Genomic DNA, 57,671 nt, shown 5'->3' on the forward strand with positions numbered 1-57,671 from the left:
CGGAATAGGCCAGATGCAGAAAAAACTTGTGACCCTTGTCGCGGCCCTGTCACTCATGGCCGGATGTTCCGAGCAATTGTCGGGCACAGGCGGCGCAGCACCCAAAACCGGAAACCTTCCGGATTCCGTTGTGGAATTGGCTGCGCCGGGACAGGATCTGGCAACCGCACATCTTTTGCCACAAGATAACTGTTATTGGTATGAACACAGCGGACCGGTCGAGGTAACCTTGCTACCGTTGCGGGCGACGAATGGCGGGCCAATCTGTCTCGCCGCCCAATCCTGATTGCGACCCTGACTTTGGCAGGGCTGAAGACAGGCTGTGCAGAAGCGAGTTTTCCGTCATGTACGCGCTGTAACGCTGTCCGCCGCTGAATACAGATGCGCCGTAGCACCAATTTTGATGTTCGGATAAAGATCATTGATGTGCGCCATGATCATCCGGACGCAGCCGGAACTGGCCCGACCACCAATGCTTTGCGGGTGAGGCGTGCCGTGGATCCTCAGATATGTATCCCGATTACCTTCGAAGAGATAGAGCGCCCGTGATCCAAGCGCATTGTTGGGTCCCGGTGCCATGCCGTCCTTGTATTTTGCATATTCCGGGTTGCGTTCGATCATCGATGCAGTCGGTGTCCACGTCGGCCATTCAACCTTGCGCCGGATGACATAAGTTCCCGGCTCGTACAGGTTTCCCCGTGCAATGGCGACGCCATAGCGCATCGCGGTTCCACCTTCTTCGATGTGATACAGATACCGTGCGACTGCATCCACGTGAATGTCACCTGGCACCAAACCGTTTTTGGCAGTCACCCGTTGAGGCAGAAACCGGGTGTGCACGCCCCACGGGTTCGACGTTGCCGCGTCATAACCAGTGGGCGTGATTTGAGCGTCCCAAGCGGCTTTTTGTGAACCGGTGGGTGATGTCCTGGCCAAAACAGGACTGGCAACAGTTGCTGCAAACAAAGCAGCGCTGGACTGGATGAAATGGCGTCTTGTCAGCATAGTCCGGATCCCGATTTGCACTCATGAATGACTGGCGTCACGATTCTCTACCAAAGTCAAATCTTAAAGCCTCTGGCAACCGGTGCTTCAAGGGGTTTCAGGTAACAATTGGTTCATCTGAGCAGCCGCGAGGTTACCAGCCTCCAAAATACGCCAATCCCTCTGTCCGAGCCCCGGCTGCGGTCCTTTGACGGGAAACAAGATTTTGTTGAAGTGAACAGCGCCGATATTTCAGTGGGTCGAATTGTGACGGGTCGCATGGATCCGTCGCAAACGTTTGCGGTCACGCAGCTACCATAGGGTAACATTCTGCCCCTGTGGATTTACCTGCCGTTTTCTGGACCCGGCCAATGTCATTTGCAAAAGCCCCTTAAACACAACGCAGTTTTTGGCTACCAATACCGGATAGAGTTTACTGATCTGCTGAACACACGAATTGATGACCGACTGTTCCGAGACCGCAAGGATTTTGCGCGCGAAACCGTTTCCGGAGATATGCAAATATGAATGACCAATCCCCAAGCCCATTGTTGATCGTGGCATTGTCCGTCAGCGCCGCCATTGCCGTTTGGGGAATTCTGGATCCGATTGGCATGGGCGAATTGGCTGCATCCGCTGTCGCCAAGCAATTCGATAGCCGCGGCTGGTTCATCATGCTGGAAACCAGCGGTTTGCTTGTCCTGGCCTTGTTTCTCGCCCTCTCGCGGTTTGGTCAAATCCGCCTCGGTCCCGACGACGCACGGCCCGAGTTCTCAACCCCGGCGTGGATCGCAATGCTTTTTGCCGCTGGAATGGGCGTTGGCCTGCTGTTTTACGGGGCCGCGGAACCGCTCACCCATTTTGAACAAATACGACAGGGGTTTCGAGATCCCCAAGCAGCCGGTTATGCGTTGTTTGTTACCTATTTGAACTGGGGTTTTCACGCGTGGGCCATCTATGGGATGGTCGGGTTGATTGTTGCCTATTTTGCCTTCCGCCGGGGCCGTACACTTTTGTTGAGCGCGCCATTGATGGAGTCCTTTGGCGAAACGCGCTGGAGCTTGGTTGTGGCCTGGGTATTTGATCTGTTTTCGATCATAGCCATTGCCGTCGGGCTCGCCGGCTCGCTGGCGATGGGGGTGTTTCAGATTCAGACCGGTCTGGCAGGCCTTGTCGGCATCGAAGACAGCAGTCGCCTCACGATCCCGGTGTTCATCGCCATGTGCGTCGCCTTTGTCATTCCCTTGCGTCGGGATTTGGGGGACGGCATGGCCAGATTGTCAAATGCGGCGATGCTGATTGCGATTGGGTTGATGGGCTATCTTCTCATCCTTGGACCCACTTCTTTTCTGATGAACGGTATAGTGGCCGGGTTTGGGCGATACATATTTGGTGCCTTGCCCGCCGGATTTTCGACAGCCGCGTTTTTTGACGGATCTGTTGTCGACTGGTTTCACGGATGGACGCTGAACTATATGATCTGGTGGTTGGCCTGGTCCCCATTTGTCGGCATTTTCATCGCCCGGATTTCCAAGGGACGAACGATCCGCGAATTCCTGCTGGGGGTCATTGTTGCTCCAACCTTGTTCTCAATTCTGTGGTTTGGCGTATTTGGCGGTTTGGGGTTTTTTGATGCGCTACAGCAGGACGCGGCGCTGTCGACGGTGAACAGCGAAAATCTCGATGCGACGACCTTTGCTCTGTTGGAGCGCTTTCCTCTGGATGGGCTGACCCGGACAGCAACAGTGATTGCAGCCTTCTTGTTTGTCGTGACCAGCGTCGTCAGCGCAGGCTTCACGCTGGCCATGATCGGTACGGGCGGGAACGAAAACCCCTCGCCCAGAATTCGAACCATATGGGGCGGTATCCTTGGTGCTCTCGGCTTTGCCATGGTTCTTGTCGGGGACATGTCGTTGGTGCGCTCAATCATTGCCCTGTCCGCAATTGCATTCGTGTTCATCGTTCCCATTCTGGTGCTGTGTTTGCTGAGATCCCTACAAAAGGAGCCGCGAACATGAGTGGCACGTTGATCGACACCCTGCTGAACCTCGTGGTGTTTGCCTATATCGGCCTTCTTATCTGGCTAGCCAGTCGACCGAATACTTAGGTTCGGGTTTTTGGCCCTGGTTCACGTCCAGGTATTGGCGGTAATCATTTTGCGAAGACCGGGATAATTCGCACCTGAAGCTGGGCCAAAGTACGTGCCTTGGTGATCATAAAGTCACCAGTGACCTGGTTCGGGCGCTCAATTTTTGGCCAAAACCATCTAAGTCAGAAAAAATGCTGCAATTGCATTGCTGCACTGCGGCATGAGGGCTAGATCTATTGGTGACCTGGAACAATAGCGTTCCACCGGTCAACACAGAGTACTGCCGCCCATCCTGCCCCTTCCTCCTCCCGCGGGTGAGATGGGCGGCTTTTTTCAGCCCGGACCACGGGGCAGGAAACAGGACAACATGTGGGTCCCCCACGCGTCAGTACTGCTCCTGAGTTTTGGACGTGGCGGGGACTTGTCCCACTCAAAAATCCGCGTTTTCCAAATTCGTATCCCGTGGAATTGTCAGGTTCCTGATGCTCTCCTCTTCCCGCCTCGCCTGTTCTGGGGGGCCAGATCCGAATGAAGAAATCACGCCTGGCACCACTCGAAACTTTGACAGGCTGCCGGTATCAAGCAAAAACATCCCCGACCGGCCTTTGTCACATTTCAAGACCAGCCGCGAACAGGCTATAGAAGACCCAAGCACCAGAACACGCCGAGACGCGATGATCGTCCGCTATCAAACAGGATAACGCCTTTGACATACGCACCGCCCCTTCAAAATTCTGCTCTTGAAGCCGAAATCCTCATGCTGTCCCGACAGGAACAAACCGGACCCTTGTCTGACTGGTTCGCCCAGACATTCCAGAGTCAGATCGAAAGCGGCGTTTTTGCCCAACCTTTGGTTCTCCGGCAGGATCTGAATGTGTTGATCGACAAGGTCCGCGACTATGGCAAGGCGAGCGGGCTGTCGACGGTGATCATCGGCATGTCCGGCGGGGTCGACAGTGCGCTGACTGCGGCTCTGTTTCGCGAGGCAGGGTGGCGTGTGGTCGGCTATACAATGCCAATTCTGCAGAACCCGGCCGAAACCGAACGTGGCGTCGAAGCCTGTCGCAGTCTGGGTATCGAGCACGCCCAAATTGATCTGACTGACCAATACCGATCAATGGTTCAGGCGTTGCAGCCGGTGGATCAGTCCCTGTCCAATGCAGAGTCACGCGCGGCTCGCATTCGTCATGGCAACATTCGCGCCCGACTTCGGATGATCACACTGTACAATCAGGCACACAGCTTGAGAGGGCTGGTTGCCAGCACGGACAACTTCTCTGAACTGTCCGCTGGTTTCTGGACGATCAATGGTGACGTGGGTGATCTCGCGCCCGTGCAATCCCTGATGAAATCCTGGGAAGTGCCGTGGATGGCACGCGAGATCGGCGTACCGGAAACGATCTGGCGCGCCAAGCCGACAGATGGCTTGGGTATCGACGATGGTGACGAGGCACAGATTGGAGCCACCTATCTGCAATGGGATATTGCCGTGCGCGCGTTGATGAAGCTGTTTGCTGACACTGTTGCACCCGGCACTGACAAATGGTCCGAAGCCCTGGACGCGACACATGATCATGCAGCCTGTCGTATTCTTGAAACGGTCGAAACCCGTCTAAGGGCAACACGCTTCAAACGTGCGGGGTCGCAGATGTTGGCCCACCCACGCGAACCCCGGTTCGAATGGCTGACGCGGGTTGATGCAGCTTAGGGGCTGGAGTGACCAATCATTTACCAACAGGAGAGTGGGCCCGCCTTGACGGATCAAAGCGGGCCAATGGCCGTTCACCGCAAGGCGAAAGACCGGGAGGGAATGCCGAGTTTCGGGGCAAATCCTGATGGTCCGCCTTGAGCTGTGCGACCTCTGCAAGGCATCAAACGACACTGTGGCATTAATTCTCAATGGATTTACCGCTGCCGGCACCGCAGAGATTTGCAAACTACGCAGGTACTCGGCCCGGCCCTTTGGGTGTGTGATCACTTTCTCTGACAAAACTGCTGTGGAATTCTGATCTGCAACGTCACTCTTGGGGCCTTTGGGCTGTACTTCCGGGCGACCTGACCCCATTTACGGTCCTTGGCTAATCGCAAAAATGGCCATAATGTGCAGCATCAGAGACTGAGAGAGGCCTCTCACCCAACGATTTTTTTTCTTATTACAAAAGAGGGTCCATTTTGGATTGTCATTCTAATCACAGTGTTTTTCTGCGCGCGAATGGATCTTTGGCATGTTGGTGTGATGCAGGTAGCAAGCTGACCCTCAAAGCCTATGACCCGACCGTCAATTATTCCAAAGACGTCGTTTTTGGCCCGGTCTTTTCAGGTCTTAGAGGCAAACTCCAAAAGGGAGAGATGCCATTTCCCGACTATTGCCGCGATTGCATGGTGCTGGCCAGCGGGGCGTGTTTTAATCGGCAATGGGAGGAAAAAAAGGAGATTCACATTTTCCAGGTTGAAGCTTCGATCGCTTGCATTTTGGAATGTCCTGGCTGCATGACATTGGCCGCGCGAAAAAAGAACCATGGTCGGCCCTGGCATCTTGAAGTGGAAATCTTTGAAAAATACCTCTCGGACTTCAAGAACGATGGTGTTTCCATACGAACGATCGACTTTCAAGGACATGGAGAGCCGCTCCTGAACCGGAATGTCTGGAAGATGGCTGGGCTTGCCAAATCCTATTTTCCACAGGCCAACATAACCATGTGTACCGTTGCCCATGGAAAATACGACCGTAGTCAAATTCATTCAGGGATAGATGAGGTCATGTTTGCGATTGATGGCATTGATCAGAAGAGTTTTGAAGAAAACCGGATCCGCGGAAACTTTGACAAGGCCTACACCTTCATGAAGTCGTTCTGCCAAGGCGTCATAAACGAAGGCCGCGAGATCAAAACCATTTGGAAATACATCCTCTTTGACTGCAACAACAGCCCGGAACAGTTGATCAGAGCTCAGGAAATGGCTGCCGAGGCGGGGGTCCAGGAGATCCTATTCGTCAATACCCAACTAGGCCCCAAGTCATCCAAGGTTTTTTCTCTCGACGAGATTCCCAAGGTCGACAATGGAGTCAAAGTCAGCATATCGGGTTACCTCAATAATTTTGGCGACACGCTCCATGGAATTGACAAGGCGCGGTTTGCCCTTCTGCAAAACGACCCGGACGCCGCCGGGTCCCACCTTCTTTATGCAGCAAACATGATCCGACGGCGCTTTGAGGGAAGCGAGCAGGGTGACGTCCTGCCCAAAGATTACCAGGCACTGATATACGAGATCCTGAATCTCGGCGAACACGACCTGCTCACGCCAGAGATCCGCTCAAAAATCAGAGCAAACTTTCATCTGATCGCGGGCAAGCTCGATATAGGTGCCCTTTCTGCCAAGGACCTCATCATCCAGTGGAAGTCGGAAGAAATTCTCAGGCTGGTCGGCTTGGTCTATGGGACGGACAAGCGCAGAATTTTCACCATCGTCAGTGAAAAGATGGAATATGGGTTCAACACCTTGGGAAGCAAGCTCGCCCTGCAGACCCTTTTGGCAAAGAACCGTATTATCAAGCGCAAGTCACAGAGAGTTCTCCAGCTCGCTCAGCGGCTTAATCAGCAACCCGGGCCTGGCGTCTCTGTCATATAACGGGCCGTTGTTTGATCACGCATCTTGCACGTTCCGCCGGGTGGGTGCGCTTTCCCGTTTTGACATGTTTAATCGACGTATCAGCAGGTGATTGAGGTGAACAGGATGCCAGCGCATGGCACGGATTTGTTTTCGAACTTTTATATCGAGAAGAACCATTTTTTCGAAGTTGATGTTTTCCCCGACACGACATCGATCTGGGACATTGGTTCAGTTATCCCTGAGAAGAAAATGATTGCTGCGTATCCCGGATTGCCAAATCCAATGAGTTTTGATGCCCCGTTGGCGGGTTGGGCAATGCTTGATCCTTATGGGGTTCGCCTTCCGACCGGCAGTTGGCTTAGGGCAGAAGGTCTCTTCAATTCCGACCCGCAAATGGCCGACACACGGCTGACCACGCAGAATTGGGTCATCAGCGCAGCCAAATTCTCTCTGTTAGGCACCGCCGAAGACGATGTTCTGGATGACACGACTGCCACCACCGGCAGCCATTTAGAAGGGCTGGATGGCGACGATCTCCTAATCGGCAGCACCCATGACGACCGGCTCTCGGGGGATGCAGGGGCCGATACGCTGATCGGTGGGCTGGGTCTGGATACGCTGATCGGCGGCGAAGGGCATGATGTTATCTATGGCAGTTTGTCAGAGGGTTCTTCTGAGACGGATCTGGCTGACCGCATTCTGGCCGGATATGGCGATGATTTTGCTGATGGCGGCTATGGCAATGACCTGTTGCGTGGCGGTGTTGGCAATGACACGCTGCTGGGCGGGTTCGGGTCGGACACGCTGATCGGTGGCGAAGGGCATGATGTGCTGACCGGCTCGGCGCTCAGCGATGTGATCTTTGGCAACTCAGGCGCGGATTTCATCAATGGCGGGTTTGGGCATGATCGGTTGAATGGCGGTTGGGGCGCGGATCGGTTTTTCCATCTGGGAACTGCGGGGCACGGGTCGGACTGGATTCAGGATTATTCAGCCGCCGACCGGGACGTATTACACTTTGGCGGCGCTGCTACCGCAGACCAGTTCCAGCTCCAATTCGTCGAAACACCCGGAGCGGGTAAAGATGGGATTGCCGAAGCTTTTGTGACGTATCGCCCGACGGGTCAAATCCTGTGGGCCTTGGTTGATGGCCAGAGTCAAAAAGCGATCAACCTTTTGCTCAACGGTGAAACAATCACCCTGCCCGCGCCAAACAACGTTATGGTAGGCAGCCCCGGGGTGGATTCATTCATTGGCGGACCCGGCATTGATGTTGTCAATTACCAACAAGAAACGGGGCCGCATGGCGTATCAGTCAACCTGAGCGCTTCTGATAAAGACGTCGATGGAGTTCTGTTTGCCGCCCAAACTGCGACCGATACATACGGCACACAAGGCGAGCATCTCGAAGGCATCGAGACCCTGCATGGAACACACCAGAACGATATCTTGATCGGTTCTGAGACCGACAAGCTGGAAACGTTTTATACCTACGGCGGTGCAAATTATATCGATGCCGGTGATGGTCATAGCCGGATTCATTTGCGCGGCGATCTGGACGGAACCGTTGTTAATGTGGGAACCAGTCACACAAACACCCGCGACGTTCTTGTTTTTGGGTTTGCCAACAACGCCATTGAAACAACAGGTCACATCACGATCACTGGCCAGGGCAGCGCGGGATCTCGATTTCACCACCATCTCGTTTTTGAAGCGTTGCATGACGGAGTGACTGTCAATCTCGGCGGAACCACGGGATCTGATCTGAGTGTCGCCTATGGCGCGACCTGGGCAGGCGGGAGTTTGGATTTTACCAAAAGCCCACATTTCCTCGAAGTGGAGGGCAGCCAGTTTCCAGACGTCATAATCGGTGGAAATCCCAATCACAATTATCTGGAATGGCTTCACGGCAACAAGGGTGCCGACACAATTCATGGCGGAAGCGGTACCGATGACACGGTCGTTTATGAGTACGAAAAAGGAACAAAGGGGGTCTTGGTATATCTTGATGATGGCGGAGCAACATCGGGCCACAGCAAGGCGGCGCTGGAAGACGCCTATGGCTTTGCGGTGACGTCAAACGGCTATGCAACCGACCGATACGGCGATACCGATACACTGGTGAACATTGACGATGTCAGGGCCACATCGAGCGACGATTACCTGGTCGGCAGCGCCGGGGACAATTCATTCTGGGGGTTGGCTGGCGATGATACGATCAACGGCGGTGCGGGAATCGACGCCGTGCATTATCGCGGCGATATCTTTTTCACTGAGGTTGGCGACCCCGCTCTGACAACATCTGGTATCACTGCAAACCTGTTCTTGGGTACCGTCTCCAATGATGGGTACAGCGGTACAGATACGCTGATCAATATTGAAAACCTCTTTGCCACGGACCACGCAGATCGTGTCATCGGCAACAATGCAGACAATCGGTTGCGCGGCTATTCGGGGCACGATCATCTTTCAGGCCTGCGAGGCAATGATACGCTGATTGGCGACGGGGGCAACGACACTCTGGATGGCCTGGAAGGCAATGACGTTCTGATCGGCCTGACCGGAAATGACAGTCTCGCCGGTGGTTCAGGCAGAGATACCTTTGATTTCGACGTCCTGATGGGCGATGACGTGATTGCAGATTTTGAAATAGATCTGGACCGACTGAGGTTCACCACGGCGCTCGCAGGTGATCAATCTGTGAATGACATCGCACAAAATGCAGAACTGACGTCACGAGGTTTGGAAATTACCTTTGACGGGAATGGGAGTCTCCTTCTTGTCGGGCTGACTCTGACCGACCCGTTGGAGTTGGCCGATCGCATATTCTTGTTTTAGATTTGCAAAGCACCGCCAGTCTCTGGCACGGATCAACCATCCAAACAGTGTTTTGCAAACCTGACAAAGGCCTGAACCAATGGGTTCTCTCGGTTTGATGAATGATACAGACACCACAGTTCTGACACCTCGGGAACCTCTACGTCTGACAGGGTAACCAGCCCATCGGTGATACGGGCCAATCCAGGGAGCGCGGCCAGTCCCAAACCCGATTTTGCAGCCTGTACCAAAAGGTTCATGGAGTCGAATTGCGTCACGGTATCTGGGTTGGAAACCTGTTGCGAAAACCATTTGCGCACCGGGTGGTTTGTCAGCGTCCCTCCCGGAAGCAACCAATCTCCACCCTGGATCGCACGGCCCGACAATTTCAGCTTGGGCAGATAATTCGATCCATGGACAAGTTTGTAATCCAACGGGCGTAAAAAGTGGCCAATCAAATCACCTGGCGGGTTGGACGACGGACGCACAGCGACGTCAAACCCTCGTTCCCACATCTTGGCAAACTGATTGGATGTGTTGAATTCGATGTGTGTACCCGGATATTTTGCACGAAACTGGTCAATGTTTGGCAAAATGTAACAGGACAATATCACATCCGTCGTGGTTACTCTCAGCTTCTCAAATCGGGCCAAATCCAACTGAGACGCAATATTGTCCGCATGTCGCAGGGTTTCGCTGATCTCTCGGCCTTTTTCGGCCAGTTCACGGGTCAAACCCAAGGGTTCAAACCCCGATTTGGAGCGCGAAAACAACGGGGTTCCCAACCGGGTTTCAATGCGTTTGATAGCTCGAAACACCGAAGAACTATCCCGCCCCAACCAGGCGGCTGCCCTGTCCAGAGTCTGTTCCCGGCACAGGGCAAGAATAACCAATAAATCTTCGCTGCTCAGGGGCATAGGCGTTCGTGAAACGAGAGGATGCAGCGCTGCATATTTTCCAATTTCTCCCACTGGTTAGGTTTGCTGCCATCACCATCGAAATGGCAGCGGCGCTGATCGTTCGCTTCCTTTCCAACATCTGAAAAGGAATTCAGACTATGACACTCAAGAACCTGTTCGTCGCGGCATCCCTCGTCGTTGTCGGCGCAACGTCCGCATTGGCGGATACCGGTCTGATGACCAAATTCGACGATATCAAATGGGCCCCGATCGAAGGCACCCCGATGGAAGTTTCGATCCTGTGGGGCAGCCGCGATACCGGTCCCTATGCCATGTACCTGAAGATGCCCGGCGGCTTTGAAGTGCCCGAACACGCCCACACTTATGCCTATGAAGGCATCACCATTCAGGGCGAGTGGAAGCACAGCTTTGCCGGGGAATCCAAGGTCCTGCCGGTTGGTTCGCGCGTGGTTCAGCCTGGCAATGCCTTTCACGGAGATGCCTGTGTCAGCACCGAGGACTGTGTACTGTTCATCTATCAGGACGGCAAAGGTGACGCGTTGTTCCACAGCGAATAACACCTTTTCAATGCGTTTTACGAGTTTTGCCGCCCCATGTTATTTGGGGCGGCCTTTTCATGTCCGCTCACTTCTGGCTAAGCGATTGAGCGGCTTTGAGCGCGTCCTGCCAATGGGGCCCATGCACAGACATCACCTGGCCATCACGAGACACAAAGAAAATCGGCGGATAGGTCAGCTCCAGTTGTTGCGCAGCGATCCGCAGGATTGGATCACGTTCACCATAGACACCGACATCGGGAACGTCGCGGGTGCGGGCGATGACGTTGTCTTCGACAGCAAACCCCAACGCCCGCCCCTCAGCCTGCACATCAGCCAGGTGATCGCGCTTGAAAGCCATACAGGGCGGGCAATCCTGTGCCCCATAGAAATGAAATGTGACCGGTGAATTCGCAGCAAAGACCGCAGACGTGTTCATGGTCAACGCGGTCAATGTGATCGCGAGAAAGCTTCGTTTGTTCATGGTTTCTCCAGTTTGTCGGCAAAAGCGGTTGGGGGTTGAGGTTCAGATTATTTCCCTTGGGCCAGCAACGTCTCGACCCGATGAGCGATGGCAACGCCCAGGCGACGGTGGGTTCCTGCGGTCAGGTGCACACCGTCCCGCCCATCCGCCACCGACACCTGCCCGGCGTCAAAAACCGACAGGTTCGCCCGTTGGGCAGCCGCCCTGTAGGCCGGTGCCAATTGTCGGGACAGAACCGCCGAGCGTGTATTGAACAAATGACCCAGCGCCCCGTCTTCTGGGTGGTGCAGGGGAGGCGGGACCACCAACAGAACATTGATTTGCGCTGTCTGGATCAGTTGACCCAGAGATACAGCAGAAGCCGCCACCTGTTGAGGTGTCCGGTTCAGCCCCGATTGCAGATCATTGGTCCCCAACATGACCACCACCAGATCCAATGGTAGATGTCGGCGAACCAACTCCGGAAGCGGGTCGGTTTTGGGGTTCACAGGGTATTCGAAATTCAGATCGCTCCGGCGACCGATGCGGCCCTCCTCGATCACCACCACAGTGGGGAGAGCCGCATCCACCACCCTGCCCCATCGCACGACGTCGCCGTGTCGGGGTCCGGATGCATTTGATCCCCAGGTATTGCTATCACCCAGCACCAATACGCGCTGATCTGCCCATCCGATTACAGGCTGGAAAAGGATCGTCAGAATCAGAAACAGGCGTCGTACCATAAGGGAAATCCCCCGCAACATATCGCGTCCTAGATTAACCGAGCCCGCTGAACCTTCGAATAAGGCACCTTTTGGTAACCATGCCCGTGCTGATCAAATTCGAGTGAGCTCAAGAGGCACCGATCCTAGTCGGTCACAGTTTCCACCAACCAATCGACAAACTGGCGCACCGCACGCTTGCGCATAGCCGCAGGCGACCGGATGACGCGATAGAAATACCCAGGCAGCTGCGGCCCTTCGAGCTGGACCAGATCCGCGTCAAATTCGGATGATTTGACAATCGTCCGGCTCAACAACGCTGCCCCGTGGCCACGTTTCAAGGCATCAAACGCCAGATTGTAAGCGTCAAAACTCATCCGGCGGAAACTGTCGAAATTGGTCTGCCCTGCTTCACCAAACCAGATCTTCCAGGATGGCGCAATCAGGGCCGAGTTCTCCCATCGGACATCAATCAGCCGTTTGGCAGTTAACGCCTCGATCCGGGGGGCACGATCAGGAGGCAACAGGCTGCGGCACACAGCCGCCACATAATATTCCTGATACAGCCCCAGTTCATCGGATCCATCCGGCGGTTTCAATCCATATCTTACGGCCACGTCGATTTCGCTGCCGGACATGTCTGCCACCGTTTCGGATGCATAGATGTTCAATGTCAGCGCAGGAAAAGCTTCATAAAATGCCCCCAGCCGCGGTTGCAGCCAATAGCGCGCGAATTCCCGGGTGGTCGAGATATTCACCGTGTTGGTGTCGATATTGCCATAGGTTTCCTCGAACGCTGCAGCAAGACTGTCCATCCCTCGGGTGATGTCGGGCAACATGCGCCCACCTTGATCGGTCAGCACGATATTGCGCCCCGATCTTTCGAACAGCTTGATGTCCAGCAGGTTTTCCAGATGACGGATCTGATGGCTGATGGCAGTGGGTGTCACCGACAACTCTTCGGCCGCCTCGGAAATGCTTTCCAATCGGGCAGCGGCTTCAAAGGCGCGGATCGCATTCAGAGGTGGCAAGCGTCGTTTCATCTTGTCCTTTCATGACACGAACATTCGGGTCCAACAAAGTTGAAATATATACATGAAAGAGATGGATACGTCGAAAACCGCCGGGCCGTCCTGTGAACGGACGGCCCGGACTGTCAGATCAATGGATATCGGAATAGGCAATGGTGACGGAGTCGACATTCACCAGATTCAGGAAATCCTTGTTCACCGGGTCAGCGACGAACTTGTCCAACGCCGCGCGGCCTGCCTCTTCGCTTTCCCAATATACAACCTCAATCCAGACGCCATCGGCCTGCAGAGCCACATGACGGTCTACAAATCCATCGTAATTGGCGCGCAGGTTGGCATTCACGGTGCCCCCAGCGGCCGCTTCGGACATCGCATCGACCGATACACCGTCCTTGGCCTTGAAGGTCACATATTCGATGGATCCGGCTTTGCTCAGATCTGCGGCAATTGCAGCGTTCATAGTTCCAATGGCCAGAGCAGTCGCAAGGGCTGCAGACTTCAGGCCGGTTACAAGTTTCATCATGAGGTTCTCCTCCGTTTACATGATGGATGGGTTAAGTGGTGGTGAATTCGGTTCACAGATCGCGCACGATCCGGGCAATCGCCCGGCCAAGATCTGCGTGTTGGGTCTTGCTCAGGTGCAACCCGTCGATTCCGCGCACGTTGCCGACAACGGCACCTGCATCGAAACTTGCAATTCCGGCCTTGTCCGCAGCCGATTTCAGCGCCGCGCCCACGGCCTCGGATTTGACTTTTCCGCCTTCGAACATGGCTGCGAAATCAGGGTGTGGCATGTCATTGAGCGGCGCTGGAGAAACGACAAGCACCTTGGGCGCGTCATAGGTATACGCAACCCCACCCGCACATCCCTGCGCGACCTTCGCCACATCAATGATGGCGTCGGCGACCTCTGCCGCTGACCGGTTGGTGTCAGCCTTGAGATCATTGGTGCCCAACGCAATGATTACCAGGTCAACAGGCATTTCCCGGGCAATCGCGGCAGGCAGCATTTTGGCACCGTTGAACATGTCCGCCGTGATGGCATTCCAATCCATCGCATCGTCCAGATTGGTGGCGCGCACAGTTAGCCCATCCACAGCGACGTCATATTCATCGCCCAATTCGGTGGCCATAATGCCCGCCCAGCGTTCATCGTCGCCATAACGCGACGAAGGGAATGCCTCCTGCACCCCGATCCATCCCCAGGTGTTGCTGTCTCCGTAAACAAGGATCTTTTTCTGTGCCATGATTGGCTCCTTTTGCCTGTTATGTGTTGTTGATCAGATGGCCGTCTTCGGGGTGCCAGCTGGCGGTGACGCCTGCGCCCACTTCGATGTCCAGCGCCTGCATGTCGCGCTGTTGCAGCTGCACGTTGACCGCAGTACCTGCGGCTGTCTCCAGCCGCAGGTTGACCAAGGCCCCTACAAATTCCTCGCCGATGACCTTGCAGCGAACTTCATTTTCCGCCCATCCACCTTCGGCCGTGACTGAAATCTGATCAGCACGCACAATCAGACTGGTGTGTTGCCCTTCTTCGAGGTCGGGGAACTCGGACGCGTCACATTTGAATGCGCCATCAATGCTCTCCAACACAAAGTCACCGGTTTTTCGGGCGCGAGCAGTGCACTCAAAGATTGACGAACCTCCCAGAAATTCGGCCACGAACGGGGTTGCCGGGCGCAAATAGATATCTTCGGGGCTGCCGGCCTGTTCGATGCGCCCCTGATTCATGATCACCACGGTGTCGGCCATGGAAAATGCTTCGGAGTGGCTGTGTGTGACATAGACAAATGTGATGCCCAATTCGCGTTGCAGACGCTTCAACTCTCCTTGCATCTGGACCGACAGATGCGCATCCAGCGCTGACAAAGGTTCGTCCAACAACAGGACCGACGGTTCCGTGACCAGGCACCGCGCCAAGGCAACGCGCTGACGCTGCCCTCCGGACAGCTGATTGATCGAACGATTGGCAAAGTCGCCTAAACCCAGTTTTTCCAACCACTCCAGCGCACGACGTTGGCGTTCCGATGCCTTGATGCCATTCATGCGCAGGCCAAATTCTACATTCTCGCGCACTGACAGGAACGGAAACAGCGCCAGCGACTGCCAGACCATCGGCATTTCGCGTTCCCAGATCGGCAACTCGTTGATCCGCGCACCTTCACGCAGAATGTCGCCGCTGGTCACGTCCTCCAGCCCGGCCAACATCCGCAACATGGTGGACTTCCCGCATCCGGACGGCCCCATGATGGCAATGAATTTACCCTCTTCGATGTCCAGGTTCAGATCGTCGACCGCGACAGCCGAGCCATAGGTTTTACGGATGCTTCGCAAGGAAATATGGGCGTCGCTCATCGGGCGCTCCTGCAGTTCGGGCGCAAATGCGCTGTTGGTTTGAAAGTTCATGACGCCTCCTTGGTCAGGCGGCGCAGCACCAGAAACTGCGCGCCCAGGATCAGAGAGATGGAGGTAACAAAGGTGATCGAACCGATGGCGTTGATCCGCGGACTGACGGCCGATTGCAAAAAGCTGAGGATGCGTACGCTGCTGGTTTCTTCCAACCCGCCAACAAACCAAGTCACTGCGTATTCATCAAAGCTGACAGCCATGCACAGCAAAAAGGCGGCCAGAATGGATGTTTTGGTTGCTGGGATGATCACTTCGCGAAATGCGCGCCAATTGGAAGCGCCCAGATTTTGCGCAGCAAATTCCAAATCACCGTCGATCTGAGAAAATCGCAACCGGATGATAGCCATGGCAAAGGGGGATGTCAGAACGATATGGCTGACAATCACCGCCGGAAGCGTGCCTGACAGGCCAATGCGGGACAGATAAGCCAGCATCGACAACCCGATCACCACCAACGGTATCAGCGGAGGCATCAGAGCAAAGATCAGAACCAGCTTTTTGCCGATAAAGTCGAACCGATAGTCGGCATAGGCAGCTGCGAACCCCATGGCCGTGGCAATCGGGGCCACGATCAGTGCGACCTTGATCGTGTTTTTGAACGCGTCGATGACCAGCGCATCGGCCAGGATCAATCGGTACCAGTCCAGGGTGAAATCCCCCAAGGGAATGGTCGGGAACCGGTCCGAATTCAGCGAGAACACAAAATTCGTCAGGATCGGCGCATAGAGAAAGATCAGCGCAAGACCTACAAATGCAATTGTCAGTCGGCGAGTGGTTTGGGAAACGCGCATGGATCAGGCCCTCCGGTACGCATAGGTGATCGATGCAAGTGCAGTAACCAGCAATGTGGCGATCATCATGAGTGCCACCACAGCAGCACGAGGCCATTGTTGACCGGATTTGACGGTGTCGGCGATCAGGATGGACAGGGTGGTGAATCTGCCGCCGCCCAGATAGGTCGCGGTCACAAAATCCCCAAAGCTGAAAATAAAGGCGAACAGGGCTCCCAGCACGATCCCCGGGCGGGTCGCAGGCAACACGGTGGCAAACAGCACCCGCCGTGGACCACAGCCCAGATTATAGGCCGCATCAATCAACGTGCGATCCAATGACAACATCGAAATCGACTGGATCACGATGACCAATGGCAATGTTAGCGTCACAAGCCCGACCATCAGAGCCAGAGGTGTATTCAACAGGCTTCCAGTTTCGATCCCGATGGCCGCCAATGTCTTCATGACAATGCCGTTTTCAGTCAGGTAGATCTGCCAGGAATAGATCCGCACCAGATAGCTGGTGAAAAACGGCACAACGAACAGCCCCAATATGATCAACCGGGCCCGGTGGCTCAGGAAGAAGCTGATGGCCAGCGCACAGGGCAACGCAACCAGGGTGGCCAATGCGGACGCGGACATCGCAATGATAAAGGTCCGCATATAGGCGGCCCAGAAATAGTTGGCGGACAGGATTTTTTGCCAGTTCGCCAGTTGAAAATCCGGGGTCATCAGGAAATTGCGGACATCCCAGAAGCTGAGCCAGACCAACAGGATCATCGGCCCCAAAAAGAACCCGACCAACCAGATCGGCAAAGGTAAGCTCCATAAGGCCCGATAGGCCATGCGCGACAGGCGATGTGAGTGAACGAAAGAGGTCATTGGAGATCCGTGTGGTCTGTGATGCCGGGTTAAGTGCCCGCCGCCCGGATCAGATCGGGCAGCGGGCCACAGAGCGACTGTGGGAGTTCAGGAGAGGTCAGGCGCTCTTGTAGGCGGACCAGAAATCGTTCCAGTCGGCCAGATCCTGTTGCAGCGGCAGCTGGCGAATGTGGATACGGCCCTTGCGGATCAGGTCGATTGCGTTTCCGTCACCCTGGAACATGCCCAGGTGGCGGGCATCATCCGGTTTCTCCGCGATCATGCGGTCCCAGCCGGATTTCGATGGAATAATCGCCGGGAACACGTTCAGGTTTGCCAGATTGTATTGGCCCTCTGGGCTGGAAACATGCTGGATAAACTTGCGGGCCAACTCTGCCTTGCGCGACCCGCGCCCGACCGAGAAGCTTTCAGTGAACTGAATGCCGCCCTGTTCCGGAATGGTGGTGGTCACATTGGCACCGTCACGGCGCAACACCCCGGTGATCCATTCACCGATACCAGGCATAACCGTGACTTCGCCTGACTTCAGCGAAGACAGAACCCCGCCGTAGTCATAGAACCCCCTCACCTGCGGCTTCAGGCTCAAAGTGGTGTCCTGTAGTTTTGCCCAGGCGTCGCTGCCTATGTCATAGGGTTCGCCATTGCCGTCGCGCAGGCTCAACACACCCAGATTGGGCAGATGCCAGTCGAAATGGCCAACCTTGTCTTTGTTCTTGGCGTCCCACAGCATGTCATAAGACATCGCCTCTTTGACAGACACCGCGTCCAGGTTGTGCGAGATCCCCAAAAAGCCAAAGCGGCTGATCACCGCATAAAGGTCATTATTGTGCCAGTGACCGGGGAAATGGTGAAATTCGGGGAAAAAGTCGTCGAAAGGAAAGTCCTCGGCATCCAGCTTTTCGACAAAGTTGGCCCGCACCAGCTGTTGCACATATTCTGCATCGGCGTGGATCAGGTCGTAGGTGCCCGCCGGAGATTGCGCCAACAGGGCAAGCATCTGTTCGCCACCCACATAATATTTTGGCGTGATTTTGACATTGTGCAATTCTTCGAATTCAGCGACCGCATCCGGTTCTGCCTGACCATACCAGGCCAGCATTGTCATCTCGGTAACTGATTGGGCACGGGTGATGGATGGCATCGCCAATGCGCCTGCGGCCAATGCGCTGGTCCTCAGCAGCGCACGCCGTGTGAAAGTCGTTTTTGCCATTTTTGGCTCCTCCCTTACGTGGATGAAGGGAAGTATTCGGGCCAGGCGCATTTCCAACAATCGAGCAGAATTCAGCCATGTCCAAGTTTTTCTCAGCCTTTGACAGCGCCGTATTTCCTCCTGAGCCGGAACGTGTTTGGTGCTGTTCATCCAGAGATTGCACAAGATCTCGAAACGCGAATCATTGATCAATTCTGTGGCATGAATTGCAGCCCGTATGGGCTGTCACGAAACGCATCCGCTTCGCCGAGGAGCCAATCCTGAAAGGCTCTAACCTTAGCGGATTGGGCCCGTTCGGCCGGGCATACCAGGTAATAGCTACGATCCTTCAGCGCCTTTGGAATCGGGGCCGCAATGCGCCCGCGTTCGATTTCACGGGACGCTGCAATCACACTGACCAATGCGGCGGCCCGGTTGTCCATAGCTGCTTCGATGCACATGATTTCGTCGCTAAAATTTGCGATCGGTTTGACGTTGCTTGCATCAACCCCGACAGAGGCGAACCAGGTTTTCCAACTGGGATCGCCGTCACCAAATCCCAGCCATTCATATTCCACCAGGTCGCGGCACAACAAATCCGCGGGTGTTTTGATCTTGCTTTGCATCTTGCGGGAACAAATCGGAGTGACATAGTCATCCAGCACCCATGCCGCATGAGCGTCGGGGTCCGGTGCATCCGTATATCGGATCGAGATATCGACCGAAAAGCGCGCGAAATCCAGAACGCTATCAGATGCGATAACCTTGACATCCAGCTCAGGATACAACCGACTGAACTTCGGCAAACGGGGACTTAGCCAGCTCCAGGCAAACGAGCGGGTTGTTGTCACCACCAGCTCGCCTTCGATCTCATCCATACTCAGCTGGGCCACCCCCTGGTTCAGCTGTCGAAAGGCGTTGCTGACAAACGGGGTCAGCATCTCGCCTTCGGCGGTCAGTTTCAGCGACCGGGTCAATCGGTGAAACAGCTGTACGTCCAGCTGTGTTTCCAGGGTTTTCAAACGGTGACTGATCGCAGTGGGGGTCAGCAGCAGTTCTTCGGCAGCCAGCTTGATGCTCAGGTGCCGCGACACGGCCTCAAAAGCCTGCAAGCTGGTCAAAGGTGGCAAACGTTTCACGGGCGAACCTCTTCCTCCAAAGGCGAGACCCCTCCACAAGGAAGGGGCCAATGGGGATAGTCTGGGTTCAGCTTCGTCGTGAACGCAACACGTCCAAAGCAGCGGCCACAACCAGAACAAGACCAGTCGTCATCAAACTCAACTCAGTTGGAACGTTCATCAGAATCAGCCCGTTTGCCAACATGCCCAACAACCACACCCCCAACACGACGCGGATCACAGATCCCTTGCCACCGGCAAACGGGATTCCACCCAACAACACGGCCGTCAGCACGCTCAGTTCAACCCCGACCCCCAGGGTGCCCGCCGGTGCCGAATTGATCCGCGAAATGCTCATCAAGGCCGCGACCGCCACAAAAAATCCGGTTCCGGCATAGAGCGCGATACCAATGGCCTTGACCCGCAACCCCACCAAAAAGGCGGCCCGCTGGTTTACACCCAGGGCCACAATCTGGGGTCCGATGGGCAACAAGGCCATTACAGCCGCCCCCAGCGCGATCACTGCCATCATGATCCACGTCAGGATTGGCAACCCCAGCACCCGCTCATAACCAATGACCAAGAATTCCTCAGGAAAGCCAAAGATCGGATTGGGGGCCAGCCATTGCGCCAAACCCCGGATCAGAGTCAGCGTTCCGAGCGTGACAATGATCGGCGACATCCCCAGCGACGCGACCAGCAAACCATTGATCAATCCGACTCCGGTCCCGACCGCCAATGTCAGCAAAATAGCGCCAGGGATACCAAGCGGCTCAAAGCTGAGACCGGCGACGACACCACATAACGCCAGGGTCGAACCCACAGACAAATCAATCTTGCCCGCCATCAACAGCATTGCAAAGGGGATTGAAATCGTCATCAACGCAGACACCTGCACCGAAATCGAAATCCAATTGTTGGCGGTCATGAACACCGGCGCATTCAGATAAAAAAACACGGCCAGAGCCGCAATCGCAACCGGCAGCGCCGCCGCCACCGACAATTCAAACCAATCACGGTTCTTGGGGTTTTCGGGTGCTGCAGCCGCGCCCCGCGTCATTCCTGTATCGGTCATCAGGTCAATTCCATCTGTTCGGCGCTGTGTTCGGCCTTGTGTGCCAGTTCAATCAGCTGTTCTTCGTCGTGGGGATTGTCGATCAGGGCCACTTGTTGACCGCGCCCCAGCACCATCACCTTGTCCGCTAGCAGACAGATTTCGGTTGCATCCGAGCTGGCCACAATGATCGTCGTGCCCTTGCGTTTAACGTCGGCCAGGGCCTCGTACAATTCGTGACGTGCCCCGATATCGACGCCTTGAGTTGGTTCGTCCAGCAACAGCAATTGCACCCCCGACCCTTCAAGCAACCAGCGAGAAACCATGATCTTCTGGGCGTTGCCGCCGCTGAACCGCTGCCCCTGCAACCGGGGGTTCGGTGGTTGGATGTTCAAACGCCGGGCCGCCCGTTCAAAACCACGTCCTTCCTGCTGAAAGCTGCGCAGCAGCCGTGGCATCGGCGATCGGCCCATATGTGGCACCATCAGGTTTTCAACTGCCGAAAAACTGGCAAACAGGCTTTGCTCCTTGCGATCGCTCGCCACCAGTGCAACCCCGTTGGTCAGCGCATCGCGTGGCGAAGAGAAGGCGCGTTTTTCGCCATTCAATACCATCTCCCCCCCCGACAGCGGCGCGGCACCCGACAGACATTCCAGCAATTCGGTGCGCCCCGCACCCATCAACCCATAGATACCCAGCACCTCGCCCCGGTGCAGCCCCACGTTGATGGGGCCAACAAATCCTGTCTTTAGATTACTCAGCCGCAGGGCTTCGGGGCCATCCGCGACAAACGGGATACTCTCCAGCCCGCTCATCAGCGCATCCGGTGAAATCGCATCCGTCATGTCGGCAATCGACACCTCGCCCACAGGGCGGGTCCACAAAATGCGACCATCGCGCAGAATCGTGACCTGATCGGCAATCTTGGGGATTTCATCGAGAAAGTGGGTGACATAGATCACCCCGATTCCGTCATTTGCCACCGCCTGGCGGATCACCTCGTGCAGGGCTTTGGCCTCTTTGTCCGACAAGGATGCGGTCGGTTCATCCAGGATCAAGAATTTCGGTTTCAATCGCAGCGCGCGGGCAATTTCCACCACCTTGCGTTCTCCGACCCCCAGCGCGCCCAAGTCGCCGCGCGGGTCGATATCGTCAACTCCCAAACGCGCGAGCAGATCGCGCGCCTGGGCGTTCTGGGCGCGGCGGTCCACCCGACCGCCACGCTTGATCTCGTGACCGAGAAAAATGTTGTCGGCGACGCTCAGACCTTCAAAGACTTGGAAGTGCTGATAGATGATCGCAACTCCCTGGTCCTGAACCTGTCTGGGTGACGCGCCCCGCAGCGACGCCCCGTCGACAAGGATATCGCCTGCATCCGCATCCTGCGCCCCGCTGACACAGTTAAGCAGCGTGGATTTCCCGGCCCCATTGGCCCCGAGAAAGGCCAAAACCTCTCCGGCCTTTACGGTCAGATCCACCCCTTTGAGCACGGCAACCGGGCCATAGGATTTGCGCAGGTCTTTCACCTCAAGACGCATTGGTTGTCTCCTTGTCCGGGACGCATCAGTTGGCGTAATTGGCGAGCAGCTTGTCCAACAACGCCTGATCCGCCTTGCTAGCCAGAACCGTCGGGGTATAGGCAAAGCTGGGTTCGACATCGCGCACGGCATTCAGCGCCAGATCGACGATATTAGCACCAAGTTCGTTGATCAGGATCGCTGCAGAGGCGCGGTACGCCCCACCGTCGTTCACAGCAGACAACCCTTCGAGAGAGCCATCCTGACCCCCAACAAACATCGCGTCACCATTGGCACCACTCAGCTTGATCGCACGCAGCGCGCCCACGGCGGCGTCATCCGCCATGCCGATGATGATGTCGAGATCGGGATGCTGTTGCAGCACGGTTTCGGCCACCCGCAGACCATTGGTCTGGTCGGCGGCATCCTGTTCGGCCACGACCGTGATCCCGTTTTCGGCAAATATTCGGGTAACTTCGGTCCAACGCGGGGCCAAAGGTGGCAGCGGCGTCAATGTGGTTACCAACGCTTTGGCATCTGTGACGTTGTTGGCCTTGGCCCAATCCACGGCGGCCTGCGCCACGATCTGACCGGATTGCGCGTGGTCAAATCCAACGAATCCGTCCGATCCGTCCATCTTGCCCAGATAGGTCAGCCATTTGATGCCCTGTGCCTGCGCCTGGCGTTGCAACGGCTGCAACGCGGTGGGTTCGATCGGCAAGACAACAATGGCGTCCACATCCAATGTAATCCAGCCCTGGATGGCGTTGATCTGCTGTTCCAGGTTATTGGCCTGCGTGTTGTCATGCAGCACTGTCACACAGCCCAGATCCGCGGCGCGCGCATCGGCAAACCGGCGCACCTGCTTGACGATCGCAACCTCGGAAACCGAATGGCTATAGGCGACCTTGTAGGTTTTGCCACCCTCACAGGCATTGGCCGCCGCGGCGCGCACCTGTTCGGTCGTGACGTCTTTGATGTCAGCGGCTTGGGCCAGCGTGCCGACGGTCAGGCCCATCGCAAGAGCGAAGGTTCTAGTCATGTTTTTCATGGGTTTGTCCCTGTTGGTCTGTTGGAAGAGGTCCGCGATTTTACGGTTGGTATCAGTGAGGCGAGGCAGCCCCGGGCCGCCCCGCCCAGATCATCAGAATTCGAAGACGTTGGAGTATTTCACCGACAGCGAGTCCCCATCGACCAGCGACAGAAAGCCCTTGGTGCGCGGATCTTCGACAAAACGGGGCAACGCGGCTTCAGCAGTTTCCAGCGAGGTCCAATAGACGACTTCGACCCAGGAGCCGTCGGTGTTGCGCGCCAGGTGGCGGGCGACGAAACCGTCATAGCCCTCCAGAACCACGTCCATCGCCAGGGTTTCGCGCAGGAATTCATCGGGGTTGGAGCCATCAACCAGGTTGAACTCCAGGTATTCGACGATCACGGCATCGGTGATCGGGCGGTCTTCGGCAAAGCTGGCGGTAGCGGCGCCGACGACCATCGCAGCGGACAGCGCCAGGGCTTTGAAGGTGTTTTTCATCTTTGTTCTCCTGTTGGAAGTGGTGATTTCATTCGGCAAAAGAGAACCCGACCCCCGGAGAGTTCGGGAGAGTTCAGAGGGCCGGGTCCGGAGGAAACCGTTCGCGGGGAGTTAGAGCGCGATCCGGTCATAGTGCTGCGCCCAGGGACGCAGACGTTCGAATGCGGCGGCAGCGGCCAACACGTCGCCATCGGCCTGACGACGTCCAGCGATATGCAGGCCTACCGGCAGGCCGGATGTCCCCAGCCCGGCAGGCACGGACACCGACGGATGCCCGGTAAAGTTTGTCAGGAACGTCGGGCACCAGCCGATCAGCGGATCTATTTCGATGCCATTGATCCGGCTTGGACCTTTGGTATTGCCGTCGGTTGTGTTTTTCACCGGCATTGCCGTCACAGTCGGCGAGACGATCAAATCATATTTGGCAAATGTGGCCTGATAGGCGTCGAACACTTCGGAGCGGACCGACAGATCACGAAACAGGTCGTCAGCGCTGTAGCCCGGCCCGACGCGTTCAACCCACTCCAATAGATCCGGGGCCAAACCATGGCGGTGTTCGTCGGACAGCAGATCCAGACCGCTGGCTTTGATCGCTTCAAAACTGTGGCGCATGATGGGTACAAACAGGCGGCACCAGATATCGCTGTATTCGCGTTGATCCCGGGTCAGGCCGATTTTGATCTCTTCGACCTCGGCCCCGGCCTGCTCGAATACTTTGACAGCATCCGCGACAACATCCCTGACCTCATCTTCTACCGGGAAAACATCCAAATTCGGGCTATAGCCGATTTTCATGCCCTTGATGCCGCGCAGGCCCGCATCGGCAAAATCATTGACCATGTCGTGGCAATTCGGGTCGCCCGGATGGGCACCCTGCAAGACGCCCAGCGACACGATGGCATCTTGGACATTGCGGGTAATGGTGCCTTCGAAAATATACGGCAACGTGTTGGCAAACGCGTTGGGGCGCACCAACAGCGGCGTGCGCCCCGCCGATGCGCGGTAGCCAACCGTATTGGTCCAAGCCGCCGGAATGCGGATCGACCCACCTCCATCGGTGCCTTCGGCCACGGCCAGCATACCGCTGGCCACAGCAGCCGCAGATCCACCTGACGACCCACCGGCATTGCGGGTGGTGTCAAACGGATTTGACGTCGGACCAAAGGCCGCGTTGTCCGTGGTTCCCCGGAAACCCATGGCCGGGCTGTTGGTTTTGCCCACAAAAATCGCGCCTGCGGCCTCCATGCTCTCGACAAAACCGCACTTCATGTCAGCGATGTTTTCCTTGAGCTGAGGAATGCCACCCAATGTGCTGGGCCAGCCAGGTTTGAAGTCGAACAAATCCTTCATCGCGGTCGGCACACCGTGCAGCGCGCCCAATGCATCGCCGCGCGCTACGGCTTCGTCGGCCTGTTTGGCATTGTCCAATGCTTCGTCAAATGACGTGAACACAAAAGCGTTCAACTTGGGATCTGCAGCTTCGATCCGGGCAATTGCGGCCTGCATGACTTCGGTGGCGGACACCCGGCGTTCGCGGATGGCCAGGGCGGTTTCTGTCGCGCTGAGTTTGGCTAGATCGGTCACTGTGTCGGTCTTCCTGTTGGTCACTGTAAGGCCCTCACTTATTGGAGGGCCTGGTTGTGTACACAGGATCGCCGCACACCGGATTCCAGCAACTGAGAAAAGCTCAGCCCATGAGTGAAACGCCGTGAACAGTCAGATTTACAATGAATCATAATTAGTTATCGGTTCCGCGTACTGAAATTTCTGACATCAGAAAATTGTGTTTGGTGTTAGACAGTTCACCAACCTAATGTCACATTGACCGATTTGCTGGAGTTCTCGCCTTGAAGACCCTGACCACCTTTATCTGCGCTTTGTGTCTGAGCGCAGGATCTCTGGTTGCCCAGGAGATCCCCAAACCACAGGTAAAGCTGCTGTTGTCCGCAGGGGAAACCGTGTTGGGGCAAGAAATCACTTATCCCTCAGATCCCGCACAAATCACCACCGCCATCGTGACCCTGCCGCCCAATGGGCAAACCGGATGGCACCACCACACGGTTCCTTTGGTGGGCTACATGCTCGAAGGCGAACTGACCGTGGATTATGGAGAACATGGCACCCGCACTTACACAGCCGGTGAGGCGGTGTATGAGGCGATGGCGACCTCGCACAATGGGCAGAATACCGGCGATGTGCCAGTGCGCATTCTGGTGGTGTTTGCCGGGGCAAAAGGGATCCCCAATTCGGTAGCAGACCAATGACACCAACCGGGGCAGCCGACCAGACCAGCGAACCCTGCCAGATCGGGGACGTTTTTTCCGACCGCTGCCCGTCGCATGTCTTTCTGGGAAAGTTGTCGAACAAATGGGCCTTGCTGACAATTGATGCCTTGGGCGACGGGGCGATGCGCACCAATGTGTTGCGCAACCGATTGTCCGGCATCTCACAAAAGGTTCTCACAGGCGTGTTGCGCGATCTCGAAGGCCTTGGACTTGTCAGTCGCAAACAGGTCCAGATCTTTCCACCACATGTGGAATACACCCTAACGGATCGAGGGGCATCCCTGCGCCGGGTCGTAGCACAGCTGGATCGGTGGGTTGAACGGAACTACCAATAGAGCCCGCCAGATACCGGGCGGGCTCTATTGGTTCACGGCTGCTTTGATTGTCTTTCAAACAGCCCGGCAATCCCCCGAGGCAGGCATATTACCGTCACCACCACGACCACTCCGAGCAGCAGCAGCCGATAGTCATCAAAACTGCGCAGCAGCTCATTGCCAATGACCACCAGGAATACGCCCAATATCGCTCCGGGGAACCGCCCCATTCCGCCAATGGCCAGCATGACCATTGCCATCAGAAAAAACTCGGTCCCCAGAATCTTGGGCGTTACGACGCTGGTATAATGGGCATAGATCCCTCCTGCGACGGCTGTGAAAACGGCAGATACAACAAAGGCCAACAGTTTGTATTTATATTCGTTGACGCCAATAGCCTGAGCAAATGTATCCGCATCCCGCATCGCGACAAAGGCCAACCCCATACGCCCCCGCAACACGATGAAATAGATCAGCCAGACACACAACGCGCCCAGAAACAGCGAAACCCAATACCAGGTCAGCTTGTCAATCGACGACACCTGAAAGCCGAACAGGTTCAACCACGGGATACCTAGCAATCCGGTGTTGCCACCCATGCCAATCGCCTTGCCCTGTTGGATGAGCGGCGGTAGCGCCAAATGCACGGCAAAAGTAAACAACGCCACATATTCGCCCTTCAATCGCAGGCTCGGGATCGCAATGACCACTCCGATCACTGCACCGATTGCGGCGGCGCTCAGGATGGACAACAGCGGCGTGAAACCGGCATAGATCGACAACATCGCCGAGCCATAGGCTCCGAATGTAAAGAACACCAATTGGGCATAGTTGAAAATCCCGGCATACCCCAGAATCAGATCCCAGCTGGCAATCACGATGCACCAAATGAACACCAGGATAAAAATGTGACGGACATAGCTGTCCCCCAGCACCGCTCCCAGCATCGCCAACCCAGCGATCACCGCCCAAAAGACCAGCGAATCCCGCACCAACCCCTTGCCAGTAAACACCGATGCAATCATCGACGTATCGGGTTTTGAAATATCAGACATCTCAGTTCTCCCACACACCGAACAGACCCTTTGGACGGACCATCAGAACGACGATCAGCATCACCAGCCAGGCCGGCATGGCCCAGCTCGGGCCGATATAGAAAATGACAAACGCTTCTAGAACGGCCAGGATAAAGGCCGCGACGAACGCGCCCTTGGTGCTGCCCAAACCGCCAAGAACAACGATCACAAACGCCTTGAGAAAAGGGGCCCATCCCCCCAACGGAGACACCAGAAACACCGGTGCCAACAGGATACCAGCGATCCCGGTCAAAACCACCGACAGCGCAAAGGTGAACGAAAACACCTGATTGACGTTGATCCCCACCTGATTGGCACCCTGCATGTCCTGACTGACGGCGCGCACGGCCTGGCCGTACCGGGTGTGGCCCAGAAAATACTCCAGCGCCCCAACCAACATCAGCGAAATCGCAAAGATCCAAACCTTGTACCAGCTCAGCGTAATCCCCCCAAGTTCCAACGTCCCCTCGACAAAGGGCGCAATGGTGCGGGTGCCCGGGCCGAACACCAGCTGCAGGCCGTTTTCAATGATAAAAGCCAGGCCCAGCGTCACCATGATTGTATTGATCTTCCAGTTGTCAGAGCCGCGCAGCGGACGGATGATCACGCGTTCGATCCCAATCCCAGTCAGGGCCAGAACCGGCAATATGATCAGCACGGCCATCCACAACGGCAGGTCAAACCCGCCTGCCACGAGATACCACGCCAGAAAACCGCCCAGAGAATACAGTGACCCATGGGCAAAGTTCAAAATGCGCGATGCGCCATAGACCAGCGAAAGCCCAACCGCGACCACACAATACACAGCGCCCTGGGTGATCCCGCTTAGCAGAATTTCGAAGATCTGGGTCATAGGACCTCCTGCATGTTGTCGGTGTCCGTTTCGCTGACCGTGCCTTCTTCGATTGTGTAAACCCGATCAATCATGCCCTTCAAAAGTGCGAGGCTTTGCTCCACCAGCAGAACCGTCAGGCCGTCGCGGTTCAGCTGAGATACGGTTTGCAGCATGGTTTCAGTCAAGTTCGGAGCCAGGCCCAGCGACGGTTCATCAATCGCCAACAGCGTCGGGTTCGACATCAACCCACGCCCCAGCGCCACCATCTGTGCTTCTCCCCCCGATAGCGAGCGGCACAGTTGGTGGCGCCGTTCAGCCAACCGGGGGTAAAGCGAAAACACATGATCCAGATTGCGTTTTTCCTGTGCCCGCGCCTGCGCGAGATAGGCCCCCAATTGGAGGTTTTCCAACACGGTCATGTCCGGAAACAACCGTCGGTCCTCAGCAACATAAACCAACCCCTGCGACACCAGATGCGGTGCGCGACGGCTGGTCGTGTCGTGGTCGGCGAACCGGATTTTGCCGGACTTCACCGGGGTCAAACCGCAGATCGCTTTGAGCAGGGTACTTTTGCCATGTCCGTTGGCACCGACGACAGCCACCAACTCACCCTTGTTCACCTTTAGCGACGCATCATGCAACACATGGAAATCGCTGTAGAAGGCGTTGATATTACTCACCTCAAGCATCGTGTTTCTTTCCCAGGTAAATTTCGACCACATGGTCGTCATTCAGCACCACACCGGGCGTATCCAGCATGACAAACGCGCCGAAATTGATGATCAGAATGCGGTCTGCGATCTCGGCCAGGGCACGGGTCTTGTGTTCGACCATGACAATGGTGATGCCCAATTCTTCACGCACATGGCGGATCACTTGCAGGAATTCGACAATTTCCTGGGCGTTCAACCCACCCAAGGGTTCGTCCATAAAGATGATCTCGGGGCCTGTAGCCAGCGCCGCCCCCAACATGATCCGCTTGCGGGTCAACAAATCCGCCTGAGATGCAGGCAGGGTCAACTGATCCTCCAGCTGGGTCAGATACAGGATATCGCGCAGCGGAATGTCCATCGCAGCGCCGCGAACTTCGTGCCCAAAGATCTGACCCGCCAGCAGGTTTTCACCAACCGTGACCGACGACAATAGCGTCGGGATCTGAAAGGTCTGAGCAATTCCCAGCCCACAGCGGGAATGGCGCTTGAACCCGGTGATGTCCTGCCCGTTAAACACGACGGAACCACGGGTCGCCTGCAACCCACCGGTACAGACATTCATCAACGTCGATTTCCCGGCTCCATTTGGCCCGGCAACGCCCAGAATTTCACCACGTTCAATTCCAAACGACAGATCCGTCAACGCCCGGAACGGTCCAAATTGCATCGTGACGTTTGTGAGAGACATTTGTGTCATGCAGAGGCTCCTTCCGGCTCTGAGTGACGGGAAACGAGAGAAAACAACGCCGCACCTTTGGAAGAAGAGGGGGAGAGCAAAGGCGCGGCGGACGTCGGGATCGTTATTGGATCCACGACGGTTTCACGATGTCACCCACACGGGTGTCACCCACGACCAGGCGCACGCGCTGGCCGTTTTGCACCTGGAACAGCTGCGCGGGCTGGGTCTCGGACCCGTTGTCGATAAAGTTGCGGTCGTTAAAGGCGAATTTGCCAACCAGACCGTCATATTTCATGTCTCGGATTGCATTGGCGACGGCGGCATGGTCATCCGCATTGCCAACCTGTTTTACGGCAGCGGCCCACATGTTGACCATGTCGTATACAGCGGCAGCCAGGCTGACCGAAGGTTCTGCGCCATAGGCGTCTTTCCAACGCTCGACGAATGCATTGCCCGCTTCGTTGTCCTGATGAGCATTCAAAGTGAACGTCAGGATGCCTTCGGCCTGACCCTGTACAATCACATCATCCAGACCGGGGGTTGCACCGATATAGCCGACATTCAACAACGCCTCGCCTGCTGGGTTATTCTTGTATTGCGACAAAAACGTTGTGGCGACTGCAGGCTCGAGCGCTTCGAGATGAATCAGCGATGGCTCTGCTGCCCGGATCTGGGACTGGATACCCGTCCATTCCACGGTGTCATACGGCACTTCCTGAACGTAAACGACTTCCCAACCGACGGCTTCGGCTGCCTCCGCCATGGATTTGGCATTGTTGATGTCCCATTCGAAATCACCGTGTACAATAGCCAGACGTTTTGTGCCAAAGTCATGACCGGTATTCAGCACCATATCAAACTGTGATTTGCCGTAATTCACATCCACATCCGACGCGTTGAAGATGGCATTGCATCCCATACGTTCTGCCAGGTCGATCACGCCGATCACAGCGTCATTGTGGATATAAGGGATGCCATACGGACAAAACGCCGGAATGTCCGGCCCCATACCGCCATAGCCGTTGATCAGCGCGCTGACACCGCCGCGTTCGATCAGGTTTGCAGCCGCAGCGGCCAGCTTGTCCGGGGTCAAATCGCCGATGTCAAAGGTCACGACTTCTACTTCATTGCCCAGCAAACCGCCCTTGGCGTTGATTTCATCCACCGCCAAGGTGATCGCCTGCTCCATCGTGACACCATCGGCAGCAAAATACCCGGTCAAGGGAATAGGCGCGCCCAACGAGATAATGTCCGCCGCTGCCGTGAATCCACAGGCCGCCATCGCACAGGCCAACAGGCCGGTTCGGGCTCTGGTCTTGAATGTGTTGAGTGTCATTTTTGTGTTCCTCCCAGTTGGAACGTTTTGGTTTTCTGTCCTTGGGCGGGGCGCAGGTGCGTTTGAGCAAACCTTTCCCGTAGACCGAAACCACAAGGGATCGGACCTGTCCGCCATTTGTGTGATGGGCCGTTGCGCACGGTCATCGGCGCTCTGCCGGAGTCGATAGAACATCGGACACCAACCAAGAGGCTGACGGCAGTGTTAGCGGGGATTCCCTGAAACAGTGCCTGAAATCTCCTCAGCCCAGGCATGAGGTTTCGTCGGGTGACACAGGCACCGTCTGGTTGCCACGGTGCTCCCGACCGGAAACAGGAGACCAACATGACCGAACAGGATCGCAACAAACAGACCGTCGCCGATATCTATGGCATCTGCTGGAACCAAGGCAACATGGACAAGATCGACGAAATCTTTGACGAGAACGTCAGCCACGCCCAGTTTCTCGAAGGCTGGCCTACGGGCCGCGAAGGGTTCAAGACGCTGGTGAATTTCTGGCGCGCCGCCTTTCCCGACATCCATGAGGACGCCATTGATCTGGTGGCCGACGGCAACACTGTGATGAGCCGGTTCCGCCTGCGCGGCACCCACAAGGGAGACTTTTACGGCATCCCCGGCACCGGCCGCAAAGTCGACATTTATGGTGCCGAGTGGTTCAAGTTCGACGCGAACGGCAAAGTCACCGACTACCTCTACCACGAAGACACTCTGGGCCTGTTCTTCCAGCTTGGGGTGATGCCTTTACCGCATCTTGCCATCGCCGGTGTCGACGGTACCGAAAAGTAAGGAGCCCGCCCATGGACCTGTCCACCCTGCCATCTGTCGTGACCAATGAAACGTTGTCCAATACCTTTCTGGGCAACGTCGTCGAATTGTGCATCGTCACCGACGACCATATCAAAACGATGGAAGGCTTGTGCAAATTGGGCATCGGTCCATGGGCCGTCTATACGTTTTCACCGGAAACTGTGACGGATCAAACCTATCGCGGCATCCCTTGCGAATTCGCGCTCAAGGTGTGTTTTGCCAAATCTGGCAACATGATCTGGGAGCTGATGCAACCTTTGTGGGGGCCATCCATCTTTCAGGATTTCCTGGACCAGTGCGGAACTGGTTTTCACCATATCGCCTATGACTGCAATGACATGCCGTGGGAGCAACGGATTGCTGATCTGGAACAACGCGGGTTCGAAATGGTGCAGTCAGGCAAATGGCAAGGACGCAATTCATTTGCCTTTTTCGATACCCAGGACGCCACCGGCACCACGTTTGAAACCTACGTCTTTCCCGATGATTGGGACTATCCCGAACCCGAAAGCTGGTTTCCATCCCGACCTGCCGAAGGGCTGACCTGGTAAGACATACTCCCTGAACTCAAACGGTGTCTGGCTCTGGCCGGCACCGTCCTTTTTTGTCGGAGACACAGAACATGCAAGACATTCGCGGGCTCGATTTCAGCGGGCAGACCGTCATGGTGACAGGTGCCAGCCGAGGCATCGGATATGGCGTGGCCCACTCCTTTGCCCACCAGGGCGCAACAGTTCACATTCTGTCACAAGGAGAGGATGTACATGATGCTGCGGCCACCTTGGCCGGGGAAACCGGACAATCCGTCACCGGCTGGACCTGTGACATTACCGATAGCGCACGGGTAGACGCCATATTCAGCCAGATCCCGGCATTGGATGTGTTTGTCGCCAACGCGGGTCTAGAAGCTGTGACTCCTATTGATGATCGCAGCGCCGATGCCGAAGCCACGTTTCGCCGCATCATAGATATCAACGTGGTGGGCACCTATCTTTCCACCCGCGCTGCTGTTCCGCTGATGCGGGACGGAGGACGTATTATCATCACTGCATCAATTTGGGGCAGCACGGCAGTGCCGGAGCTGGGTGCGTATGTCGCCTCCAAACACGCCAATATCGGGTTCATGCGCACGTTGGCGCATGAATTGGGTCCCCGCGGGATTCGGGTAAACGCGGTCTGCCCGGGTTGGGTAATGACCGGTCCTGCGTTGAATACTCTAAAGGAAATTGCGCGCGACCGTGGCATCTCTGCGAAAGAGGTTGCGCGCGAAATCAGCAATGATCAATCCCTGCCGGGTGTTCAATCCGCCACAGATGTTGCGCTTTCGTACCTCTACCTCGCATCGCCGCTGGCCGTTAACATTACCGGACAGAAACTGAATGCTGACCGCGGTGCGGTGCAGGGATAGGAGACAGACGGGATGAGCAAAAATCGCGACATGATTTTGGGCGCACTGGTCGGGGATGCCGCATCCCTGGGGCTGCACTGGATTTATGATCAACCGCGCATTCGTGCCGTAGGGGGGGCAAAACCGGAATTCTGCATCACCACCAGGCAAGATTATGACGGGATCCCGTCCTATTTCGCACACCCGTCCAAAGCACCTGGCGATCTGACCCAATACGGCGAACAGTTGATGGTCATGTTGCACGCACTTGCGACATCAGAAGGGCGATACAACCAAACCCATTACGAACAGGCGTTTCTGACCCATTTTGGCGACGGCGGGAGTTATCAGGGGTATATCGACCACGCCACCCGCGAAACTCTGGAAAACCTGATGGCCCGAAAGACGGGGGATTCTGCCTGTCCTGGAGCAGACGACACACAGTTGCCCGCGGTGGCAAAGTTGCCGGCATTGATCGCCGCCGGGCAAGAACGCAACGCCGTGGCTGCTATTCGCACCACAAACAACACGGATATCGCCGAGGTTTATGGACAGGTTGCAACCGCAATGCTGGTCGCCGCCCGCGATGGTCACAACGCCCGCCAGGCCGTGAACGCCGGGCTCGCAGTCGCGGATAACTCCATTCGCGCCCCTTTGGAGGCCGCCTGCGCCGCTACCGATCAAAGCACCGAAGACTTTACTGCCGATATTGGCATGGCGTGCGAGCTGTCCTTTGGTCTACCCAGCGTGGTTCATACCCTGTTGACCGCTCCGACTTACACAGATGCCATCCGTCGCAACATTCGGGCCGGGGGCGATTCCTGTGGTCGTGCAATCCTGCTTGGGGGTGTGCTGGGCGCGGTCCATGGTCCACCACAGGACTGGGTCGATCGCCTTGTCAGCTTAAAGGACATTCAACAGCGCATGGAAACTCTGGAGATTTGATCGCAACACAGGACCTGTTTTGCTTCAGAGCCCTTCAACCCTTTTGCCTTGGGGGAAACCTTAGAAAACCTTTGGTCTGACCTGAATTTTCCTCAGTTTTCGCGAGCCCCGCTTTGGTGTGTGCTGGAGAGGATGATTTCCCGCGAAAGGTCCGCACCATGACTGTATTCGATCCCGGCCAACCGGACGGTACCAACCGTTCTCTCGACATAGCGATTTCGGCAGACGGGTCGCCCGAACCGGGACGGCTTTACACCATCGCAGCGCGTTGCGGCATGGCTGTGCGGGTTAATGCGGGCCAAACCCTGACCATTTCGAACCCATCCGGTCATCAGGTCTGCGATTTCTGGATCTTTGCCTCGGATGACCTGGGCGAATATTCCTCGATGGAACATCTGCACACCGCGCTGGGATCGATTTTCCCCAAGGTAGGAGACGGGATCACATCGAACCTGCGGCACGACCTGATGACGATCACCGAAGATACATCCCCCGGTGTCCACGACACGGTGATCGCGTCCTGTGATCATGCGCGTTATCAGCAGCTGGGATGCGCCGAATACCACGACAATTGCGCCGACAACCTGCGTCAGGCATTGATCGCTATCGGGTTGCGCGCCCCTGCCATACCTGCGCCCTTTAACCTGTGGATGAATGTGCCGGTGCGCGCCGATGGCAGCACCAGTTTTGAACCGCCAGTGTCCGCCCCTGGCGATCAGATGTCATTTCGCGCTGAAACCGATGTGGTTGCTGTCATGTCCGCCTGTCCACAGGATGTGACACCGGTCAATGGCGTTGGCACCACACCAGATACTCTGGAATTTCGGGTAACAGGCGGCTGAGATGACATCGCTGTTGTTGACCGGCCGGTGGGTGGTTCTGTGCGCGCAGGACGTGCGCACCAACACGTCTGTACTGATCCGCAATGGTCGAATTGCTGACGTTGGACCCACCCGGGCCCTACGTCAGCAGCACGCGGGATTGCCGGAAATTGGCGGGCTCGACTGTGCCATTCTGCCGGGTCTGATCAATGCGCATCATCATTGTTACGGTGTCGAACTGGCCAATCAGTCGATTGCCGATGACTTTTTGGAACCGTGGATGTTCAACGGTCCGGCGATGGTCGACCTATCCCCACATGTTGCAACAGCCCATGCCGGGGCCCGCCTGTTGCAAACCGGCGTGACAGCTGTGGTTGACATGTGCGCGGCTGGGGCATCCCGCGCACAGGCAGAAGCCCATCTGACGGCCAAAGCCGACGCTTATCGTCAATTGGGACTGCGCGCTGCTATTGCACCCGGCGAACGTTGGCAGAACCGAATTGTGCATGGCATAGGAGAAGAAGCCGCGTTTCTTGCGACATTGCCCCTGTCATTGCGCAGGCAACTGGCCCGCAGCGAAGCTGCGCGGGAGCGATTGTCGGCCACGGATTACCTGAATCTGGTTTCTTCCCTCGCCCGTGATGCATCGGGACCACAGAGTTTCTGGTTCGGGCCCACCGGCCCGCAATGGACACCGGACAATGTACTGCGCAAAATTGCCCAGGCCGCGGATCGGGTGGATACCCGCATTCAGACCCACGCGCTGGAAAGTCACTACGAAAGCCTGGAAAGCCCTCGCATTCGTGCACATTCGGTGATCGCGCATTTTGAACGCATGGGATTGTTGGGCGGGCGGCTGTCGCTGGCTCATGCCGTATGGGCGACACCATCGGACATAGACATGATTGCTGCGCACGGCACTCAAGTTAGCCACAACCCAGGTTCGAACCTGCGGTTGCGATCCGGGATTGCCCCTGCTGCGACGATGTTGGACGCCGGCGTCACCGTCGCTTTGGGCATGGATGGCACGACATTGGCCGGGGATGAGGACATGTTCGCAGAAATGCGACTGGCGTTGACCCTGAACCAGCCGCCCCACGTCACCGCCCCTGCCCTCACGGCACGCCGTGTGTTGGAGATGGCGACCCAGGATGGTGCCCGGCTATTGGGGCGCGGGCACGAGTTGGGCCAGCTGTATCCCGGATATTGCGCTGATGCCGTGGTTCTGGATCTGACCCGTATGACGGCCCCCTGGACCAGCCCGGCCATTGATCCCGTTGAATTGATCGTGGGCCGGGCCAAAGCACAGGATGTAAGTCATGTTTTGATTGATGGGCATACCGTCCTTCAGGATCGCCGCGTCACCGGACTCAATACCAATGCCCTGATGGATCAGCTGCGCGCCGAATTGGACCGTACGCCCCCTGCCCCGGTCGCTGCCCAGCTCCAACGTGATCTGCGCCCCTATTTGATGCGGTGGTACGCCCGTTGGGATTGCAACGCTGAGAACACCCATCCGCCGGTGACGCGCTATGGTGCCCGGTCTAATGAAAAGGACTTCCAATGATCCGCACTCCAATCAAATGGCCCAACGGGGCCCGCTGTGCCTGTGCCATCAGCTTTGATATCGACGCCGACAGCCTGATCCATATCTCGCGTCCAAAAGACGGGCATGACCGGCTCTATCCTATTTCGATGGGTAAATATGGCCCGACGGTCGCCATCCCGCGCATTTTGGAAACCTATCGCAAATTTGGTTTGAAACAGTCGTTTTTTGCCCCTGGGTGGGTCGTCGAACAATACCCTGACGCCATGGAGATGATCCTGAAAGATGGCCATGAAATCGGCCACCACGGGTATCTGCACGAAGACCCCACTGACCACGGACCGGCCGAACAACGGGCCTGGTTCGAACGTGCCATGGACAGTCACAAACGGGTGATCGGTAACAATCCTCGGGGCTATCGTGCGCCCGTTTACAATGTAAACCAGACCGTGATTGATTTGCTGATCGAGCACGAGTTTTTGTATGACAGCTCGCTGATGGCGGATGACATCCCCTATCAGATGAAAACAGATCAGGGATCACTGGTCGAACTGCCGGTACATTGGGGCACAGACGACTGGCCCACTTTTGCCCACTACGCGGAAATCGACTACATGATGCCGATCGTCGGTCCCAGCCACGGGCTGCAAGGGTTTTGGGAAGAATTCGAAGCCCAGTACACTGCTGGCGGGTTTTGGCTGGCGATCTGGCATCCTTTCCTGACCGGGCGCCTGGCGCGCTGGCAACAGGTGGAAACTTGGCTCGAAGGGGTTCTGAACCGGGGGGATGTCTGGTTTGCGCCTCTGCATGAAATCGCCGCCCACGTGCGCGCCGAAGCGGCCAAGGATTCAACCGCCGTCCGGCTGGAGGAGTTGCCCTATTACACGCGACCGGTTCTGTTCTGATGGGGGCGGTAAAGCGGCTCGCCCGGGTTTTGGAGCGCGTGGAACAAAACACGGCGGCTTCGGTGTTTCTCAGACGAGACGACGCGCGGCTGTATGATCTGGCCCGGGTGTCTGACGCCAGACGCAAGGCCGGAGTATCGTTGGGGCCGTTGGACGGGCAAGTTGTCGTGATCAAGGGCAATATAGACGTGCGAGGCCTGCCGACCACGGCCGGTTCGCGCAGCTTTGGTGCGCCAACCGCAACCGAATGCGCCCCGTTGGTACGCCAGTTGGTTGATGCCGGTGCCCTGCCCATGGGGCACGCGAATATGTCCGAATTTGCCTTTTCAGGATTGGGGACAAACCCGCATTTTGGCACGCCTCCAAACGGCCTGAATGCCGATCTGGTTCCGGGCGGATCATCGTCTGGATGCGCGTCCGCCATCGCTCTGGGCATCGCTGATATGGCGGTAGGCACCGACACGTCGGGGTCCGTACGGGTTCCTGCCGCGTATCAGGGGATCATCGGATTCCGCCCGACACTTGGTCGATATGACAATCGCGGTATCTTGCCCCTGGCACCGGCACTGGACACGCCCGGCCCCATGGCCCGCAACATGCAGACCATAACTTACCTGGATCAGGCCATGCGGTTGACTGCGCCTTCGAAAACGGTCCCGCCCGTGCACCGTCATGTGGTCCTGCCCACCGCTGCGGATCTGGGATGTCTTTCACCAGAGATTGAAACGCTTTTGGACGATGTGTGCCGCCAACTGCAAAACGAAGGATGGCGCGTTCAACGCCGTCCGATACCCGTGTTACCCGCGGTCCGGGCATTATTTGCCCAATACGGAACACTGGTCGCAGCCCAGGCGCGGATCAGCCTGGGATCCTATACCCGGTTGGACAATCCGCGACTTGATCCGAATGTCAGGGTTCGTTTGGACGCAGCTCGGCAAATATCCACGGCAGACATCGCCGCGTTGACCGACGCACGACCGCGTCTTCAGGCCCAATTGCGTGATCAACTGGACGGCGCAGTGATGATCCTGCCTACCGTACCGGACCTACCACCCCGTCTGGACATGATTGCGGATCAAACCGGGTTCGCCCGTCACAACGCGCGGGCACTGAGCCTGACCATGCTGGGTGCCTTTCTAGACATGCCCGCCCTGGCGCTGCCGTGCGGGCAGGGTTTGCCCGGCTATTCGCTGACCATAACAGCCCCTCAGGGAACAGACGATGTTGTCCTGAATACCGGAACCGCCCTGGAACCGCTTTTGTCACGCACCAATCAGGTAATATCCGCATGACCGACACAGACCAGATCGCCCAGGATCGCGCCGAAATCACTGCGTTGATCCAACGCCAGTTCGCTGCCCTGTGCTGGGATGAACACACCTCTCCCGACACACAGGCCCTGATCAGCGCATATCTGCCAGACGCGTCGTTGTTCGCATCTGCCCGCCCCGCAACTGCCCAGACGGCGGCCGATTTTGGCGAACGAATGATTGCGCTGCGTGACTCAGGCGCATTGCCCGTTTTCAGCGAAAAAGGGCGGGGCCTGCATATCTGGATCACTGGTGCCGTGGCTGTGGCGTTGGCAGGCTGCGAAATGCACGAAAACCGCAAGACAGTGACCCAGGATATCAGCGCGTTTCTTTTGGTACGCAATCCCCAAGGCTGGGTCATCGCATCCCAGGCCTGGGATATGTTGCCATCCATTGCCGATGCCTTTGCCGCGACCGGCCTGAATGCAGAGCCGTTCTTTTCCGGCTGAACCCCATCCCACCACAAAAATCCAACACACGTTCAACATCAATGGAGACCCTGATGTCTACCAACAAATCCCTGCTGATGGTGCATTCCAGCGCCCGTCAAAACCGGTCGCACACCCGTGAACTGTCGGCTCTGTTTGCCGAAACTTGGGCCGCCCAAGGCGGCGGGCAAATCACCCATCGCGATGTCGGCCTTTTCCCTCCAACAATCATCAACGAAGACTGGATTGCGGCCGTCTTTTCCGACCCTGAGCAATTGACCGCGCCCCAAAACGCCATCCTGGCTGAATCCAATGCCTTGATCGACGAAATCAAGGCAGCTGATGTGATCGCGATCGGTGCACCGATGTACAATTATTCGATGCCTGCCGCGCTCAAGGCGTGGTTCGATCTGATTGCGCGGGTTGGATTGACCTTTAGTTTTGATTTGGCTCGGGGCGATACACCCATCGAACCGATTTTGAGTGGCAAACAGCTGGTCATCCTGTCATCTCGTGGCGAATTCGATTTCGCGCCGGGCGGATCTCGGGCTCATCTTAACGGGTTGGACCCTGCCTTGGCTGCCTCCGCCCTGTATCTGGGTGCAAAGCGTGAAGAAATGGAAACGGTCGCCATCGAATACGAAGAGTTCAAGGACGCCCGTTGGGAACGCTCGGTGGCAATGGCCCAATCGCGCACGGTTGATCTGGCCCGAAAATTGGCCGCTGAGTAACAGGGGAGCACCCTGTTCAGAACAGCCGTTTGATGAACATCAGGCCGGACCCCAAAAGGGCCCGGTTATCCGATGATGTCCATGTGATACCTGTGGCTCACACCCGCCTGCTGCCTTTGGGAAGCCGTCACCTGTGCTTTTGCTTGATGCAGTTCATCGCATCTGACTTTCAGTCAGTTGCCCACAGGCCTGCTATGGCAACGATGTGCAAAAGACCGGCCTGCAGAATCTCTGCCGCCCTTCGATCCCCACAAACACAATGGGGGCTGCAATCGGTTGGCAAACCGATCCATCCGGTCAGGGAAACGCCCCATGGGGACGCGTCCTGATCGCATGGTTTTATGTCTTGGCTACGGCATGAACATGTGCGGCAAAAGAAGGGTCCAGCATCAGGGTTTTGCAACGTTCAAATCGGGTGATGGCATACAGCCAAAAGTCTTCAGCAGGATTACCGTCGGCGTGCTGGATCAGGCCCCAAAGCGTCCACAGCAAATCACACATTGCCTTGTAAATCACCACACGCCCCAATTCTGCGTCTGTTGGTGCGCGACCGAAATAGCCATGCAGCAACTCTGCCTCCTGAACGGCATCCATTTCGGCTTCGACCGACAAATCTCCAACGTCCCACAGTGGGTCATTCATGCCTGAGTATTCCCAGTCGACAATCCACATCGCCTGACCGTCATCCAAAAAGTTTTCGCACAACGGGTCGCAATGGCACGGGGCCAATGTGGCCGGGTTGGCCGCCAGCGCCTGTTTGACCGGTTCGGCTGCTGTGACAATGTCATGATAGCCTTCTGGCAAACTCACATCCCGAGTTGATAGAACACCGAGATATTCGTCTATCATGGCAAACAACTCAAATCGGAATTCGAATGTTTCTCCGGAATTATGCAGCTTTGACAGTGCCCGGCCCGCCCGGCCCGGCGACCCGGAACGGGATTTGAACAAAGCCGGGGTCATGGTTTCAATGTTGTCGATGGCCCGGCTGACCATGTCACCAGATGTGGGATCCGCCCAAAGAACTTCGGCCGAAATCCCTGCCCGCCACGCGGCCGTGGCATTGGAAATCTCCGTCGCCCGATTGATGTATTCCTCGGTACCTTCGCCGGGAATGCGCACGATAACCCGGTCATTCCCGGTGTCGACCAGATGAACAAGGTTTGTTAACCCGCCCAGCCGGGTAATCGTACACTCATTGGCGACAAGGGAACCAAACCCCGGTGTTTTGCGAAGCGTGCTCAGAATGGTTTTGGTGTATTTGGACATGACGCCTCCTCAGGACTTCAGGTTTTCATTTTGCGGATCATAAAGTGGCCCGTCGACCCGCCTGACAGGATGGCGCGCGCCAAACACCTCGATGTCAAAATGGGACTGATTCCAGAGTTCGCGATTCAGATAGCCAAAGATTATTGTCTGACCAACCGAATGGCCAAATCCGGCGCTGGTCGCGAGCGAGACAACAGTGTCCTCTTGCAGAATGGTTTCCCCGCCGTACAGCGGCAGCTTGTCCAGCGTTACAAAAGTACACAGTTTTCGATCCGGACCATCGGCCTTTTGCCTGGCCAGCGCATCGCGACCAATGAAATCACCGCCTGACTTCAGGTGAACCCGAAATCCCAATCCGGCCTCGATCGGGGTGTAATCTGGCGATATATCACCGGACCAATACAAGTATCCTTTTTCCAGTCGCAGCGAGTCAATCGCGCGATACCCGACGTCACGGATATAATGAACTGCCCCAGCTGCGCGCAACGTCTTATACGCGTGGACAGCGAATTCGGTGGGGACATGCAATTCCCATCCCAGCTCACCGACAAATCCAATTCGAACCGCCCGAACTGGGGCGCTGCCAACAGTAATGTCCTGAGCGGTTCCAAACGGAAACGCAGCGTTAGACACATCCTGTTCGCAGACAGACTGCAACACATCGCGTGCTTTTGGTCCGCAAAGGTTTATGACCGCCCGCCCCGACGTGACTTCGACGATGTGAACCGACCCGTCCGCCGGCATATTCCGGCGAATCCAATCGGCGTCATGGGTGCCAAAACCAGAACCTGTCACCAGATAGAAATGATCGCGACCCAGACGTGTAATGGTTACATCCGCTTCGATGCCACCGGTGTCGTTGCAGAACTGAGCGTAGATCACCGTGCCGTCGGGTTTGTCCATGTTGCACGCAGCGAGTCGCTGCAACAGATCCAGCGCACCGGAGCCCATGATCTCGAATTTGGCAAAGCTTGACTGATCTATCAGGGCCACCCCTTCACGGATGGCCAAATGTTCCAAGGCTGCGAACTGATGCCACCCTGGGTTCAGAAAATCGAGCTGGTCAACAGCGTCAACACCTTCGGGCGCAAACCAAAGCGGTCGCTCCCAGCCGTTCTTCGATCCGAACACTGCACCATTCGCCTTTAGAATTCCGTGAAGGGGCGACAGTCTCAGATTGCGCGCGGTTTCATGCTCCTGACCTGGATAGCGCATTTTGTAGTGATGCGCATAATGTTCGACAGCGCGGGGATACATAAAACTCTTGGTTCCGTGATGCGGACCAAAGCGTCGGCAGTCCAATGGCCAGAGATCCAAACTTGGGCGACCTTCAGTGATCCATTCCGCGATCATTTCACCCGCGCCGCCCCCCGCTGCAATGCCATACAGGAACCCGGTGGCCATCATCAGATTGTCAAACCCTGGTGCCCAGCCCATGACAAAATCACCATCAGCGGAATAGGGGATTGGCCCATTGATCACGGATCGTATGCCGACTTGATTCAAAACCGGTGTCACCTGTGCGGCAAGCTCGGCCAAGGGGCCAAAGCGCTCCAGATTGTCAGGCAACAGCTGGCGCACGAATTCGCCGGGAATCCCGTCATCTCCGAACGGTAACGTGCCTTCCTCGTATCCGCCGATCACCAGGCGGCCTCCGGCATCGGGTTTGTAATAGACCAGCCGTTCGGGATCGCGCAGCGTTGGCAAGCCTTTGACCAGATCAATATCCGGCAAGGGCTCGGTCACGATATACTGGTGTTCCACAGCACAAGCGGGCACATGTATCCCCAATTTTGCGCCCAACTCCCGGCTCCACATGCCAGCGGCCATGACGATGGTTTCCGCCTCATAGTCCCCTTCGCTGGTCAACACCTTGGTGATACGACCATTGTGTATCTCAAAATCCAGCACCTTGACGCCCTGGCGAATTTGCGCCCCATGTCTGCGCGCGCCCGATGCAATCGCCTGGCACAGGCTGGCCGGGTCGACATGCCCATCGGACGGGATATATGCAGCCCCCAGAAGTCCGCTGTCGTCTATATAAGGAAACAACTCCTTGGCTTCCTGAGCCGTGATCATTTCCATTTCCAGATCAAAACTGCGGGCCATCGTGGTCAACCGTTTTGCTTCGAGCAGTCGCTCTTCTGTGGCGGCCAGACGCAGGCTGCCAACCTTTTTCCAATCGAACTCCATACCGGTTTCTTCGGCTAGCCGATCGTACATCGCGACGGACCGTTTCAGCATCCGTGTTGTATTGCGCGATGATCGCAACTGACCGACCAGCCCGGCGGCGTGCCAGGTTGCGCCTTCGGTCAGAGATGCTTTTTCCAGAAGGACCACGTCCTTTTCACCGGATCGCGCCAGATGATAGGCGGTTGAACACCCGATGATGCCTCCGCCAATGATGAGATGTTTTGCAGAATGAATGGCCATTGCAGCTTCCCTGTTGAAGTTCTTGTGGGAATGAAACCTTCATTTGCGACATATTTCAACATTTTTGATCGCTTCATGTTGATATTTGTTGGTTGTGCGGCGTGCGCACAGGGCGTAACCTCAAGAAATCACTATATTTGCGTCGGAAAATGTCGAAATACGAAAAAGACATCCTCAACACCGTCAACTTGCGAGGACGGGTTTCGGTCACTGAACTGGCCGAAATCTTGCAGGTTTCGGACCAGACCATACGTCGAATCGTCAAACCAATGGTCGAGGACGGCCGCCTGTCCAAGGTACACGGCGCTTTGGTCAGCACACAGAATGTGCTGGATCCACCATTCATGGCACGGATGGAAAAGAACCGGGCTGCCAAGGTGGCCATTGCCAATGCGGTCGCCGACCGAATTCTGGACGGTGCTGCCATCGCCATTGATACCGGATCAACGTCTGGATACGTAGCGCAGGCGCTGCGCGCGCGTAAAAACCTGACCGTCGTGACCAATTCGGCCTATATCGCCGCCATCCTGGCCATGACCGACGGCAACCGCGTGTTCATGGCAGGCACGCAACTGCGTAACCACGATGGGGCCGCATTTGACAGGGCCGCATTTGACGTTATCGCCAGCGTATCTGTGGAAACAGCCATCCTCTCTGCATCGCAGGTTCACCCCAGCCGCGGCTTTATGGTGTTTGATCAATGCGAGGCCGACATGGCCGCAGCCATGAAACACGCTGCCGAGCGGTCCTTTATGGTTGTTGATTCCACCAAGTTCAGCGCAAGCGGCTCCAGCCCGGCGCTACTCCTGCCGGAACTCTTGCCGGATGATTTGATCGTCACAGATCGCCGCCCGCCCCCAGAATTCCGGGAACTCCCCGGACAGGCCGAGCTGGTGATCGCAGACATGCAAAGATAGGCGGGTCATCAGCCGGGGCCGACACCCGCCACAGGGTTCATCATTTCCTGTTGTGAAAGATGAACCCGATAAAGTTCAGCAAAAGTTGTGCAGCCAGGATCTGAGTGCTTTCGCTCGGGTCATAGGCCGGGGCCACCTCAACCAGATCAATGCCCACCACATCTCCGCGTTTGCTCAGACCTTGGAGAATTTCGAGCACATCGTAATACTGAAACCCTCCGTGGCTGGGTGTGCCGGTTCCAGGTGCGATCGACGGGCAAAAGGCGTCTATATCGATGGTGACATAGTAACGCGCACCTTCGGGAATCCGATCCAGGATCGCCTCGGTACCCAGCTTGCGCACCTGGCGGACTGACAGAATATCCGACCCACGTGCGCGGGCATCATCATAGCCTTCTTTGGCAGTCGAGGACACATTCCGTATGCCCAGCTGGGTCATGCCAGACACATAGTCCTTTTCAATCGCACGACGCATCGGGTTGCCGTGGCCGTCTGTGACGCCGTGACGTTCATCAACAAAATCCAGATGGGCGTCGATCTGGACCACATGGATGGGCCCCTTTTCCGCACAATCAGCAGCATAGGCATTGATGCAGGGAATATTGATCGAGTGGTCGCCACCGATCGTGACGGGAATGGCACCCGCATCCAGCGCCTTTTTCACACCATATTCAATGTTGGCGTGGCTTTCATTTGTTTTGGTATGGATGATGTCTGCATCACCCATGTCGATAATCCGCACATCTGCACCCAGATATGTGGCGTCATCTTCGTGATCATAGGCCCCTGCGTGGCCAAAGCTGAACAAAGTCGATGCCTCACGCACGGCACGCGGGCCAAAACGCGCGCCCGAGCGGAATTGGCACCCAAAATCGAACGGCGCACCCAAAATCGCTACATCGGCGTCAATCTGGTTCCAGTCTTCGACATAAGGCTTCTTGCCAAATGTAGCGATGCCGACAAATGGCAGGTTCAACCGACCTGCTTCGTAACCATGTTTGGACATGATGGTCTCCTGTGTTTTTCTTAGCGTGTGTTAGGCCAGTTCCAGCTGGACCCAGTCGATGTGTGGAAAGACATCCAACAGGGAAACAAAACAAGCCCGTTTCCCCTGACCCCGTCGGTGGCTGGAGGGAACGGAAAAATCGGACCCAGCATCACCAAGGTCAAACACCTTTTCCCACTTGGGTTTCACAGCTGGTGACCAGCATGAACGCGCCCGCAATTTGCTGGATCACATATTTCAGGGCGGTCAATGGCACCCGGTTCAACAAGGTTGCAACCGTGATGATCTTCGGGTGTTTCAGGCTGAAGGCCATATGATGTTTTCCCCAAGACTTGTTCCATTCGGATCGCAAAGGACAAAAGCACGGGCAAAAACATGAAAAAATATCAAACTCTTTATCTTTGAGTGAATTTTTTTTATGAAACGAATGGGGTGCAGGTGCCCATGGGGAACGCCATTGAAACTGTTAAGAAACACGTTGCTCGAAACCTTTGTGAGTGTGGTGGAATGTGGCGGGTTCACTGACGCCCAATATGCTTTGGGTGTAACCCAATCCGCGATCAGCATTCGTATCCGCGATCTGGAAGCTGCGCTGGGGTATCGCGTGTGCGAACGGGGGCGCGCGGGGTTTCGCCTGACCGAACGGGGCGAAATAGCCTATCAGAAAGCACGGGACATCTTGCGCAGTGCCCGGGATTTTGACGCAGAACTTCTCGAACTGCGCGATGTCATAACCGGAGACCTGAGAATTGGTATCATTGATGCGACCAGCACTTTGCCCGGAATTGGTTTGGTCACGGCCATACGGGAATTCCTGTCCCGGCCAAACGACGTACGGCTCGAAGTTCTGATTGCATCACCAACTGACCTGACACAGGGATTGATATCCGGTGATCTGCACGTCGCGATCGCGCCGTTTCGCAACCTGGTTTCCGAATTGAGCTATACTGAACTATGCACCGAAGAGCACCGGCTCTATTGCAGTGCGTCACACCCTTTGTTTGACATACCCGACCCAGAAATCAACTTGGATGTCCTGGCATTCTATCCACAGTGCCAACGCGCCTACGATCTGGCTGTTCCCCCCGAACTCGGATCGCCTGAGCCCAAGGCCGTCGTGGCCAACATGGAGGCTATGGCGATGTTGATCGAAACGGGTCACTACCTTGGAGCCCTGCCGACCCATTTTGCCAAAACATGGGTTCAAAAGGGTGTCTTCCGTGAATTTGGAAACGAGTCCTTGGTCCGAACGTCGGCCTTTTATCTCGCAATGCGGCATTCGCAGCTTCATCGCCGCGCGGTTGAGCTTTTTGTTCAAGACGTAACTCGGCAACTTCGCCGTTTGGCCTAGAACGTTGGGATGTTGGCAAGGCTTGTCGTCGATTGCCCCCAAACGCCCAATCATGTTGAGAAAACGCACCCCAGTGACCCGGCCGCTTCTTGATCCAACTTTTTTGGCAAAAACGCCACAACGCCCGTTGGCACGGAAAATTTGGATGTGCAGCGCTGGAGACAAACCTGTACACTGTCCGAGGCTGTTGCAGTGTCGCCCTTGGAAACAGAAGGTGACGGCGCTTAATCCGTAAATTATTCGAAAAACCGCCGCATCCTGCGACCCAAGGCTATGTCCAATAATCTTGCGTTCAGGATCGTTTCAGCCCAGTCTATCTCCCAGATCAACCCGCACCTCCAGGGCCTTGGCAAAAGTGACTGATCCGTCAATGAACCCGTGTCACAAGGTAGCGTCGCAGAGTCCGGGAACCGAAGGTCCAGACCATATGTCCGAAACTGACACCGACCACGCTCCCCATACTACTGCGCCTGCAACAATTGTCGCGTACAAAGCCGATTGGAAGCACTTCACCCGCTGGTGTCGCCAACACGGCCTGGACCCATGGCCCCCATCCCCCGACCTGGTCAGCCAATATATAGCTGATTGTGCATCGCCCAAATCCAAGGCCCCTGCCCTGTCGGTTTTCACCCTAGAACGACGCCTGTCTGGCCTCGCCTGGCAGTACGCACAACGTGGTCAACAGTTGGATCGATCCGACGAGCGCATTGGCGCGGTGCTCGCGGAGGTTCGCCGCCAACATGCCGGTCCTGCCCGACAAAAGATGGCCGTTCAGACCCAGGACATTCTGGCCATGGTTGGCACTTTGTCCTTTGGTCTGCGGGACATGCGCGACAAAGCCATTCTGCTGATTGGATACGCCGGCGGGTTACGACGTTCCGAAATCGTCGGGCTCGACATTCGGCACGGTGACACAATAGACGGACACGGATGGATCGAGATCGAAGACCAGGGTGCCATTGCCATTCTACGCGGCAAAACAGGTTGGCGCGAAGTTGAAATCGGCCGCGGGTCCGGCGAACACACATGCCCTGTTCATGCGTTGGAAACCTGGGTTCACTTTGGCAAGATTACAACTGGCCCGGTGTTCCGACAGGTCAGCCGCGACAATCAGAGAACCAATGCCAAGCGCCTGAATGATAAGCATGTTGCACGCCTGATCAAACGCACCGTCTTGGCAGCCGGCTTGCATCCCGAATTGCCTGAAAGAGAGCGCATGGCCATGTATTCGGGACACTCTCTTCGCGCCGGGCTGGCCACCAATGCCCAAGTCGAGCGCTTGGCAGCGCAAAAGCAACGGGAACATATCTCATCAGAATTGCCGCCACGACACCCCCACACCCGGGCGCGATTTCGGGTCAACCTGACCAAGGCTGCCGGGCTTTAGGGTGCCCCCCCTTGATTGCAGCGCGAATTGCCCGTCAATTTGGGTTGACGTTTCCACGCTGACAGCAAGAAAGGCCCGCCTCATGACCCAACGGTTTTCTGATCTGGTCTCACGACTGCCTGTGTTATCCAAATTCTCCAGACTCCCGTTGTATGACACACCCACCCCGCTGCAAGCCATGGCAAACAGCAGCCGAAATCTGGGGGTGAAAATCGACATCAAACGCGACGACCTGTTGCCCCTGGCAATGGGCGGAAACAAAGTTCGCCAATTGGAGTTCTACTTGGGGCAAGCCAAAGCCAATGGCAGCGACACTGTTTTGATCACCGGAGCCGTTCAGTCGAATTTCGTGCGCCTGTGCGCGGCGGCCGCGCGAACTCAGGGGTGGCACCCGATTGTGCAGCTTGAAGACAGGGTTCCAAATACAGATTCCCATTATGCATCGTCGGGGAATGTGTTGCTCCTCCAACTGCTGGGCGCTGAAATCATCCGCTATCCCATGGGCGAAGACGAAGCAGGCGCAGATGCCAATCTGGACGTGATCGCGGACAGGCTGCGCCAGAACGGCAAACGCCCCTATGTCATCCACTTGGGGCTGGACCACGCTCCCTTGGGTGCGTTGGGATATGTGGCGGCGGCCGTTGAAACCAGATTGCAATACCAGGTCCGCGGGATTGATCCCGATCACGTAGTTGTCGCATCAGGCAGCGGATTGACACATGTCGGCTTTCTGGCCGGTGCCCGAGCAATTGGATGGAACGTAAATGTATTAGGTGTTTGTGTCCGTCGATCTGCCAGCCTGCAAATCAAACGGATCAAACAACGCGCGATGGAGACATTCCGTTTGTTAGACTCTGATTATCAACTAAAAAGTTCCGATATTGACGTTTGCGACGCCGTTCTTGCTCCGGGATATGGACAGATGAACAAACCGGTATCCGACGCGATAACTCTCGCAGCGCGTCAGGATGCAATATTGCTGGATCCCGTCTATACCGGTCGCGGTTTTGCCGGTCTTTTGCATCATGTTCAGACCGGCAGAATCCGGCCTGGCGACCGAGTTTGTTTTTTGCACACCGGCGGGACACCAGGGATTTTTGCTTATGGCGATCAAACGATAGCAGATTAGAGCCTAATACAGGACGTTTTGACCCGTATCCGCCAACTCATACCAACTGATACGATTCGACAATTGCGCCTGTGACCTGCTTGTCAGCTTTCTTTTCTCGCTTTTTTCTGAGAAATCTGGATTTTGGTGGATTCAAGGAAAAATGTTTTTTATTCAATCAATTATGGATGAAACGGAACTTATCCACAGTGATTTGGAGGGCTGGGGATAACACTCCAAGTAACAGGAAATTCAAGAATCTATTGCAAAACGCCCGTCTTCTTGCTTAAAGAAACGGTAAATAAGGCGCTGACGATAAACAGCGTTACTAAAGCAGAGGGCAGACTGTGGCACAATCGATCCACATCAACCAGCGCGTTCGCGAGAACGCGGAGAATCTCAGTGCGGCTTTGGAAAGCCACATGCTCACGGTTTTCGCACCAGATGCACGCAAGGAACTGAGGCTGTTCAGCGCCGGAGAAGCCGCCGAATTGTTGGGTATTTCCGCGTCATTCCTGCGTAAACTGCACTTCGACAATCGCATTTCAGAGGTTCATACCACACCTGGGGGACGGCGCCACTATTCCGCTTCGGATCTGTTGGAAATTCGCAAGACATTGGAAACCACAGCCAAATCCGAAGGGACTTATTTGCGTGGCCGTCGCCCGGGAGACAAGGTTCAAGTCCTGTCTTTTCTGAACTTCAAGGGCGGGTCAGGCAAGACCACGTCCTCGATCCACGCTGCGCAAAGGTTAGCGCTAAAGGGGTATCGAGTGCTATGTGTTGATATCGACCCGCAGGCCTCGTTGACCACGCTCTTTGGCTATCGGCCAGAGTACGACTTTCTTGAATCCGGGACCATCTATGATGCCATCAGGTATGATGATCCGCTGCCCCTGTCACAGGTTATCCAGCAGACATTTTTCACCGGGATCGATCTCGCTCCGGGTGGGTTGATGCTTCAGGAGTTTGAACATGAAACCCCTCAGGCGCTGATGAACAATATTCAGCCTGCGTTTTTTGCACGCATGGCCGCGGCCCTGCAGGAAGTCGAGTCCAATTACGACGTTATCATTTTTGATTGCCCGCCGCAGCTGGGCTATCTGACGATGTCAGCGCTGTGTGCTTCGACCGGGATCCTGATCACCATCGTTCCCAATATGCTGGACGTGGCGTCCATGTCGCAGTTTCTGCAGATGAGCGCCGACCTGTTGGATGTGGTGTCCAATGCTGGTGCCAGTATGGAATTTGATTTCCTCAGGTTCCTGATCAACCGTTATGAGCCAAATGATGGCCCACAGCAGCAGGTCGTCGCATTCTTGCGGCAATTGTTCGGCGACGAGGTCATGGTGGCCCCGATGCTGAAATCCACTGCAATTTCTGACGCGGGGCTGACCCAGCAGACAATTTACGAAGTCGACCGATCCCAGTTTCATCGCAACACCTACGACCGTGCGGTGGATTCCCTAAATCTAGTGAATGATGAGATCGAGTCCTTGCTGCAACAAGCATGGGGGCGTTGATGGCACGCAAAGGTATCCTGACAACCAAAATCACTTCTCCGGATGAACGCCCCAAACCCGCTGCGCGAATGATGCCACGCGGGGCTGTTGGTGCCTTGCAGTCGTCCCTGACCAAGCTTCAGGAAAACGCTGTTCAAGAGGTGGACGCCGCGCTGATCGACGACGCCGGGTTCGAAGACCGTCTGGGTATCGATTCCGCCGCTCAAACTCAGCTCAAGGATAGCCTGAAGACTTATGGTCAGCAGGTTCCGGTCTTGTTGCGCCCCCATCCTCAGCAAACCGGACGATACGAGATTGTGTATGGTCGTCGCCGGTTGATGGCACTGCGCGATCTGGGATTACCGGTCAAAGCCATGGTCCGACAATTGGATGACCATGCATTGGTGATGGCCCAAGGCCAGGAAAACACATCACGCCAGGATCTGTCTTTTATCGAAAAGGCCAGCTTTGCCGCCCAACTGCAAGAAGCCGACTATGACCGGCAGACAATTGCAGCGGCACTGTCAATCGACTTGCCTATGGTCAGCCGAATGCTCAAGGTCGGAACAGCTTTCGACTTGGGCTTTCTTCGCTTGATCGGCTCGGCCCCCGGAATTGGACGAGAACGCTGGATTGCCCTGGCTAAACTGTTTGAAGACCGGTCCGCCAAGACCCGCGCCATATCATTTGCAGGTCAATCAGAGATCTCCGGTCTTGATTCAGATGCACGGTTCGAAGCTGTTTACAGCCGCGCTGCCCATCAGCCGGAAACCACAAAACCCAGCTCGCCTGCCCCCGCCAAACCCCGCACTTTACGCGGGACCGATGGCAAAGCCTTGGCTGACATCCGCACGACCAAACGAGGCGTGACGTTGAATGTCCCCTCACGCACGGCGGCTGGCTTCGATTTGTGGCTGAATGACAACGCCGAAGACCTGATTACCGAACTGCACGATCGCTGGAAAAATCAGCAGTCGGACAGCTGAAGACCAAAAAGAAACAAAGCAGGAGGCACGAGAGCACGACGGCAAAAGAAAAGCCCCCCAGGAAAATCCCAGAAGGCCCTTCTCAAACTTAGCACCTTGGAGATACCCCGCCTTCCCTGAACCTGTCAACTCTGCGTATGCGCGTGGGGCGTGGATTTTGTTGTCATTCGTGAAATTTTCATGGAAATCACGTCCCAATCACAAATTGGGCGAGCGGTAGAGCTGTCTTTGACGCCTGTTGCCTCGCTGACGCACGATCTATCGCAGGCTCCGCAGTATGATAAATGGGAGGTGCTGAATGCACTGACCCAGGCCGCAGAGCATTTTGAATTGTCACACCGCACGCTGTGCGTGCTCAAAGCTTTGGCGACATTTCTACCTGAACGCGACATCACCGCCCTCCCCGGCTCGGCGATCGTTTTCCCGGCCAACCGCACACTGTCCACCCGCCTCTCGGGAATGCCCGAGAGCACGCTGCGGCGCCATTTGGCTCGGTTGGTGGACCTCGGAATTATCAAACGCCATGACAGCGCAAACCGCAAAAGATTTGCCCGCCGTGTTGGTGGCAACGTCCAAATTGCCTTTGGGTTTGATCTGGCCCCGCTTGCCTTGCATGCCAATCAGATATTTGACGCCGCACAACACATCCAACACCAAACCGAACAGCTTCGTGTGTTGCGTGATCAGGTGATTCAACTTCGCCAGCAGCTGGTTGAACTTGATGAGGGTGCGGATCACAGCCAACTCATTGCCCATGCCGGCCGGGTTCTGCGTCGCAAACCCGAAGCCAATTCATTGCTGAACCTAATCGACGCGATCAAAGCTGGCATCGAAACCAGCAGACAATCGGCCGTTGATCCAGGTGGAGTTCTTGTGAAACCAATGGAATTGAGCGGCAGTGACATCCAAATTGAGCGGCACATACAGGATTCAATAAACCAATCTTTTGACTCTGAAGAAGAAGGGCAGGGAAGCAATCAATGTGCACAAGACACAGAATGTGAATTGCCGGGAGAAAATGCCGAGAGCAGCAAAGATCCCAGTCTTTCGCTTTTGAAATCTGTCTGTCGAGAGATCCAAAGCTACTTTCCTGACTTTGGATGGTCCAAACAGGAGATCTATCGAATTGCTGATCAGGTGGCTCCCATGCTAGGCATTGATCAACCCGTTTTGCATCAAGCGCGTCAATCCATGGGCCCTTTGAATGCAAGCATCTCTATCATGTGCATTCTCGAACGCACCCATGATATTCGCAGCCCGGGTGCGTATTTGAGACGCTTGTCGCAAAAGGCGCAAATCGGGCAGTTTTCTACACTTCCGATGGTTCAGGCCTTGTCAAAGAGGCACTCGGCACGGAATTGTCAGGTGACAATCTGAAAAAATGTTAGAAAACAAAGAGATAGGTGGTTATAACCTCTGAAAATGTGTGATTTTCCGGCAGATTCAAGTATTTAGACATAACACCAAAGGTCAGGGGTGGTTTATTCCAACTTTTGACCGGCTGACAATATAGACGCCCAGCAGGCACAACCCAAAACCAACGACCGTATGCAGCGTAATCGGTTCGCCCAACAACCCCCAGGCCAACATCAGCGCCAACGGGGGAACCAGATACATCAACGTGGACACTTGGGTCATGTTTCCGCGTTGAACCAATGCCACATACAGGCTGATGGAGATCAAAGAATTCGCAATGATGAGATATGCCAGAGAGATAATCAGATTAGGGTGCCAGTTGATCACCTGTGTTTCGCTCCACAACGCGATCGGCGTCAGAACACACACTCCAACGGCGTATTGAACCACCCCGCCCAGGATCGGATCCGTGCGACGTCCATGGGCTTTCTCCAACAGTGTTGCAGCAGAAATTCCGGCCAGAGCCCCCAATGCCAAGAGCCCGGCAGATGGTGGAACACCCTGATTGCCGGTGTTGTCGAGCACAGACAGAGCGACACCTGCGAAACCCAGGCCAAGCCCAACCCACATAACCGGACGGCCCCTAGGCTCAGCGACCAAGGGTGCCAGTGCCGCCACCAAAGCAGGTTGAAGCGCCATGATGATCGCTGTGGTTCCAGCTGCCAAACCTTGTTTCATGGCCAGATAGGCGAGGCCAAAATATACGCATTGGATCAAGAAGCCACTCAAAGCCATTAACATCCAATGGGTGGCATCCCGGGGTAGGGCAGGGCGGTATATTGCCAGCAGTGGAAGCAAACAAAGCACGGCCAGCCCATACCGCACCGCCAACATTGTCATCGGCTCAATGTGGGGCAGGCCCAGTTTGGCAAAGCTGTAGCCGCCAGCCCAAAACAGGACGAACACCACCGGCGCACATGCCCAGAATAGGCGGGACAGGCCCGGCGTGGTCATGTCATCGCCAGAAGATGGCATGACATTGCGATAGGGGGTTCATCCATCGCACAACTCTCCCATTCCATCTGGCGATGACGGTGTTCCCGTCACTCTTTGACAAACAACCGTCGTTCAATGTTGCACAGGGGTTCGGCTGCTCCACTGTCGGTGATCAGTATGGTTTCGGTCGTTTCCAAACCCCAACTGTCCATCCAGAGTGCGGGCATGAAATGAAACACCATTCCTGGTTCCAGGACGGTTTCATCTTCGCTGCGGATAGACGCGGTGCGTTCGCCCCAATCGGGGGGGTAGCTCAGCCCGATTGGATAGCCACACCGCCCCTCGCGATGGATACCGTGTTCCTCCAGCACTCCGACAAAAGCATTGGCAATATCGCACGTCCTGTTGCCGGCGCGGGCCGCATTCAACCCGGCTTCGATCCCTTCGAGCTGGGCCTGTTCGGCGTCCAGCATTTCCTGAGGCGGTGTCCCCAGAAATATGGTCCGACACAGCGGGGCGTGATAGCGGCGATAACAGCCCGACAATTCAAAGAAGGTGGCCTCGCCCTTGCGCATAGGCGCGCCGTTCCAGGTCAAATGCGCGGCTGTGGCGTCCAACCCCGAAGGAGTTAGTGGGACGATTGCGGGATAGTCACCCCAGATGTCATCCACCCCGGTCAAACCCGCGTGATAGATATCTGCCACCAGATCGTTTTTTCGCAAACCGGGTTCGGCCCGGTCCAGAGCCGTGTTGATTACCTTTTCCGTAATGCGCGCGGCCTTGCGGATGAAACCAATTTCGTCATCGGATTTTACCAACCGTTGCCAGTTTACCAATGCCGTGGCATCCGCAAAATGCGCATCTGGCAACTCGGCTGTCAAAACAGCATGGGCTTTGGCCGAATAGTAATAGTTCTCCATCTCGACGCCAATGCGCGCCTTGTGCAGACCCAGCGCCTGAATATGCCCGGCCAGATCCTGCATAGGGTGGCGCACAGTCGATTGTACATAATGGTCGGCGTAACCGTGAATCGCGTCCGCCTCCATCCAACAGGTGCGCAAGGCCCCAAGGCTATCCATATGGCGCCCCCACCAGATTGGGTCCCCGTCCATTGCCAGCAGCACACCCTGATGCACGTAGAACGACCAACCATCATAGCCGGTCAGCCAGGCTTGGTTTGATGGGTCGGTGACGAACAGCAGATCAATCCCCGCCTGCGCCATGGCTGTGCGGGTTTTGGCAATGCGGCGATCATATTCGGAAGTCCCGAAGGCAGCAGTGTTGGCGGGCATGAGTGTCCTCGTGGTCAGTGACAGAGCCGAATATCGCTCCCAACTTGTGACCCTAGAGAACAAATTGGTTTTGGGAACTCCTGATTTCGGTTGCAGGGTAGATTTTTCCGGGTCGCTGTTGTCAGGGGAGGCTCAGCTTGGCCATGCGGCCGCCGTCGACGGAATAGATCTGCCCCGTGATAAATCCGCTTTCCTCGGCCGCGAGAAAGGCAACCAAGGCGGCAACCTCTTCTGGCGTTCCAGTACGGGCAACGGGATGTATTTTGCCGATGTCTCGACGAAACGCGCCGGGGTCGGGCATGGCATCTATGAAATCAACGTTCAGGTCGGTGTCAATCCAACCCGGAGCCACAGCGTTGCAGCGGATGCCTTCGCCACCATGATCAACCGCCACGGCCCGTGTCAGGCCATGTAGGCCGGCCTTGGACGCGCAATAGGCCGCGTGACCGGGGTTGCTGCCCAACCCTTCGATGGAGCCGGTGTTGACGATGTTACCGCGGGTCTCGCGCAAATGGGGAAGGGCGGCCTGGATCATTAGGAAAGGCGCGGTCAGGTTCACGGTCAGGGTCTGGTGCCAGTCCGCCGCGCTCATGTCTTCGACGCGGGCCTCTTGCATCATCCCCGCGTTGTTGACCAAGACGTCCAATTGACCGACTTTGGCGATAAGCTGGGACACCACTTGGGCCGGGCTGGCCGGATCCAGAAAATCCACCGGGATTGCGTCAAATTCGCTATCGTTGCCCCGTTGGGCGGTAAACACCTGCGCGCCCTCATCGCGCAGACGGCGGGCAATGGCCCGGCCGATACCGCTGCGTCCGCCGGTCACCAATGCCACCTTGTTTTCAAACCGCTTCATGTGACGGGCTTTCCGCCGTTGACCTCAATCAATGCACCACACATATAACGTGCCCCATCCGAGGCGAGAAACAGCACAACGTCAGCGATGTCTTCTGGTTCGGCAATCCGGCCCAACGGTACGGTTTTGCCCAATTCAGAGACGGCGCTGTCTGGGTCGAACCCACGCTGAGCAAAGCCCGACCGCAACATCGGAGTGTTCACCTCATTCGGGCAGACGGCGTTGATGCGGATACCCTGGTGGGCGTGATCATGGCCCATACACTGGGTGAGCGAGGCAATCGCCGCCTTGGTCATGCAATAGACCGCATGATTTGGCCCCGGGCGCAGTCCCCAGCAAGAGGCTGTGTTGACAATAGCTCCGCCACCGATCTGAGCCATTATTGGGATGGCAGCGCGACAGATGCGAAATGGCGCTTCGACATTGACGCCCATCGACAATGCCCAATCGTCGTCAGAGGTCTCGGTTACAGAACCCCGTGTAATGACACCCGCATTGTTGATCACGATGTCCAATCCGCCAAGAGCCTCGGCGGCCTGAGCAGGCAGAGTGTTGGCATATGCGGGGTCCAGCAGGTCTCCGGGCAGATGCGTGTCGGCCGAAATCGCTGACACGTCCCGGTCTGCCACGGCAACCCGAGCGCCAGCGGCGCGCAGCTTGGACACGATAGATTGTCCAATCCCCCCAGCAGCCCCCGTGACCAGTGCGTGTTTTCCTGAAAAATCCATGCGAAATCTCCGTGGCGTCAAAAGGAGGCGACCGGCGCGCCAAACAGGGTTTCGTCCGGGGTTACCCCCAATCCGGGACCGGTGGGAACTGCAATGTGCCCGTCCAAGATTTCAATGCCGTTCTCGGCGTCGTAATGTCCTTCGATATAGGGCGCGGCCAACCACACCCCTTCGAGCAGATCGGGCTGCACCGTCGCGCCGATATGGGTACAGGCGGCGGCGATGATATCTCCGCCCCAACTGTCGTCGCAGGTGTGGGGCAGATTGCGCGCCTCGCAGATGTCGCGAAAGGCCCGCATGGGGTGCAGACCGCCGATGCGGGTGACCTTCATTCCGAACCCGTCGACCAGCCCGGTACCGGCAGCGGTAATCACCGTGTTCAGATCCAAGCTGTTCTCATCCATATAGATCCCATGGGTGACCTGAGGGCGGATCTTTTGCAGATCTTCGATCGTGTTGCAGGGTTGTTCCATGATGAACGGCACATCCGGGCATTCCCGGCTGACCCGCAGGGCGTCGCGGGTGGTCCAGCCCCGGTTGCCATCTACAGCCAGCTTCATGCCGCTGCCGCGCACCTCTTGCCAAACCTTGCGAATGGTCTCGATGTCGATCTCAACCGGGCGGCCTCCGACCTTGATCTGTAGACGTCGGTACCCTTCATCGCGTTTTGCGCCGGCAAGGCGAGCGATATCATCGGGGGCTCCAACGCCGGTGGCGTAATA

General features: G+C 56.2%; 56 protein-coding genes (1 of these 56 only partly in view). 25 read left to right on the top strand and 31 right to left on the bottom strand.

From position 1 onward, the window contains the following. Positions 1–13: 13 nt before the first annotated feature. Positions 14–286, top strand: a complete 273-nt coding sequence (locus QEZ52_RS20935; RefSeq protein ID WP_343211955.1) for a hypothetical protein — start codon at positions 14–16, stop codon at positions 284–286. A gap of 56 nt (positions 287–342) precedes the next feature. On the opposite strand, the gene QEZ52_RS20940 is transcribed toward QEZ52_RS20935, so the two are convergent. Next, a complete protein-coding gene (locus QEZ52_RS20940) occupies positions 343–1,005 on the bottom strand; it encodes a L,D-transpeptidase (protein ID WP_343211956.1) in 663 nt (220 codons plus the stop codon). A gap of 503 nt (positions 1,006–1,508) precedes the next feature. Here QEZ52_RS20940 and QEZ52_RS20945 point away from each other — a divergent pair. The 4 genes from QEZ52_RS20945 to QEZ52_RS20960 all read left to right on the top strand — a co-directional run bounded on the left by QEZ52_RS20945 (position 1,509) and on the right by QEZ52_RS20960 (position 9,520). Continuing rightward, the gene (locus QEZ52_RS20945; RefSeq protein WP_343211957.1) at positions 1,509–3,002 is read left to right on the top strand and encodes a BCCT family transporter; all 1,494 of its coding nucleotides are present in this window, start codon (positions 1,509–1,511) and stop codon (positions 3,000–3,002) included. A gap of 858 nt (positions 3,003–3,860) precedes the next feature. Next, positions 3,861–4,781 carry an NAD(+) synthase gene (gene nadE, locus QEZ52_RS20950; RefSeq protein ID WP_406651270.1) on the top strand — a complete coding sequence of 307 codons (921 nt, stop codon included), beginning with the start codon at positions 3,861–3,863 and terminating at the stop codon, positions 4,779–4,781. A 464-nt stretch (positions 4,782–5,245) separates the two neighbouring features. Continuing rightward, positions 5,246–6,700 (top strand): 4Fe-4S cluster-binding domain-containing protein, encoded by a 1,455-nt coding sequence (locus QEZ52_RS20955; RefSeq protein WP_406651272.1) that lies wholly within the window; start codon positions 5,246–5,248, stop codon positions 6,698–6,700. A gap of 105 nt (positions 6,701–6,805) precedes the next feature. After that, positions 6,806–9,520: a calcium-binding protein gene (locus tag QEZ52_RS20960; protein WP_343211960.1), complete on the top strand. Its 2,715-nt coding sequence runs from the start codon at positions 6,806–6,808 to the stop codon at positions 9,518–9,520. A 32-nt stretch (positions 9,521–9,552) separates the two neighbouring features. On the opposite strand, the gene QEZ52_RS20965 is transcribed toward QEZ52_RS20960, so the two are convergent. Next, positions 9,553–10,416 carry a LysR family transcriptional regulator gene (locus tag QEZ52_RS20965; RefSeq protein WP_343211961.1) on the bottom strand — a complete coding sequence of 288 codons (864 nt, stop codon included), beginning with the start codon at positions 10,414–10,416 and terminating at the stop codon, positions 9,553–9,555. 140 nt (positions 10,417–10,556) lie between these two features. Between QEZ52_RS20965 and QEZ52_RS20970 the strand changes: the two genes are divergently transcribed. Next, positions 10,557–10,976 (top strand): cupin domain-containing protein, encoded by a 420-nt coding sequence (locus QEZ52_RS20970; RefSeq protein WP_343211962.1) that lies wholly within the window; start codon positions 10,557–10,559, stop codon positions 10,974–10,976. A gap of 67 nt (positions 10,977–11,043) precedes the next feature. Here the strand turns inward: QEZ52_RS20970 and QEZ52_RS20975 are convergent, their stop codons facing one another. From QEZ52_RS20975 to QEZ52_RS21045, 15 genes are all read right to left on the bottom strand, one after another. After that, positions 11,044–11,439 carry a hypothetical protein gene (locus QEZ52_RS20975; protein WP_343211963.1) on the bottom strand — a complete coding sequence of 132 codons (396 nt, stop codon included), beginning with the start codon at positions 11,437–11,439 and terminating at the stop codon, positions 11,044–11,046. Positions 11,440–11,486: 47 nt separating this feature from the next. Continuing rightward, positions 11,487–12,161 carry a GDSL-type esterase/lipase family protein gene (locus QEZ52_RS20980; RefSeq protein ID WP_343211964.1) on the bottom strand — a complete coding sequence of 225 codons (675 nt, stop codon included), beginning with the start codon at positions 12,159–12,161 and terminating at the stop codon, positions 11,487–11,489. 125 nt (positions 12,162–12,286) lie between these two features. Then, positions 12,287–13,183: a LysR substrate-binding domain-containing protein gene (locus QEZ52_RS20985; RefSeq protein ID WP_343211965.1), complete on the bottom strand. Its 897-nt coding sequence runs from the start codon at positions 13,181–13,183 to the stop codon at positions 12,287–12,289. Positions 13,184–13,301: 118 nt separating this feature from the next. After that, the gene (locus QEZ52_RS20990; RefSeq protein WP_343211966.1) at positions 13,302–13,694 is read right to left on the bottom strand and encodes a hypothetical protein; all 393 of its coding nucleotides are present in this window, start codon (positions 13,692–13,694) and stop codon (positions 13,302–13,304) included. Between the two features lie 52 nt (positions 13,695–13,746). Further along, a complete protein-coding gene (locus QEZ52_RS20995; protein ID WP_343211967.1) occupies positions 13,747–14,418 on the bottom strand; it encodes a GDSL-type esterase/lipase family protein in 672 nt (223 codons plus the stop codon). 19 nt (positions 14,419–14,437) lie between these two features. Continuing rightward, on the bottom strand, positions 14,438–15,526 hold the full coding sequence (locus QEZ52_RS21000; RefSeq protein ID WP_343212024.1) for an ABC transporter ATP-binding protein: 1,089 nt from the start codon (positions 15,524–15,526) through the stop codon (positions 14,438–14,440). 47 nt (positions 15,527–15,573) lie between these two features. Then, positions 15,574–16,371: an ABC transporter permease gene (locus QEZ52_RS21005; protein WP_343211968.1), complete on the bottom strand. Its 798-nt coding sequence runs from the start codon at positions 16,369–16,371 to the stop codon at positions 15,574–15,576. A gap of 3 nt (positions 16,372–16,374) precedes the next feature. Further along, on the bottom strand, positions 16,375–17,235 hold the full coding sequence (locus QEZ52_RS21010; RefSeq protein WP_343211969.1) for an ABC transporter permease: 861 nt from the start codon (positions 17,233–17,235) through the stop codon (positions 16,375–16,377). 97 nt (positions 17,236–17,332) lie between these two features. Continuing rightward, positions 17,333–18,445, bottom strand: coding sequence for an extracellular solute-binding protein (locus QEZ52_RS21015; RefSeq protein WP_343211970.1), 1,113 nt, complete (start codon positions 18,443–18,445; stop codon positions 17,333–17,335). Between the two features lie 188 nt (positions 18,446–18,633). Then, positions 18,634–19,563 (bottom strand): LysR substrate-binding domain-containing protein, encoded by a 930-nt coding sequence (locus QEZ52_RS21020; protein ID WP_343211971.1) that lies wholly within the window; start codon positions 19,561–19,563, stop codon positions 18,634–18,636. 67 nt (positions 19,564–19,630) lie between these two features. Beyond that, entirely contained in the window at positions 19,631–20,617 is a 987-nt protein-coding gene (locus QEZ52_RS21025; protein WP_343211972.1) for an ABC transporter permease, read from the bottom strand. Next, positions 20,617–22,134: a sugar ABC transporter ATP-binding protein gene (locus tag QEZ52_RS21030; RefSeq protein ID WP_343211973.1), complete on the bottom strand. Its 1,518-nt coding sequence runs from the start codon at positions 22,132–22,134 to the stop codon at positions 20,617–20,619. Before QEZ52_RS21030 ends, QEZ52_RS21025 begins: the two co-directional genes overlap by 1 nt. A gap of 25 nt (positions 22,135–22,159) precedes the next feature. Continuing rightward, positions 22,160–23,164, bottom strand: coding sequence for a sugar ABC transporter substrate-binding protein (locus QEZ52_RS21035; RefSeq protein WP_343211974.1), 1,005 nt, complete (start codon positions 23,162–23,164; stop codon positions 22,160–22,162). 93 nt (positions 23,165–23,257) lie between these two features. Further along, positions 23,258–23,644 carry a hypothetical protein gene (locus QEZ52_RS21040; RefSeq protein ID WP_343211975.1) on the bottom strand — a complete coding sequence of 129 codons (387 nt, stop codon included), beginning with the start codon at positions 23,642–23,644 and terminating at the stop codon, positions 23,258–23,260. A 111-nt stretch (positions 23,645–23,755) separates the two neighbouring features. Continuing rightward, positions 23,756–25,228, bottom strand: coding sequence for an amidase (locus tag QEZ52_RS21045; protein WP_406651279.1), 1,473 nt, complete (start codon positions 25,226–25,228; stop codon positions 23,756–23,758). Between the two features lie 263 nt (positions 25,229–25,491). Here QEZ52_RS21045 and QEZ52_RS21050 point away from each other — a divergent pair, with 263 nt between their 5' ends. Beyond that, positions 25,492–25,908: a cupin domain-containing protein gene (locus QEZ52_RS21050; protein WP_343211977.1), complete on the top strand. Its 417-nt coding sequence runs from the start codon at positions 25,492–25,494 to the stop codon at positions 25,906–25,908. Beyond that, complete coding sequence (locus tag QEZ52_RS21055) at positions 25,905–26,264, top strand: helix-turn-helix domain-containing protein (protein ID WP_343211978.1); 360 nt, start codon at positions 25,905–25,907, stop codon at positions 26,262–26,264. The genes QEZ52_RS21050 and QEZ52_RS21055 overlap by 4 nt, the downstream gene beginning before the upstream one ends. A gap of 32 nt (positions 26,265–26,296) precedes the next feature. Here the strand turns inward: QEZ52_RS21055 and QEZ52_RS21060 are convergent, their stop codons facing one another. The 5 genes from QEZ52_RS21060 to QEZ52_RS21080 all read right to left on the bottom strand — a co-directional run bounded on the left by QEZ52_RS21060 (position 26,297) and on the right by QEZ52_RS21080 (position 30,882). Further along, positions 26,297–27,298 carry a branched-chain amino acid ABC transporter permease gene (locus QEZ52_RS21060; protein ID WP_343211979.1) on the bottom strand — a complete coding sequence of 334 codons (1,002 nt, stop codon included), beginning with the start codon at positions 27,296–27,298 and terminating at the stop codon, positions 26,297–26,299. Position 27,299: 1 nt separating this feature from the next. After that, complete coding sequence (locus tag QEZ52_RS21065; protein ID WP_343211980.1) at positions 27,300–28,172, bottom strand: branched-chain amino acid ABC transporter permease; 873 nt, start codon at positions 28,170–28,172, stop codon at positions 27,300–27,302. Next, entirely contained in the window at positions 28,169–28,843 is a 675-nt protein-coding gene (locus QEZ52_RS21070) for an ABC transporter ATP-binding protein (RefSeq protein ID WP_343211981.1), read from the bottom strand. The genes QEZ52_RS21065 and QEZ52_RS21070 overlap by 4 nt, the downstream gene beginning before the upstream one ends. Next, positions 28,836–29,564 (bottom strand): ATP-binding cassette domain-containing protein, encoded by a 729-nt coding sequence (locus QEZ52_RS21075; protein ID WP_343211982.1) that lies wholly within the window; start codon positions 29,562–29,564, stop codon positions 28,836–28,838. Before QEZ52_RS21075 ends, QEZ52_RS21070 begins: the two co-directional genes overlap by 8 nt. A gap of 103 nt (positions 29,565–29,667) precedes the next feature. Then, on the bottom strand, positions 29,668–30,882 hold the full coding sequence (locus QEZ52_RS21080) for an ABC transporter substrate-binding protein (protein WP_343211983.1): 1,215 nt from the start codon (positions 30,880–30,882) through the stop codon (positions 29,668–29,670). 324 nt (positions 30,883–31,206) lie between these two features. On the opposite strand from QEZ52_RS21080, the gene QEZ52_RS21085 reads away from it, so the two are divergent. The 10 genes from QEZ52_RS21085 to QEZ52_RS21130 all read left to right on the top strand — a co-directional run bounded on the left by QEZ52_RS21085 (position 31,207) and on the right by QEZ52_RS21130 (position 39,762). Then, entirely contained in the window at positions 31,207–31,668 is a 462-nt protein-coding gene (locus QEZ52_RS21085; protein ID WP_343211984.1) for an ester cyclase, read from the top strand. 11 nt (positions 31,669–31,679) lie between these two features. Next, positions 31,680–32,240, top strand: coding sequence for a VOC family protein (locus QEZ52_RS21090; RefSeq protein WP_343211985.1), 561 nt, complete (start codon positions 31,680–31,682; stop codon positions 32,238–32,240). A gap of 71 nt (positions 32,241–32,311) precedes the next feature. Continuing rightward, complete coding sequence (locus QEZ52_RS21095) at positions 32,312–33,097, top strand: SDR family oxidoreductase (protein ID WP_343211986.1); 786 nt, start codon at positions 32,312–32,314, stop codon at positions 33,095–33,097. Positions 33,098–33,109: 12 nt separating this feature from the next. Further along, positions 33,110–34,021: an ADP-ribosylglycohydrolase family protein gene (locus QEZ52_RS21100; RefSeq protein WP_343211987.1), complete on the top strand. Its 912-nt coding sequence runs from the start codon at positions 33,110–33,112 to the stop codon at positions 34,019–34,021. Positions 34,022–34,179: 158 nt separating this feature from the next. After that, the gene (locus QEZ52_RS21105) at positions 34,180–34,863 is read left to right on the top strand and encodes an urea carboxylase-associated family protein (protein ID WP_343211988.1); all 684 of its coding nucleotides are present in this window, start codon (positions 34,180–34,182) and stop codon (positions 34,861–34,863) included. Position 34,864: 1 nt separating this feature from the next. Then, entirely contained in the window at positions 34,865–36,409 is a 1,545-nt protein-coding gene (locus QEZ52_RS21110; protein WP_343211989.1) for an amidohydrolase family protein, read from the top strand. Continuing rightward, positions 36,406–37,293 carry a polysaccharide deacetylase gene (locus QEZ52_RS21115; RefSeq protein WP_343211990.1) on the top strand — a complete coding sequence of 296 codons (888 nt, stop codon included), beginning with the start codon at positions 36,406–36,408 and terminating at the stop codon, positions 37,291–37,293. The genes QEZ52_RS21110 and QEZ52_RS21115 overlap by 4 nt, the downstream gene beginning before the upstream one ends. Then, a complete protein-coding gene (locus QEZ52_RS21120; RefSeq protein WP_343211991.1) occupies positions 37,293–38,585 on the top strand; it encodes an amidase family protein in 1,293 nt (430 codons plus the stop codon). Before QEZ52_RS21115 ends, QEZ52_RS21120 begins: the two co-directional genes overlap by 1 nt. Further along, positions 38,582–39,052: a hypothetical protein gene (locus tag QEZ52_RS21125; RefSeq protein WP_343211992.1), complete on the top strand. Its 471-nt coding sequence runs from the start codon at positions 38,582–38,584 to the stop codon at positions 39,050–39,052. Before QEZ52_RS21120 ends, QEZ52_RS21125 begins: the two co-directional genes overlap by 4 nt. 53 nt (positions 39,053–39,105) lie before the next feature. Continuing rightward, entirely contained in the window at positions 39,106–39,762 is a 657-nt protein-coding gene (locus QEZ52_RS21130) for an FMN-dependent NADH-azoreductase (RefSeq protein ID WP_406651287.1), read from the top strand. 339 nt (positions 39,763–40,101) lie between these two features. Here the strand turns inward: QEZ52_RS21130 and QEZ52_RS21135 are convergent, their stop codons facing one another. Both QEZ52_RS21135 and QEZ52_RS21140 read right to left on the bottom strand, forming a co-directional pair. After that, entirely contained in the window at positions 40,102–41,031 is a 930-nt protein-coding gene (locus tag QEZ52_RS21135; protein ID WP_343211994.1) for a choline kinase family protein, read from the bottom strand. Between the two features lie 9 nt (positions 41,032–41,040). Continuing rightward, entirely contained in the window at positions 41,041–43,464 is a 2,424-nt protein-coding gene (locus QEZ52_RS21140) for an FAD-dependent oxidoreductase (protein ID WP_343211995.1), read from the bottom strand. A 149-nt stretch (positions 43,465–43,613) separates the two neighbouring features. Between QEZ52_RS21140 and QEZ52_RS21145 the strand changes: the two genes are divergently transcribed. After that, entirely contained in the window at positions 43,614–44,381 is a 768-nt protein-coding gene (locus QEZ52_RS21145) for a DeoR/GlpR family DNA-binding transcription regulator (protein ID WP_343211996.1), read from the top strand. A gap of 40 nt (positions 44,382–44,421) precedes the next feature. Here QEZ52_RS21145 and speB read toward each other — a convergent pair whose 3' ends face one another. After that, a complete protein-coding gene (gene speB, locus QEZ52_RS21150; RefSeq protein WP_343211997.1) occupies positions 44,422–45,387 on the bottom strand; it encodes an agmatinase in 966 nt (321 codons plus the stop codon). A gap of 160 nt (positions 45,388–45,547) precedes the next feature. Next, complete coding sequence (locus QEZ52_RS21155) at positions 45,548–45,700, bottom strand: hypothetical protein (protein WP_343211998.1); 153 nt, start codon at positions 45,698–45,700, stop codon at positions 45,548–45,550. Positions 45,701–45,844: 144 nt separating this feature from the next. Between QEZ52_RS21155 and QEZ52_RS21160 the strand changes: the two genes are divergently transcribed. The 6 genes from QEZ52_RS21160 (at position 45,845) to repC (ending at position 53,098) form a co-directional block, all read left to right on the top strand. After that, positions 45,845–46,738, top strand: a complete 894-nt coding sequence (locus QEZ52_RS21160) for a LysR family transcriptional regulator (protein WP_343211999.1) — start codon at positions 45,845–45,847, stop codon at positions 46,736–46,738. Positions 46,739–47,165: 427 nt separating this feature from the next. Then, a complete protein-coding gene (locus QEZ52_RS21165) occupies positions 47,166–48,125 on the top strand; it encodes a tyrosine-type recombinase/integrase (protein WP_343212000.1) in 960 nt (319 codons plus the stop codon). Positions 48,126–48,207: 82 nt separating this feature from the next. Further along, entirely contained in the window at positions 48,208–49,254 is a 1,047-nt protein-coding gene (locus tag QEZ52_RS21170; RefSeq protein WP_406651291.1) for a D-cysteine desulfhydrase family protein, read from the top strand. 401 nt (positions 49,255–49,655) lie between these two features. Continuing rightward, complete coding sequence (gene repA, locus QEZ52_RS21175) at positions 49,656–50,756, top strand: plasmid partitioning protein RepA (protein WP_406651293.1); 1,101 nt, start codon at positions 49,656–49,658, stop codon at positions 50,754–50,756. Beyond that, entirely contained in the window at positions 50,756–51,721 is a 966-nt protein-coding gene (gene repB / locus QEZ52_RS21180) for a plasmid partitioning protein RepB (protein WP_343212002.1), read from the top strand. The genes repA and repB overlap by 1 nt, the downstream gene beginning before the upstream one ends. A gap of 150 nt (positions 51,722–51,871) precedes the next feature. After that, positions 51,872–53,098 carry a plasmid replication protein RepC gene (repC, locus tag QEZ52_RS21185; RefSeq protein WP_406651296.1) on the top strand — a complete coding sequence of 409 codons (1,227 nt, stop codon included), beginning with the start codon at positions 51,872–51,874 and terminating at the stop codon, positions 53,096–53,098. A gap of 93 nt (positions 53,099–53,191) precedes the next feature. On the opposite strand, the gene QEZ52_RS21190 is transcribed toward repC, so the two are convergent. The 5 genes from QEZ52_RS21190 to QEZ52_RS21210 all read right to left on the bottom strand — a co-directional run. Further along, positions 53,192–54,091, bottom strand: coding sequence for a DMT family transporter (locus tag QEZ52_RS21190; protein ID WP_406651298.1), 900 nt, complete (start codon positions 54,089–54,091; stop codon positions 53,192–53,194). A gap of 89 nt (positions 54,092–54,180) precedes the next feature. Continuing rightward, positions 54,181–55,365, bottom strand: a complete 1,185-nt coding sequence (locus QEZ52_RS21195; protein ID WP_343212005.1) for a M24 family metallopeptidase — start codon at positions 55,363–55,365, stop codon at positions 54,181–54,183. A gap of 121 nt (positions 55,366–55,486) precedes the next feature. Then, on the bottom strand, positions 55,487–56,221 hold the full coding sequence (locus QEZ52_RS21200; RefSeq protein WP_343212006.1) for an SDR family oxidoreductase: 735 nt from the start codon (positions 56,219–56,221) through the stop codon (positions 55,487–55,489). Beyond that, complete coding sequence (locus tag QEZ52_RS21205) at positions 56,218–56,949, bottom strand: SDR family oxidoreductase (RefSeq protein WP_343212007.1); 732 nt, start codon at positions 56,947–56,949, stop codon at positions 56,218–56,220. Before QEZ52_RS21205 ends, QEZ52_RS21200 begins: the two co-directional genes overlap by 4 nt. A 17-nt stretch (positions 56,950–56,966) precedes the next feature. Continuing rightward, positions 56,967–57,671, bottom strand: partial view of a mandelate racemase/muconate lactonizing enzyme family protein gene (locus tag QEZ52_RS21210; protein ID WP_343212008.1) — the 3' portion only. 399 nt of this gene lie beyond the right edge of the window; 705 of the gene's 1,104 nt are visible here — the last part of the coding sequence; the start codon falls outside the window, past its right edge; the stop codon is at positions 56,967–56,969.

The sequence above is a fragment of the Aliisedimentitalea scapharcae genome (genome assembly GCF_045277565.1).
Taxonomy (GTDB): domain Bacteria; phylum Pseudomonadota; class Alphaproteobacteria; order Rhodobacterales; family Rhodobacteraceae; genus Aliisedimentitalea; species Aliisedimentitalea scapharcae.

Bases quoted from the DNA above. Each gene is read 5' to 3' on its own strand.
- QEZ52_RS21105 (WP_343211988.1), top strand. From the start codon at position 34,180: ATGACTGTATTCGATCCCGGCCAACCGGACGGTACCAACCGTTCTCTC.
- repA (WP_406651293.1), top strand. From the start codon at position 49,656: ATGCTCACGGTTTTCGCACCAGATGCACGCAAGGAACTGAGGCTGTTC.
- QEZ52_RS21170 (WP_406651291.1), top strand. From the start codon at position 48,208: ATGACCCAACGGTTTTCTGATCTGGTCTCACGACTGCCTGTGTTATCC.
- QEZ52_RS21110 (WP_343211989.1), top strand. From the start codon at position 34,865: ATGACATCGCTGTTGTTGACCGGCCGGTGGGTGGTTCTGTGCGCGCAG.
- QEZ52_RS21130 (WP_406651287.1), top strand. From the start codon at position 39,106: ATGTCTACCAACAAATCCCTGCTGATGGTGCATTCCAGCGCCCGTCAA.
- QEZ52_RS20935 (WP_343211955.1), top strand. From the start codon at position 14: ATGCAGAAAAAACTTGTGACCCTTGTCGCGGCCCTGTCACTCATGGCC.
- QEZ52_RS21100 (WP_343211987.1), top strand. From the start codon at position 33,110: ATGAGCAAAAATCGCGACATGATTTTGGGCGCACTGGTCGGGGATGCC.
- QEZ52_RS21070 (WP_343211981.1), bottom strand. From the start codon at position 28,843: ATGCTTGAGGTGAGTAATATCAACGCCTTCTACAGCGATTTCCATGTG.
- repB (WP_343212002.1), top strand. From the start codon at position 50,756: ATGGCACGCAAAGGTATCCTGACAACCAAAATCACTTCTCCGGATGAA.
- QEZ52_RS21190 (WP_406651298.1), bottom strand. From the start codon at position 54,091: ATGACCACGCCGGGCCTGTCCCGCCTATTCTGGGCATGTGCGCCGGTG.
- QEZ52_RS21080 (WP_343211983.1), bottom strand. From the start codon at position 30,882: ATGACACTCAACACATTCAAGACCAGAGCCCGAACCGGCCTGTTGGCC.
- QEZ52_RS21010 (WP_343211969.1), bottom strand. From the start codon at position 17,235: ATGACCTCTTTCGTTCACTCACATCGCCTGTCGCGCATGGCCTATCGG.
- QEZ52_RS21165 (WP_343212000.1), top strand. From the start codon at position 47,166: ATGTCCGAAACTGACACCGACCACGCTCCCCATACTACTGCGCCTGCA.
- QEZ52_RS21035 (WP_343211974.1), bottom strand. From the start codon at position 23,164: ATGAAAAACATGACTAGAACCTTCGCTCTTGCGATGGGCCTGACCGTC.
- QEZ52_RS21025 (WP_343211972.1), bottom strand. From the start codon at position 20,617: ATGACCGATACAGGAATGACGCGGGGCGCGGCTGCAGCACCCGAAAAC.
- QEZ52_RS21155 (WP_343211998.1), bottom strand. From the start codon at position 45,700: ATGGCCTTCAGCCTGAAACACCCGAAGATCATCACGGTTGCAACCTTG.
- QEZ52_RS20985 (WP_343211965.1), bottom strand. From the start codon at position 13,183: ATGAAACGACGCTTGCCACCTCTGAATGCGATCCGCGCCTTTGAAGCC.
- QEZ52_RS21120 (WP_343211991.1), top strand. From the start codon at position 37,293: ATGGGGGCGGTAAAGCGGCTCGCCCGGGTTTTGGAGCGCGTGGAACAA.
- QEZ52_RS20975 (WP_343211963.1), bottom strand. From the start codon at position 11,439: ATGAACAAACGAAGCTTTCTCGCGATCACATTGACCGCGTTGACCATG.
- QEZ52_RS21090 (WP_343211985.1), top strand. From the start codon at position 31,680: ATGGACCTGTCCACCCTGCCATCTGTCGTGACCAATGAAACGTTGTCC.
- QEZ52_RS21015 (WP_343211970.1), bottom strand. From the start codon at position 18,445: ATGGCAAAAACGACTTTCACACGGCGTGCGCTGCTGAGGACCAGCGCA.
- QEZ52_RS20995 (WP_343211967.1), bottom strand. From the start codon at position 14,418: ATGGCACAGAAAAAGATCCTTGTTTACGGAGACAGCAACACCTGGGGA.
- QEZ52_RS20970 (WP_343211962.1), top strand. From the start codon at position 10,557: ATGACACTCAAGAACCTGTTCGTCGCGGCATCCCTCGTCGTTGTCGGC.
- QEZ52_RS21135 (WP_343211994.1), bottom strand. From the start codon at position 41,031: ATGTCCAAATACACCAAAACCATTCTGAGCACGCTTCGCAAAACACCG.
- QEZ52_RS21000 (WP_343212024.1), bottom strand. From the start codon at position 15,526: ATGAGCGACGCCCATATTTCCTTGCGAAGCATCCGTAAAACCTATGGC.
- QEZ52_RS21005 (WP_343211968.1), bottom strand. From the start codon at position 16,371: ATGCGCGTTTCCCAAACCACTCGCCGACTGACAATTGCATTTGTAGGT.
- QEZ52_RS21040 (WP_343211975.1), bottom strand. From the start codon at position 23,644: ATGAAAAACACCTTCAAAGCCCTGGCGCTGTCCGCTGCGATGGTCGTC.
- QEZ52_RS21195 (WP_343212005.1), bottom strand. From the start codon at position 55,365: ATGCCCGCCAACACTGCTGCCTTCGGGACTTCCGAATATGATCGCCGC.
- QEZ52_RS21200 (WP_343212006.1), bottom strand. From the start codon at position 56,221: ATGAAGCGGTTTGAAAACAAGGTGGCATTGGTGACCGGCGGACGCAGC.
- QEZ52_RS20965 (WP_343211961.1), bottom strand. From the start codon at position 10,416: ATGCCCCTGAGCAGCGAAGATTTATTGGTTATTCTTGCCCTGTGCCGG.
- QEZ52_RS20940 (WP_343211956.1), bottom strand. From the start codon at position 1,005: ATGCTGACAAGACGCCATTTCATCCAGTCCAGCGCTGCTTTGTTTGCA.
- QEZ52_RS21140 (WP_343211995.1), bottom strand. From the start codon at position 43,464: ATGGCCATTCATTCTGCAAAACATCTCATCATTGGCGGAGGCATCATC.
- QEZ52_RS21145 (WP_343211996.1), top strand. From the start codon at position 43,614: ATGTCGAAATACGAAAAAGACATCCTCAACACCGTCAACTTGCGAGGA.
- QEZ52_RS21060 (WP_343211979.1), bottom strand. From the start codon at position 27,298: ATGTCTGATATTTCAAAACCCGATACGTCGATGATTGCATCGGTGTTT.
- QEZ52_RS21085 (WP_343211984.1), top strand. From the start codon at position 31,207: ATGACCGAACAGGATCGCAACAAACAGACCGTCGCCGATATCTATGGC.
- QEZ52_RS21125 (WP_343211992.1), top strand. From the start codon at position 38,582: ATGACCGACACAGACCAGATCGCCCAGGATCGCGCCGAAATCACTGCG.
- QEZ52_RS21065 (WP_343211980.1), bottom strand. From the start codon at position 28,172: ATGACCCAGATCTTCGAAATTCTGCTAAGCGGGATCACCCAGGGCGCT.
- QEZ52_RS21030 (WP_343211973.1), bottom strand. From the start codon at position 22,134: ATGCGTCTTGAGGTGAAAGACCTGCGCAAATCCTATGGCCCGGTTGCC.
- QEZ52_RS21115 (WP_343211990.1), top strand. From the start codon at position 36,406: ATGATCCGCACTCCAATCAAATGGCCCAACGGGGCCCGCTGTGCCTGT.
- QEZ52_RS20945 (WP_343211957.1), top strand. From the start codon at position 1,509: ATGAATGACCAATCCCCAAGCCCATTGTTGATCGTGGCATTGTCCGTC.
- QEZ52_RS20960 (WP_343211960.1), top strand. From the start codon at position 6,806: ATGCCAGCGCATGGCACGGATTTGTTTTCGAACTTTTATATCGAGAAG.
- speB (WP_343211997.1), bottom strand. From the start codon at position 45,387: ATGTCCAAACATGGTTACGAAGCAGGTCGGTTGAACCTGCCATTTGTC.
- QEZ52_RS20990 (WP_343211966.1), bottom strand. From the start codon at position 13,694: ATGATGAAACTTGTAACCGGCCTGAAGTCTGCAGCCCTTGCGACTGCT.
- QEZ52_RS21075 (WP_343211982.1), bottom strand. From the start codon at position 29,564: ATGACACAAATGTCTCTCACAAACGTCACGATGCAATTTGGACCGTTC.
- QEZ52_RS21055 (WP_343211978.1), top strand. From the start codon at position 25,905: ATGACACCAACCGGGGCAGCCGACCAGACCAGCGAACCCTGCCAGATC.
- QEZ52_RS21205 (WP_343212007.1), bottom strand. From the start codon at position 56,949: ATGGATTTTTCAGGAAAACACGCACTGGTCACGGGGGCTGCTGGGGGG.
- QEZ52_RS20980 (WP_343211964.1), bottom strand. From the start codon at position 12,161: ATGGTACGACGCCTGTTTCTGATTCTGACGATCCTTTTCCAGCCTGTA.
- QEZ52_RS21095 (WP_343211986.1), top strand. From the start codon at position 32,312: ATGCAAGACATTCGCGGGCTCGATTTCAGCGGGCAGACCGTCATGGTG.